At 66.3% G+C, this 56,328-nt stretch carries 52 protein-coding genes (2 of these 52 only partly in view); 34 read left to right on the top strand and 18 right to left on the bottom strand.

The annotated features are described in order from the left end of the window. The 11 genes from BMX85_RS13920 to BMX85_RS13870 form a co-directional block, all read left to right on the top strand. On the top strand, positions 1-441 hold the 3' portion of the coding sequence (locus BMX85_RS13920; RefSeq protein ID WP_090318874.1) for a FemAB family XrtA/PEP-CTERM system-associated protein. The gene continues 651 nt to the left of window position 1, outside the view; the window shows 441 of its 1,092 coding nt (coding positions 652-1,092); the start codon falls outside the window, past its left edge; the stop codon is at positions 439-441. Positions 442-444: 3 nt separating this feature from the next. Further along, a complete protein-coding gene (locus tag BMX85_RS13915; protein WP_090318872.1) occupies positions 445-1,665 on the top strand; it encodes a TIGR03087 family PEP-CTERM/XrtA system glycosyltransferase in 1,221 nt (406 codons plus the stop codon). 1 nt (position 1,666) lies between these two features. Then, the gene (gene xrtA, locus BMX85_RS13910; protein ID WP_177196755.1) at positions 1,667-3,259 is read left to right on the top strand and encodes an exosortase A; all 1,593 of its coding nucleotides are present in this window, start codon (positions 1,667-1,669) and stop codon (positions 3,257-3,259) included. After that, positions 3,256-4,431, top strand: coding sequence for a TIGR03088 family PEP-CTERM/XrtA system glycosyltransferase (locus tag BMX85_RS13905; RefSeq protein ID WP_090318866.1), 1,176 nt, complete (start codon positions 3,256-3,258; stop codon positions 4,429-4,431). The genes xrtA and BMX85_RS13905 overlap by 4 nt, the downstream gene beginning before the upstream one ends. Beyond that, on the top strand, positions 4,419-6,314 hold the full coding sequence (locus tag BMX85_RS13900; protein WP_090318863.1) for an XrtA/PEP-CTERM system amidotransferase: 1,896 nt from the start codon (positions 4,419-4,421) through the stop codon (positions 6,312-6,314). The genes BMX85_RS13905 and BMX85_RS13900 overlap by 13 nt, the downstream gene beginning before the upstream one ends. A 50-nt stretch (positions 6,315-6,364) precedes the next feature. Next, a complete protein-coding gene (locus BMX85_RS13895) occupies positions 6,365-7,579 on the top strand; it encodes a TIGR04063 family PEP-CTERM/XrtA system glycosyltransferase (protein WP_090320042.1) in 1,215 nt (404 codons plus the stop codon). After that, entirely contained in the window at positions 7,576-8,712 is a 1,137-nt protein-coding gene (locus tag BMX85_RS13890) for a glycosyltransferase family 4 protein (RefSeq protein WP_090318860.1), read from the top strand. The genes BMX85_RS13895 and BMX85_RS13890 overlap by 4 nt, the downstream gene beginning before the upstream one ends. Beyond that, entirely contained in the window at positions 8,709-10,157 is a 1,449-nt protein-coding gene (locus BMX85_RS13885) for a phenylacetate--CoA ligase family protein (protein WP_143067976.1), read from the top strand. The genes BMX85_RS13890 and BMX85_RS13885 overlap by 4 nt, the downstream gene beginning before the upstream one ends. Then, on the top strand, positions 10,154-11,467 hold the full coding sequence (locus BMX85_RS13880; RefSeq protein ID WP_090318857.1) for a putative O-glycosylation ligase, exosortase A system-associated: 1,314 nt from the start codon (positions 10,154-10,156) through the stop codon (positions 11,465-11,467). The genes BMX85_RS13885 and BMX85_RS13880 overlap by 4 nt, the downstream gene beginning before the upstream one ends. Continuing rightward, a complete protein-coding gene (locus BMX85_RS13875) occupies positions 11,464-12,495 on the top strand; it encodes a polysaccharide deacetylase family protein (protein ID WP_090318854.1) in 1,032 nt (343 codons plus the stop codon). The genes BMX85_RS13880 and BMX85_RS13875 overlap by 4 nt, the downstream gene beginning before the upstream one ends. A 141-nt stretch (positions 12,496-12,636) precedes the next feature. Then, positions 12,637-13,341: a chemotaxis protein CheB gene (locus tag BMX85_RS13870; RefSeq protein WP_090318851.1), complete on the top strand. Its 705-nt coding sequence runs from the start codon at positions 12,637-12,639 to the stop codon at positions 13,339-13,341. 46 nt (positions 13,342-13,387) lie between these two features. Here the strand turns inward: BMX85_RS13870 and BMX85_RS13865 are convergent, their stop codons facing one another. From BMX85_RS13865 to BMX85_RS13855, 3 genes are all read right to left on the bottom strand, one after another. Then, positions 13,388-14,497 (bottom strand): nitroreductase family protein, encoded by a 1,110-nt coding sequence (locus tag BMX85_RS13865; protein ID WP_255372382.1) that lies wholly within the window; start codon positions 14,495-14,497, stop codon positions 13,388-13,390. A 16-nt stretch (positions 14,498-14,513) separates the two neighbouring features. Then, on the bottom strand, positions 14,514-15,305 hold the full coding sequence (gene pepA / locus BMX85_RS13860) for a flocculation-associated PEP-CTERM protein PepA (RefSeq protein ID WP_090318845.1): 792 nt from the start codon (positions 15,303-15,305) through the stop codon (positions 14,514-14,516). A gap of 185 nt (positions 15,306-15,490) precedes the next feature. Then, entirely contained in the window at positions 15,491-16,228 is a 738-nt protein-coding gene (locus tag BMX85_RS13855) for a GNAT family N-acetyltransferase (RefSeq protein WP_229210445.1), read from the bottom strand. 262 nt (positions 16,229-16,490) lie between these two features. On the opposite strand from BMX85_RS13855, the gene prsT reads away from it, so the two are divergent. Further along, entirely contained in the window at positions 16,491-19,298 is a 2,808-nt protein-coding gene (gene prsT / locus BMX85_RS13850; protein ID WP_090318842.1) for an XrtA/PEP-CTERM system TPR-repeat protein PrsT, read from the top strand. Between the two features lie 91 nt (positions 19,299-19,389). Here the strand turns inward: prsT and BMX85_RS13845 are convergent, their stop codons facing one another. The 5 genes from BMX85_RS13845 to BMX85_RS13825 form a co-directional block, all read right to left on the bottom strand. After that, the gene (locus tag BMX85_RS13845) at positions 19,390-20,172 is read right to left on the bottom strand and encodes an N-acyl amino acid synthase FeeM domain-containing protein (RefSeq protein WP_177196754.1); all 783 of its coding nucleotides are present in this window, start codon (positions 20,170-20,172) and stop codon (positions 19,390-19,392) included. Between the two features lie 526 nt (positions 20,173-20,698). Further along, positions 20,699-21,655: a glycosyltransferase family 2 protein gene (locus BMX85_RS13840; RefSeq protein ID WP_090318839.1), complete on the bottom strand. Its 957-nt coding sequence runs from the start codon at positions 21,653-21,655 to the stop codon at positions 20,699-20,701. Positions 21,656-21,662: 7 nt separating this feature from the next. Next, a complete protein-coding gene (locus BMX85_RS13835) occupies positions 21,663-22,445 on the bottom strand; it encodes a class I SAM-dependent methyltransferase (RefSeq protein WP_090318837.1) in 783 nt (260 codons plus the stop codon). Next, positions 22,442-23,401: a glycosyltransferase family A protein gene (locus BMX85_RS13830; RefSeq protein ID WP_090318834.1), complete on the bottom strand. Its 960-nt coding sequence runs from the start codon at positions 23,399-23,401 to the stop codon at positions 22,442-22,444. Before BMX85_RS13830 ends, BMX85_RS13835 begins: the two co-directional genes overlap by 4 nt. Then, a complete protein-coding gene (locus BMX85_RS13825) occupies positions 23,398-24,852 on the bottom strand; it encodes a lipopolysaccharide biosynthesis protein (protein WP_090318830.1) in 1,455 nt (484 codons plus the stop codon). The genes BMX85_RS13830 and BMX85_RS13825 overlap by 4 nt, the downstream gene beginning before the upstream one ends. A 166-nt stretch (positions 24,853-25,018) precedes the next feature. Between BMX85_RS13825 and BMX85_RS13820 the strand changes: the two genes are divergently transcribed. From BMX85_RS13820 to BMX85_RS13785, 8 genes are all read left to right on the top strand, one after another. Further along, positions 25,019-25,963, top strand: a complete 945-nt coding sequence (locus BMX85_RS13820) for a glycosyltransferase family 2 protein (protein ID WP_090318827.1) — start codon at positions 25,019-25,021, stop codon at positions 25,961-25,963. 324 nt (positions 25,964-26,287) lie between these two features. Beyond that, positions 26,288-27,577 (top strand): nucleotide sugar dehydrogenase, encoded by a 1,290-nt coding sequence (locus BMX85_RS13815; RefSeq protein WP_090318824.1) that lies wholly within the window; start codon positions 26,288-26,290, stop codon positions 27,575-27,577. A 2-nt stretch (positions 27,578-27,579) separates the two neighbouring features. Then, positions 27,580-28,644, top strand: a complete 1,065-nt coding sequence (locus BMX85_RS13810; RefSeq protein WP_090318821.1) for an NAD-dependent epimerase/dehydratase family protein — start codon at positions 27,580-27,582, stop codon at positions 28,642-28,644. 90 nt (positions 28,645-28,734) lie between these two features. After that, positions 28,735-30,135, top strand: a complete 1,401-nt coding sequence (locus BMX85_RS13805) for a TIGR03013 family XrtA/PEP-CTERM system glycosyltransferase (RefSeq protein WP_090318818.1) — start codon at positions 28,735-28,737, stop codon at positions 30,133-30,135. A 17-nt stretch (positions 30,136-30,152) separates the two neighbouring features. After that, positions 30,153-32,240, top strand: a complete 2,088-nt coding sequence (prsK, locus tag BMX85_RS13800; protein ID WP_090318814.1) for an XrtA/PEP-CTERM system histidine kinase PrsK — start codon at positions 30,153-30,155, stop codon at positions 32,238-32,240. 18 nt (positions 32,241-32,258) lie between these two features. Beyond that, a complete protein-coding gene (gene prsR, locus BMX85_RS13795) occupies positions 32,259-33,611 on the top strand; it encodes a PEP-CTERM-box response regulator transcription factor (RefSeq protein WP_090318811.1) in 1,353 nt (450 codons plus the stop codon). Between the two features lie 54 nt (positions 33,612-33,665). Continuing rightward, positions 33,666-35,405, top strand: coding sequence for a S8 family serine peptidase (locus BMX85_RS13790; RefSeq protein ID WP_090318808.1), 1,740 nt, complete (start codon positions 33,666-33,668; stop codon positions 35,403-35,405). A 3-nt stretch (positions 35,406-35,408) separates the two neighbouring features. Then, complete coding sequence (locus BMX85_RS13785; protein ID WP_090318805.1) at positions 35,409-35,672, top strand: hypothetical protein; 264 nt, start codon at positions 35,409-35,411, stop codon at positions 35,670-35,672. A 21-nt stretch (positions 35,673-35,693) separates the two neighbouring features. On the opposite strand, the gene BMX85_RS13780 is transcribed toward BMX85_RS13785, so the two are convergent. Further along, positions 35,694-36,080: a VOC family protein gene (locus BMX85_RS13780; protein ID WP_090318802.1), complete on the bottom strand. Its 387-nt coding sequence runs from the start codon at positions 36,078-36,080 to the stop codon at positions 35,694-35,696. Positions 36,081-36,261: 181 nt separating this feature from the next. Here BMX85_RS13780 and BMX85_RS13775 point away from each other — a divergent pair, with 181 nt between their 5' ends. Together BMX85_RS13775 and BMX85_RS13770 are read left to right on the top strand one after the other, a co-directional pair. Continuing rightward, positions 36,262-36,525, top strand: coding sequence for an RNA-binding protein (locus tag BMX85_RS13775; RefSeq protein WP_090318799.1), 264 nt, complete (start codon positions 36,262-36,264; stop codon positions 36,523-36,525). An 8-nt stretch (positions 36,526-36,533) separates the two neighbouring features. Beyond that, positions 36,534-38,039, top strand: coding sequence for a DASS family sodium-coupled anion symporter (locus tag BMX85_RS13770; protein WP_090318796.1), 1,506 nt, complete (start codon positions 36,534-36,536; stop codon positions 38,037-38,039). Between the two features lie 3 nt (positions 38,040-38,042). Here the strand turns inward: BMX85_RS13770 and BMX85_RS13765 are convergent, their stop codons facing one another. The 3 genes from BMX85_RS13765 to BMX85_RS13755 are packed head-to-tail and all read right to left on the bottom strand — an operon-like array spanning position 38,043 to position 40,082. After that, a complete protein-coding gene (locus BMX85_RS13765) occupies positions 38,043-38,786 on the bottom strand; it encodes an NRDE family protein (protein ID WP_090318793.1) in 744 nt (247 codons plus the stop codon). After that, on the bottom strand, positions 38,777-39,064 hold the full coding sequence (locus tag BMX85_RS13760; protein ID WP_090318790.1) for a DUF4936 family protein: 288 nt from the start codon (positions 39,062-39,064) through the stop codon (positions 38,777-38,779). Before BMX85_RS13760 ends, BMX85_RS13765 begins: the two co-directional genes overlap by 10 nt. Position 39,065: 1 nt before the next feature. Next, positions 39,066-40,082: a CAF17-like 4Fe-4S cluster assembly/insertion protein YgfZ gene (locus BMX85_RS13755; RefSeq protein WP_090318787.1), complete on the bottom strand. Its 1,017-nt coding sequence runs from the start codon at positions 40,080-40,082 to the stop codon at positions 39,066-39,068. 163 nt (positions 40,083-40,245) lie between these two features. Here BMX85_RS13755 and mltG point away from each other — a divergent pair, with 163 nt between their 5' ends. The 6 genes from mltG to BMX85_RS13725 are packed head-to-tail and all read left to right on the top strand — an operon-like array spanning position 40,246 to position 44,853. After that, complete coding sequence (gene mltG, locus BMX85_RS13750; protein WP_177196753.1) at positions 40,246-41,235, top strand: endolytic transglycosylase MltG; 990 nt, start codon at positions 40,246-40,248, stop codon at positions 41,233-41,235. 7 nt (positions 41,236-41,242) lie between these two features. Further along, positions 41,243-41,875: a dTMP kinase gene (gene tmk / locus BMX85_RS13745; protein ID WP_090318784.1), complete on the top strand. Its 633-nt coding sequence runs from the start codon at positions 41,243-41,245 to the stop codon at positions 41,873-41,875. Between the two features lie 27 nt (positions 41,876-41,902). Continuing rightward, the gene (locus tag BMX85_RS13740; protein ID WP_090318781.1) at positions 41,903-42,940 is read left to right on the top strand and encodes a DNA polymerase III subunit delta'; all 1,038 of its coding nucleotides are present in this window, start codon (positions 41,903-41,905) and stop codon (positions 42,938-42,940) included. Positions 42,941-42,950: 10 nt separating this feature from the next. Next, complete coding sequence (locus BMX85_RS13735) at positions 42,951-43,331, top strand: PilZ domain-containing protein (RefSeq protein WP_090318778.1); 381 nt, start codon at positions 42,951-42,953, stop codon at positions 43,329-43,331. Between the two features lie 57 nt (positions 43,332-43,388). Beyond that, the gene (locus BMX85_RS13730) at positions 43,389-44,168 is read left to right on the top strand and encodes a TatD family hydrolase (RefSeq protein ID WP_090318776.1); all 780 of its coding nucleotides are present in this window, start codon (positions 43,389-43,391) and stop codon (positions 44,166-44,168) included. A 7-nt stretch (positions 44,169-44,175) separates the two neighbouring features. Continuing rightward, positions 44,176-44,853, top strand: a complete 678-nt coding sequence (locus BMX85_RS13725; RefSeq protein ID WP_090318773.1) for an ankyrin repeat domain-containing protein — start codon at positions 44,176-44,178, stop codon at positions 44,851-44,853. 348 nt (positions 44,854-45,201) lie between these two features. Here the strand turns inward: BMX85_RS13725 and BMX85_RS13720 are convergent, their stop codons facing one another. Then, the gene (locus BMX85_RS13720) at positions 45,202-46,032 is read right to left on the bottom strand and encodes an alpha/beta fold hydrolase (RefSeq protein WP_090318770.1); all 831 of its coding nucleotides are present in this window, start codon (positions 46,030-46,032) and stop codon (positions 45,202-45,204) included. Between the two features lie 184 nt (positions 46,033-46,216). Here BMX85_RS13720 and BMX85_RS13715 point away from each other — a divergent pair, with 184 nt between their 5' ends. From BMX85_RS13715 to BMX85_RS13705, 3 genes are all read left to right on the top strand, one after another. Further along, positions 46,217-47,140, top strand: a complete 924-nt coding sequence (locus BMX85_RS13715; protein ID WP_090318767.1) for a class I SAM-dependent methyltransferase — start codon at positions 46,217-46,219, stop codon at positions 47,138-47,140. A 58-nt stretch (positions 47,141-47,198) separates the two neighbouring features. Then, positions 47,199-47,447 carry a hypothetical protein gene (locus BMX85_RS13710; protein ID WP_090318763.1) on the top strand — a complete coding sequence of 83 codons (249 nt, stop codon included), beginning with the start codon at positions 47,199-47,201 and terminating at the stop codon, positions 47,445-47,447. A 159-nt stretch (positions 47,448-47,606) separates the two neighbouring features. After that, a complete protein-coding gene (locus tag BMX85_RS13705) occupies positions 47,607-47,807 on the top strand; it encodes a hypothetical protein (RefSeq protein WP_090318760.1) in 201 nt (66 codons plus the stop codon). Positions 47,808-47,865: 58 nt separating this feature from the next. Here BMX85_RS13705 and BMX85_RS13700 read toward each other — a convergent pair whose 3' ends face one another. Then, on the bottom strand, positions 47,866-48,969 hold the full coding sequence (locus BMX85_RS13700; protein ID WP_090318757.1) for a phospholipase A: 1,104 nt from the start codon (positions 48,967-48,969) through the stop codon (positions 47,866-47,868). 211 nt (positions 48,970-49,180) lie between these two features. Between BMX85_RS13700 and fusA the strand changes: the two genes are divergently transcribed. Next, the gene (gene fusA / locus BMX85_RS13695; RefSeq protein ID WP_090318756.1) at positions 49,181-51,292 is read left to right on the top strand and encodes an elongation factor G; all 2,112 of its coding nucleotides are present in this window, start codon (positions 49,181-49,183) and stop codon (positions 51,290-51,292) included. 61 nt (positions 51,293-51,353) lie between these two features. Here the strand turns inward: fusA and BMX85_RS13690 are convergent, their stop codons facing one another. Beyond that, complete coding sequence (locus BMX85_RS13690) at positions 51,354-51,860, bottom strand: hypothetical protein (RefSeq protein ID WP_090318754.1); 507 nt, start codon at positions 51,858-51,860, stop codon at positions 51,354-51,356. 131 nt (positions 51,861-51,991) lie between these two features. Here BMX85_RS13690 and BMX85_RS30490 point away from each other — a divergent pair, with 131 nt between their 5' ends. After that, positions 51,992-52,144, top strand: coding sequence for a hypothetical protein (locus BMX85_RS30490; RefSeq protein ID WP_177196752.1), 153 nt, complete (start codon positions 51,992-51,994; stop codon positions 52,142-52,144). Here the strand turns inward: BMX85_RS30490 and BMX85_RS13685 are convergent. After that, positions 52,134-53,204, bottom strand: coding sequence for an acyltransferase family protein (locus BMX85_RS13685; RefSeq protein WP_090318752.1), 1,071 nt, complete (start codon positions 53,202-53,204; stop codon positions 52,134-52,136). The two genes, BMX85_RS30490 and BMX85_RS13685, sit on opposite strands and share 11 nt — an antisense overlap. A gap of 9 nt (positions 53,205-53,213) precedes the next feature. Further along, the gene (locus BMX85_RS13680; protein WP_177196751.1) at positions 53,214-54,380 is read right to left on the bottom strand and encodes a DUF5009 domain-containing protein; all 1,167 of its coding nucleotides are present in this window, start codon (positions 54,378-54,380) and stop codon (positions 53,214-53,216) included. Between the two features lie 93 nt (positions 54,381-54,473). On the opposite strand from BMX85_RS13680, the gene BMX85_RS13675 reads away from it, so the two are divergent. Next, positions 54,474-55,871 carry a DUF2799 domain-containing protein gene (locus tag BMX85_RS13675; RefSeq protein WP_090318746.1) on the top strand — a complete coding sequence of 466 codons (1,398 nt, stop codon included), beginning with the start codon at positions 54,474-54,476 and terminating at the stop codon, positions 55,869-55,871. Between the two features lie 94 nt (positions 55,872-55,965). Here BMX85_RS13675 and BMX85_RS13670 read toward each other — a convergent pair whose 3' ends face one another. Further along, on the bottom strand, positions 55,966-56,328 hold the final stretch of the coding sequence (locus BMX85_RS13670) for a TonB-dependent receptor (RefSeq protein ID WP_090318743.1). Its footprint extends 1,827 nt past the window's final position; only the last 363 of its 2,190 coding nucleotides appear in the window; the start codon falls outside the window, past its right edge; the stop codon is at positions 55,966-55,968.

Raw genomic sequence — 56,328 nt, 5'->3', positions numbered from 1 at the left:
TTCGCGCTGCTCAAGGAAACCTTCGGTGACGATTGCGAGGTGCGCGTGATCACCCACAACGGCGAACTGGTGGCCGGCGTGCTCAGCTTCTTCTTCCGCGACCAGGTGCTGCCGTACTACGGCGGCGGACTGGACAACGCTCGGGCGCTGGCCGGCAACGATTTCATGTACTGGAATCTGATGCAGGCGTCGGCCGCGCGCGGCATGCGCGTGTTCGATTTCGGCCGCAGCAAGCTGGGCACGGGCGCCTTCGACTTCAAGAAGAACTGGGGCTTCGAGCCGGAGCCGCTGGACTACGAGGTCAAACTGATCGGGGCGACAGCGGTGCCGGAGAACAACCCGCTCAATCCCAAGTACCGGCTGTTCATCCGGATGTGGCAGCGCTTGCCGCTGCCGGTGGCGAACATGCTGGGGCCGCACATCGTTAAAAACCTGGGCTGACACGTGGAAAAACTGCTGCTGCTGGTACACCGCATTCCGTATCCGCCCAACAAGGGCGACAAGATACGGTCGTACCATTTGCTGCGGCATCTGTGCGCGCGTTTCGAGGTGCATCTGGGCGCTTTCGTCGACGACGCCGACGACTGGCGCCACGTGGCGCACCTGCAAGCGATGTGCGCCGGCAGCCATTTTGCCGCGCTCCATCCCTTGCTGGGACGGCTGCGCAGCCTGCCGGCGCTGGCGCGCGGGCGGGCGTTGTCGTGCGATTACTACCGCGACGGCGGCATGCGGCGCTGGGTCGACGACACCGTGGCGCGCGAGGGCATCGGCCGCATCGTCTGTTACTCGTCGCCGATGGCGCAGTACGCCGATGCGCATCCTACGGCCCGGCGGGTGATGGATTTCGTCGATGTCGACTCCGACAAGTGGCGCCAGTACGCCGACGGCAAGCGCTGGCCGATGCGCCAGGTCTACCGGCGCGAGGCGCGCCTGCTGCTCGACTACGAACGGGCGGTGGCGCGCGCCAGCGACGCCGCCTTGTTCGTGTCCGCGCCGGAGGCGGCGCTGTTCCGCACGCTGGCGCCGGAGAGCGCGGCCCGCATCGGCCACTACAGCAACGGCGTCGACACCGAATTCTTTTCCCCGGCCAACGCCGGCGCGTCGCCGTATCCGCCCGGCGCGCGCGTGCTGGCCTTCACCGGCGCCATGGATTACTGGCCCAACATCGACGCCGTCAGCTGGTTCGCGCGCGAGGTGTTGCCGGCGATCCGCGCCGGCGCGCCGGACGTGCTGTTTTGCATCGTCGGTTCGCGCCCGGCGCCGGCCGTGCAGCGCTTGGCCGAGCTGCCCGGCGTGATGGTCACCGGCACCGTGCCCGATGTGCGCGCGTACGTGGCGCACGCGGCGCTGTGCGTGGCGCCGATGCGCATCGCGCGCGGCATCCAGAACAAGGTGCTGGAGGCGATGGCGATGGCGCGCCCGGTGCTGGTGTCGCCGCAGGCGCTGGAAGGCATCGACGCCGTGCCGGGCCGCGAACTGCTGCTGGCCGACGACGCCGCTGGCCATGCCCGCGCCGCGCTCGCCTATCTGGGCGCGCCCGATGCGGCCATCGGCGCGGCGGCGCGGGCCAAGGTCGAAGAACTGTACGGCTGGGAAAGCAACCTGGCGCCGGTGTCCGCCTTGCTGGAACAGCGGCCGGCCCAGCCATGGCCGCGGAGCGCCTGACATGAGCGCCATCTCCGCTCCCGCGCGCGCCGGCGATGCGCTGGCCGGCGCCGGCCGCGGCGTCCGCCGCGCCAGCCCCGGCGCCCGGGCCGCCGGCTGGGCGCTGTTGCTGATGTTGCTGATGTTGCTGCCGCTGGCCGCGTACTGGAGCACCGCCGTCTCCATCGAGCAGATCTGGGCGCGCTCCGAAACCTTCGCGCACGGCTACCTGATCGTGCCGATCAGCCTGTGGCTGGCCTGGCAGCGCCGCCAACGGCTGCGCGCGATGACGCCGGCGCCGTTCTGGCCCGCGCTGCTGCCGCTGGCCGGCTGCGGCATGCTCTGGCTGCTGGCCGACCTGGGCGAGGTGCAGGTGATCCGTCAATACGCCTTCGTCGCCATGTTCCCGCTGACGGCGCTCGCCGTGCTGGGCTGGCGCATGGCGCGGGTGATCGCCTTCCCGCTGCTGTTCCTGTTCCTGGCCGTGCCCGTCGGCGACAGCCTGATCGAGCCGCTGATGGCCGTGACCGCCAATTTCACCGTGGCGGCGCTGCGCCTGAGCGGCATACCGGTGCTGCACGAAGGCAATAACTTCATGCTGCCATCCGGCGGCTGGTCGGTGGTGGAGGCGTGCAGCGGCTTGCGCTATCTGATCGCCTCGCTGACGGCGGGCGTGTTGTACGCCTACATGACCTATACGCGCTGGTGGAAGCGCGTGCTGTTCGTCGCGGTCGCCGCCTTGCTGCCGATACTGGCGAACGGCTTGCGCGCCTACATGATCGTCATGCTCGGCCACCTGAGCGGCATGACGCTGGCGGTCGGCGTCGACCACCTGCTGTACGGCTGGCTGTTCTTCGGCATCGTCATCCTGGCGCTGTTCCTGGTCGGCGCGCGCTGGCGCGACGGCTTGCCGCCGGCGCTGGCGCCGGTGTCGACGCCGGCCCCGCGGCGGGCGCCGACGGCGCGCATCGCCGCCACCGCGTTCGGCGTGCTGGTGGCGCTTGGCGTATGGCCCGCCTATGCCGGCTATCTGCAACGGTCAGGCGGCACGGCGCCGCCGATCGGCCTCGACAGCTTCCCGGCCAAGGGGCCGATGACCACCGCCTTCACCGATTGGCAGCCGGCCTGGACTACGCCCGCCGCCTCGCTGCGCCGCTATTACGCGCAGCAGAGCGGCCAGGTCGGCCTGTCGCTGCTGTATTACCGCCATCAAACCGCCACCAGCAAGCTGATCACGTCGATGAACCGGTTGACGCCGATGGTGAATTCGCCGTGGAACCTGGCCGGCGGCGCGGTGCGCAACGAGACGGTGGCCGGCCGCACGCTGGCCGTGCGCGAATCGACCTTGCACCGCGCCGACGGCGCCTTGCTGGTATGGCACTGGTACCGGATCGACGGCCGCGCCACCACCAGCGATTCGGTCGGCAAGCTGCTGCAAATCCGCCAGCGCGTGCTAGGCGGCAGCGACGACGGCGCCGCCGTCATGCTGTTCGCCCCGCTCGGCGAGCACCCCGACGGCGCGCGCGCGGCCATGCGCGCCTTCCTCGCCGACAACCTCGGCGCCATCGACGCCACCCTGGCGCGGGTGCGCGCGCAACCGGGAGCGACGCGATGACGCCGCCGCTGGTCGTGCACCTGATCTACCGCCTCGATTTCGGCGGCATGGAGAACCTGATGGTCGAGCGCATCAACCGCATGCCGGCCGGGCACTACCGGCACGCGGTGATCGCGCTGACCGGCTACACCGCGTTCGCCGAGCGCATCACCCGTGGCGATGTCGCGTTGTACGCGCTCGGCAAACCGCCGGGCCTGGCGCCGGCGACCCACGTGGTGCTATGGCGGCTGCTGCGCCAACTGCGCCCCGACATCCTGCACACCTACAACCTGTCGGCGATCGAGTACGCGCCGGCCGCGCTGCTGGCCGGCGTGCCGGTGCGCATCAACGGCGCCCACGGCCGCGACGCCGCCGATCCCAAGGGGCTGAACCGCAAGCACCGGCTGCTGCGCCGCCTGATGATCCCGTTTTACGACCACTGCTATGCCAACTCGGCCGAGATGCTGGCGTGGAACCGCGACGTCATCGGCGTGCCGGCGCGCAAGAGCCGCCTGCTGCCGAACGGCATCGACCTCGAGCGCTACCGGCCGCCCGCGCCGGCCGAGACGGACGGTCCGCTGGACCGTCATTTCGGCCCCGGCTGCCTGGTGATCGGCAGCGTCGGCCGCATCGAGCCTGTCAAGAACCACGCGCTGCTGGTGACCGCCTTCGCCGCCTTGCGCGCGCGCCGGCCCGACCTGGCGCACCGGCTGCGCCTGGCGATCATCGGCGACGGCCCGTTGCTGCCGGCGCTGCGCGCGCAGGTCGACGCGGCCGGACTGAACGACGCCGTCTGGCTACCCGGCAAGCGCGACGACGTCGCCGCCATCCTGCGCGGGCTCACCGTGTTCGCGCTGCCGTCGATCGCCGAAGGCACGCCCGGCGCCGCGCTGGAAGCGATGGCCAGCGGCGTGCCGGTCATCGGCAGCGACGTCGGCGGCGTGCCGGAGGTGGTGGCCGACGGCGCCACCGGCGCGCTGGTGCCGGCGGGCGACAGTGAAGCGCTGTGCGCGGCGCTGGAACGCTACGCCGCCCGTCCCGCGCTGGTGCACGAACACGGGCTGGCCGCGCGATTGCGCGTGACCCAGCACTACGGCATGCCGGCGATGGTGGCGGCCTACCAGGCGCTGTACGACGAATTGTGCGAACGAAAACTTAAACTGAGAAGGCGGGTGGCATCATGTGCGGAATAGTTGGCATCATGGACATAGGCGGCAAGCGCGACATCGATCGCGCGGTGCTGTCGCGCATGAACGAGACCCAGCATCATCGCGGCCCGGACGAGGCCGACCTGTACCTGGAACCGGGCATCGGCTTCGGCCACCGGCGCCTGTCGGTGATCGACATCGCCGCCGGCCTGCAACCGCTGGGCAACGAGGACGGCTCGGTGATGGTCTGCTTCAACGGCGAGATCTACAACTTCCGCGAACTGACGGTGGAACTGAAGGCGCTCGGCCACGTGTTCCGCACCCGCTGCGACACCGAGGTCATCGTCCACGCCTGGGAGCAGTGGGGCGAAGCGTGCGTGCACCGCTTCCGCGGCATGTTCGCCTTCGGCCTGTGGGATCGCAACCGGCAAACCATGTTCATCGGGCGCGACCGGCTCGGCGTCAAGCCGCTGTATTACTGTCTGACGGCCGACGGCTTCCTCGCCTTCAGCTCCGAGCTCAAGGCGCTGGCGTCGCTGCCCGACCTGGAGCGGCGCATCGACCCGCGCGCGGTCGAGGATTACTTCGCCTACGGCTACATCCCCGAACCGCGCACCATCTACCAGGGCGCGCTCAAGCTGGCCCCCGGACATACGCTGACGCAAAAGGTCGGCGCGCCGCTGGCGACGCCGGTCAAGTTCTGGGATGTGCCGTTCGCGCCGCACGCGCCGATGGCCAGCGCCGACGTCGAGCATGAATTGATCGAACGGCTGCGCGAGGCGGTGCGCATCCGGCTGGTGGCCGACGTGCCGCTGGGCGCCTTCCTATCCGGCGGCGTCGATTCGAGCGCCGTGGTGGCGATGATGGCCGGCATGAGCGACAAGCCGGTCAATACCTGCACCATCGGCTTCCAGGACAAGGCCTTCGACGAATCCGATTACGCGGCGCAGGTGGCGGCGCAGCACGGCACCGACCATTACACCGGCAATGTCGGCACCGACGACTACGCGCTGCTCGACACCTTGGCGGGCCTGTACGACGAACCGTTCGCCGACAGCTCGGCGATTCCGACCTACCGCGTGTGCCAGCTGGCGCGCCAGCGGGTGACTGTGGCGCTGTCCGGCGACGGCGGCGACGAGAACCTGGCCGGCTACCGCCGCTACCGCTACGCGATGAACGAGCACCGCGTGCGCGGCCGCATTCCGGCCGGCCTGCGCAAGCCGGTGTTCGCCCTGCTGGGGCGCTGGTATCCGAAGGCCGACTGGGCGCCGCGCGTGTTCCGCGCCAAGACCACCTTCGAGGCGTTGTCGCGCGACCTGGTCGAAGGCTACTTCCACGGCGTGACGCTGATGAGCGACGCCATGCGCGCGCAGCTGTTCTCAGACCGCTTCAAGACCGGCCTGCAAGGCTATCGCGCGATCGAAGTGATGCGCGGCCACGCCGACGCCGCGCCGACCGACGACCCGCTGTCGCTGCTGCAGTACCTGGATCTGAAGACCTATCTGCCGGGCGACATCCTGACCAAGGTCGACCGCGCCAGCATGGCGCACGCGCTCGAAGTGCGGGTGCCGCTGCTGGACCATCAGCTGGTCGAATGGATCTCCGGGCTGCCGCCGTCGCTCAAGCTGCAAGGCGGGGAGGGCAAGTACATCTTCAAGAAAAGCCTGGAATCGCACCTGCCGCACGACATTTTGTACCGCAAGAAGATGGGCTTCTCGGTGCCGCTGGCGACCTGGTTCCGCGGCCCGCTGAAGCAGCGCGTGCACGATGCGCTGCTGGGACCACTGCTGGGCGACAGCGGCATGTTCAACCCCGACTATTTGCGCCATCTGCACGAGCAGCACCAGGCCGGGCTGCGCGACTACAGCGCGCCGATCTGGTCGCTGCTGATGTTCGAGGCGTTCCTGCGCAAGGAGCTGCGCGCATGAGCGCCGCCACCTTGCGGTCGGAGGCCGACGCCGGGGTTGCGGCGTCGCCGCTGCGCATCCTGCACGTGCTCGACCACTCGATCCCGCTGCACAGCGGCTACACCTTCCGTACGCGCGCCATCCTGCGCCAGCAGCGGGTGCTGGGCTGGCAGACCTTCCAGCTCACCGGTCCGAAGCAGGGCGTCAGCGGCGCGGCCAGAGAGCAGATCGACGGCCTCGATTTCTATCGCACGCCGCAGGCGCGTGGCTTCAAGGCCGGCTTGCCGGCGCTGCGCCAGCTGGCGGTGATCGACGCCATCGAGGCGCGGCTGCTGGAGGTGGCGCGCGAAGTGCGGCCCGACATCCTGCACGCGCATTCGCCGGCGCTCAACGCCATCGCCGCGCTGCGCGTCGGCCGCCGGCTCGGCATTCCGGTGGTGTACGAGATCCGCGCCTTCTGGGAGGACGCGGCGGTCGACCACGGCTCCAGCAGCGACGGCGGCCTGCGCTACCGCGCCACGCGGGCCATGGAAACCTACGCGCTGCGCCGGGTCGACGCCGCCACCACCATTTGCGAAGGCTTGCGGGCCGATATCGCCGCGCGCGGCATCGCGCCGGCCAAGGTGACCGTGATCCCGAACGCCGTCGACATCGCCGATTTCAGCGTCGGCGGGGTGCGCGACGCGGCGCTGGCCGCGCAACTGGGACTGGACGGCAAGGTGGTGCTGGGTTTCATCGGCTCCTTCTACGCCTATGAGGGGCTGCACATTTTGCTGGACGCTCTGCCCGGCATCATCGCCCGGCGGCCCGATATCCGCCTGCTGCTGGTCGGCGGCGGCGCCCAGGAGGCCGCGCTGCGCGCCCAGGCCGAGGCGCTGGGCGTGGCCGCGCACGTGGTGTTCACCGGCCGCGTGCCGCACGAACAGGTGCAGCGCTACTACGACCTGACCGACGTGCTGGTGTATCCGCGCGTGAAGATGCGCCTGACCGACCTGGTCACGCCGCTCAAACCGCTGGAGGCGATGGCGCAGGGACGCCTGCTGGTGGCCTCCGATGTCGGCGGCCACCGCGAGCTGATCGAGGACGGCGCAACCGGCGTGCTGTTCGCCGCCGGCGACCCGCGGGCGCTGGCCGACCAGGTGCTGGCGCTGCTGGCGGCGCCGCAGCGCTGGGACGCGCTGCGCGCCAGCGGCCGCCGCTTTGTCGAACACGAACGCAACTGGGCCGCCAGCGTCGCGCGCTACCGCGCGGTCTACCGAAGCGTCAATGCGGAGCGGGCGGCATGATGGAGGCCCCGGTGCACATCGGCTTGATCGGCCCGCTGCCGCCGCCGCCCGGCGGCATGGCCAACCAGACCTTGCAGCTGAACGAGCTGCTGCTGCGCGACGGCCACCGCGTCGAGCTGGTGCAGATGAACGCGCCCTACAGCCCGGCGTGGGCCGGCCGCGTGCCGGTGCTGCGCGCCGGCGTGCGGCTGCTGCCGTATCTGTGGCGGCTGTGGCGTGTCGCCGGCAAGGTCCAACTGCTGCACGTGATGGCCAATTCCGGCTGGTCGTGGCACCTGTTCGCCGCGCCGGCGATCTGGATCGCGCGCCTGCGTGGTTGCCCGGTGGTGGTCAACTACCGGGGCGGGGAGGCCGACGCCTTCCTGCAACGCGCCGCCGACTGGGTCCGTCCCAGCCTGCGCCGCAGCGCCGCCTTGTTGGTGCCGTCCGGATTTTTGGAGGCGGTGTTCCGGCGCCACGGTTTCGGCAGCACGGTGGTGCCCAATGTGATCAACCTGGAACGCTTCGGCGCCGCCGATGCCCGCGCCACGCCGTCGGCAGGGAGGGCGCCGTCGGTGCTGGTGGCGCGCCATCTGGAACCGATCTACGACAACCAGACCGCGCTGCGCGCGTTCGCGCTGCTGGCCGCGCGCTATCCGGCGGCGCAGCTGGTGATCGCCGGCAGCGGTCCGGAAGCCGACATGCTGACCGCGCTGGCGGAGCATTTGGGCATCTCGCAGGCGGTGCGCTTCACCGGCCGCATCGACAACGCGGCCATGGCGGCGCTGTACCGGGAGGCCGACATCATGCTCAACCCCAGCCTGGTCGACAACATGCCCAACTCGGTGCTGGAGGCGCTGGCCGGCGGCGTGGCGGTGGTCAGCACCGACGTCGGCGGCGTGCCGTATCTGGTCGAGCACCGCCGCAGCGCCTTGCTGGTGCCGCCGCAAAATCCGCAAGCGATGGCCGACGCCATGTTCCTGCTGCTGGGCGAGCCCGATTTGAAGGAGCGCCTGCGCCAGGCCGGCCTGCAGCTGGCCGACCAGTACACGTGGGCGCAGGTGCGTCCGCGCCTGTTGCAGGTGTATCGCTCGGTGATCGAGAAAGCCAACAAGGCCGGCGGCGTATCCGCCACCGGCGGGAGCAAAGCATGAACACAGCCCTCAATACCGACGCGCCGCCAGCGGCGCCGGTCCCGCTGGCGCCGCGTAGCCTGTACACGGCGGTGGTGGCCGGATTGCTGTTTCCGTTGCAGGAGCAGTTCAAGCGCCACACCACGGTGAGCGTGCGCCGCCGCATGGACGCGACCGAATACTGGGCGCCGGAGCGGCTCGAGAAGCTGCGCCTGGACCGCCTGCGCCGCCTGCTGCTGCGCGCGCAGACGCAGGTGCCGTACTACCGCGCGCTGTTCGCCGAGATCGGCTTCGACGCCGGCCGCGACGTCGGCTCGCTCGACGCGCTGGCGCGCCTGCCGCTGCTGGACAAGGCGCTGATACGCCGCCACGGCGCCGGCCTGCGCGCCGGCGACGCGCGCGAACTGGCGCGCTTCAACACCGGCGGCTCCAGCGGAGAGCCGTTGATCTTCTACATCGGCAAGGAGCGCGTCAGCCACGACGTCGCCGCCAAGTGGCGCGCCACGCGCTGGTGGGACGTCGATATCGGCGACCCCGAGATCGTGGTCTGGGGCTCGCCGATCGAACTGGGCGCGCAGGACCGCGCCCGCGCCGTGCGCGACCGCGTGATGCGCACCATGCTGCTGCCGGCGTTCGAGATGTCGGAGGCGAACCTGGACGCCTTCGTCGCCCGCATCCGGGCGCGGCGTCCGCGCATGCTGTTCGGCTATCCGTCGGCGCTGTCGCACATCGCCCGCCACGCCGAATTGCGCGGCCAGCGCATGGACGACCTGGGCATCCGCGTCGCCTTCGTCACTTCCGAGCGGCTCTACGACGAGCAGCGCGAGCAGATCTCGCGCGTTTTCGGCTGCGCGGTGGCCAACGGCTACGGCGGGCGCGACGCCGGCTTCATCGCCCACCAGTGCCCGCACGGCGGCATGCATATCACCGCCGAGGACATCATCGTCGAAATCGTCGACGCCGAGGGCCGGCCGTTGCCGGCCGGCGCCACCGGCGAGATCGTCGTCACCCACCTCGCCAGCGGCGATTTCCCGTTCATCCGCTACCGCACCGGTGACGTCGGCGCGCTGTCGACCCGCCAATGCGGCTGCGGGCGCAGCCTGCCGATGCTCGAAGAGATACAGGGGCGCAGCACCGATTTCCTGGTGGCGGCCGACGGCACCGTCATGCATGGCCTGGCGCTGGTGTATATCCTGCGCGATATCGAAGGCATGAAGGCGTTCAAGATCATCCAGGAGTCGCTGCAGGCGACGCGGGTGCAGGTGGCGCTCGACACGCCGCCCGGCGCGCCTTTGGATGATGCCTTGCGCGGCCACATCACGCGCGGCGTGCGGGCCCGGCTCGGCGCGCAGGTCGAGGTGACGGTCGAGCGGGTCGACGCCATCGCGCCGGAGGCGTCGGGCAAGTTCCGCTACGTCGTCAGCAAGGTCGACGCGGCGCGCAACTATGGAGCCGGCGCGCCATGAGGGATTTGCTGGTCACGTTGCTGGTATTCGGATCGCTGCCGTTTATTTTCAAGCGGCCGCCGTTCGGCGTCGTCATGTGGATCTGGATCAGCGTCATGAATCCGCACTCGCAGGGCTGGGGCTTCGCCCGCACCTTCCCGTTCGCGGCGGTGATCGCCGGCGCCATCGTCGCCGCCATGTTCCTGCACAAGGACAAATACCGCTTGCCGGCGCACCCGGTCACGTGGGTGTTCCTGGCGTTCATGGGCTGGATGAGCGTGACGTCGCTGTTCTCGATCCACGGCGTCGACGTGGTCACCCAGCAGTGGATCAAGGTGTACAAGATTTTCGGCATGACGGCGGTGGTCATGATGCTGGTGCGCACCCGCCAGGAGATCGAATGGCTGGTGTGGACGGTGGTCGTGTCGCTCGGGTTCTACGGCGTCAAGGGCGGTCTTTTCACCTTGCGCAGCGGCGGCAACTTCCGCGTCTGGGGGCCGGAGGGCACCTTCATCGACGGCAACAACGAGGTGGCGCTGGCCCTGGTGATCGTCATTCCGCTGATGTACTACCTGATCGGCAATGTGCGCCCGCGCTGGGCCAAGGGCGCGCTGGTCGGCGCCATGCTGCTGTGCGCGCTGGCGTCGCTGGGCTCGTATTCGCGCGGCGCCGCGCTGGCGATCGGCGCGATGACCACGGTGTTGTGGCTCAAGAGCCGCAACAAGCTGCCGTTGGGCGCGCTGCTGGCGATGGCGGTGCCGTTCCTGGTGCTGCTGATGCCGTCGCAGTGGCACGAGCGCATCGACACCATCAACACCTACGAGGAGGATACGTCGGCCATGGGCCGCATCAACGCCTGGCGCATGGCCTTCAACCTGGCCAACGACCGGCCGCTGGGCGGCGGCTTCGAAATCTACGACGGCCAGGTGTTCGCGCGGTACGCGCCGATCCCGACCGACGTGCACGCCGCGCACAGCATCTATTTCCAGGTGCTGGGCGAACATGGCTGGTTGGGGCTGGCGCTATACCTGGCGCTGGGCGTGATGACCTGGCGCACCGGCGCCGCCATCGTGCGCCAGGCCAAGGGCGTGCCGGAGCTCGATTGGGCGCTGCGGCTGGCCACCATGCTACAAGTTAGCCTGGTGGGCTTCGCCGTCGGCGGCGCTTTCCTGAGCCTGGCTTATTTCGACGTGCCGTACCTGCTCATGGCCGCCATGGTGGCGACCCGTCTGCTGGTGGCACGGCAGACGGCGCCGCGGCGCCGCCCGATGGCGCGGCCGCTGGGCAGGCATCCGGAAGCGGGCGCCGACACCGGCGTGGCGCAGGCATGAGCGCGGGCGCGGGCGTCAGCGCCCCGCGGTCCGCGCCGGCGCGCGGCGGCGGCTGGCCCACGCGGCCGCTTCTGCGCTTGCTGTCGCCCGGCGGCCGGCACGGCCTGAGCATCATGATCTATCACCGGGTGCTGGCCGCGCCCGACCCGCTGTTCCCGGGCGAGATCGACCGCGAAGCCTTCGCCATTCAGCTCGGCTTGCTGAAGTCCTCGTTCAACGTGCTCGCGCTGGAGGACGCGGTGCGCCTGATGCGCGAGGGCCGGTTGCCGCCGCGCGCGGCGTGCATCACCTTCGACGACGGTTATGCCGACAACGCGGTGGAGGCGCTGCCGATCCTGCAGCGCTTCGGCCTGAGCGCCACTTTCTTTGTCGCCACCGGCTTCCTCGACGGCGGCCGCATGTGGAACGACACCGTGATCGAGCTGGTGCGCAAAGCGCCGGCGGCCCGCGGCGCGCTGTTCGACGCCCGCACGGCGGGACTGGGCATGCTGCCGCTGGACGGCGCCGACGCGCGCCGGGCCGCCATTGGCGCGCTGATCGGCCACCTGAAGTACCTGCCGATGGAACAGCGGCTGGCCATGGTCGAACGGCTGGCCGGGGAGGCGGACTACGACCTGGCGCAAGACCTGATGATGAGCAGCGCGCAAGTGCGCCAGCTGCACGCCGCCGGCATGGGCATCGGCGCCCATACGGTCAACCATCCGATCCTCGCGGCGATTCCGGCGCGCCAGGCGGGCGACGAGATCGCGGCCGGCAAGCAATGGCTCGAAACGCTGACCGGCGCGCCGGTGCCGCTGTTCGCCTATCCGAACGGCAAGCCGAATACCGACTACCGCGCCGAACATGTCGGCATCGTGCGCGAACTGGGTTTCGAGGGTGCGGTGTCGACCGCGTGGGGCGGGCGCGCCGCCGACCTGTACCAGTTGCCGCGCTTCACGCCGTGGGACTTGAGCGGGCCGCGCTTCCAGCTGCGGCTGGCCGCCAACTTGGCGCGGCGTGCCGACATGGCCGATCCTTCGGCAACATAAGAGGGCCAACGTACAGAGAAAACCGCCACGCCCGGCCATACTGATGACTTACGCCATTTGTACAACTTTTTGGTATAATTTCATTGAGTTACGGCAATTTTCAGTCCCTTAGATGCCGTCAACCGCTGGCCAAGGAGAACGATGATGGAACGGGTAGTGGTGGTCGGCGCTTCCGCGGGGGGCATTCCGGCGCTGGAGGCGATATGCGCGGAGCTGCCTTCGGATTTTGCCGCGCCCATCCTGGTCGCCATGCACGTCGGCCCTCAAGGCAACGACCTGCTGGAAGTGCTGGCAAAATGCTGCCGTCTGCCGGCATCGCACGCCATCGACGGTCAATACGCCGAAGCTGGCACGATCCTGGTGGCCGCGCCCGGGCGCAATCTCACCATCGTCAACGACCACGGCAAGGTGCGCGTCAGGCTGGTCGAGGAAAGCAATCCCAATCTTCTGGCGCCCGCCATCAATCCGTTGTTCGCGTCCGCCGCCGCCGAGTTCCGTGAAAGGGTCGTCGGAACAGTCTTGTCCGGTTTCCTGGACGACGGCTCCGAAGGCCTGCGCGCGGTCAAGGCCGCCGGCGGCGTCGCCATCGCGCAAGAGCCGCGCGACGCGCTGTGCCCGGACATGCCGGCAAACGCGATCCGCCAGGTGGCGGTCGACTCGATCCTGCGCGCCGACGCCATCGGCGCGTTCTTGACCGCGCTGGCCGCCACGCCCGCCGCCGCGCCTTCGCCGGCGCACGCCGGCGCCACCGCGCCCGGCCGGGCGCCGGTGCGCCAGGGGCACGGCATCGAGGTTGGCAACGCGGGATTGCTGGCGTCCTCGGCCTTGTCGAAACCGCAGCGATAGCGCGGGTAGCGGACGGCTTGCCGCCGGAGCGCCGTCGCGCTTGCCGCTAGGCGTCGGCGGCCGCGACTTCGGACAAGGTCAGGCGGCGCGAGCGCACCGCCGGTTTCTTCGGATAACCCACCCTGAGCACCATGTACAGCGTTGCGCCGGCCGGCAGCGCGGCCTGGCTCGCGCGTTCCAGCGCCAGCGCTTCGGCGCGCGCCTCCTCGGGCACGGTGCCATCCTTGAGCCGGAAGATCTGGTCCGGCACCACATAATACGGTTGCACCGCCAGGCCCGCCTGGTTGAGGCGGGTCCAGGCGCGCACCAGCAGCTGGCCGGCGTCGAGCGCGCCCTGGCGGCCGGCGGCGCCGGTCACCAGCACCAGGCCGGGACCCTTTCGCACCAGGTCGGCCTCGATGGAAGCGAACAGCTTGTACAGGCCGATGCGGTTGAGCATGGCCATGCGCGGCCAGCTGCGGGTGTACGACAACATCGACTTGGCGCCCGGCGGCAGGAAGAAGGTGGCCACGTCCAGGCCGTCGCCGCGCGCCGCTTCGGCCTCCGTCATTCTGAGGCTGGCGTCGAGCGCGATGTGCGCCAGCCGGTTGCGAAAGCGCAGCGACGAGCCCTCGCGCACCAGCCCGGCCCAGCGCTGGACCGACGGCGCGTCGACCAGCAGGCGGCAGCGGGCCTCGCCCTGCGCCAGCGCCGCCAGTTCTCCGACTAGCTCGTCGGGCAGGGCGCGGTCGGCATAGGGCAGGCGGTTGGTGTGGCGCGAGAACAGCGGATGGGTGCGCCAATCGGCGCGCGGCGCGCCCGGGGCCGCCGCATCGATCCGGCAGCGGAACACGCAGTTTTTGTCGTCGCCGGCGGGGAAGATGACCGCTTCGTAGAGCTGGCACCCGGTGGCCTCGGCCATCCGCGTCACATTTTCGATGACGCCGCCGAAGGCGAGCAAGGTGGCGGGACTGTCGATGCCGAACGCACCCTCCTTGCCATCGTCGATGAACAGCAGGCGCAAGGTGGCACCATCCCAGCGAAAGCGCCACGGTTGCATATTGTCGGCCGACGCGGCCCAGCGGGCCGCCTCCAGCAGGCATTCAATGACTTGGTCGGTTACGCTCATCTGAAGAAAAAGTCTCCATGGTAGCCGGCGGCGGCCTCCTTCCAGCAAGCCGCCGCCGGGTGCATCACGCTTGACGACGGCGGTTGACCGCGTGTACGCCAAGCAGGGCGAGGGCCAGCAACGCCAGGGTGCCTGGTTCCGGCACGCGGTTGAAGTCGCTGATACCGTTCGAGTTAAGGGCGACCAGGCCGTTCGGTCCAAAGATCGGAGCCTGGGTGGTGTTGTTGAAGGCGTTGAACATCAGATCATAGAACGGCATCGGATCGACGAAGAACAGCGCGCCCTGGGCCGTCAGGTTGAACGTGGTGTTGCCGTTCAGCGCGGCGCCAAGCAGGGAATTGAACGACGAGGTGCCGGTCACCAGGTTGCCCGAGGCGAGCGGGATGTCGTCACCCGTGCCATTGATCGAGTATTCGTTGGCGAGCGTGGCCTGGTTGAACACATTCGTGTTGCCCGGATCGGCGTACATGGTGAAGCTCAGTTCCGTCAGCGTGTTGACGCTGTTGGCCTGGTTGATGACACCGGTGGTGGTGACGTCTTTCAGCGAGAACTCCAGATAGATGCCGTAGTTGAAGTTCAGACCGGTGATGTTCGCGCCCAGATTGGCGCCGTTGTACGCGAAGCCGCTGTAGCTGATGTAGCCGATCGCCTCGTGGGTGTTGCCGACCGTATGCAGCAGCTGCGACGACACGCCGTTCAAGGAATCCGCTTTGATCGGACCGACCGGGCCGCCCAGCCCCAGCGCCGATGGATTGATGCTGAATTCCGGCGCCGCTTGGGCCGACGCCATGCCCAGCGTCAGCACGATACCCGAAGCGAGCAGCGACAGGCGTTTGCTAAAGTTTAAGTTTTTCATTGATGCTCCCCTGATTGAATTGCCTCGTTGTTGCACGTAACCGTGAGATCCGGTCTAGTGTCATATAAGCATGATTCAGGCCAGCATTTCATTTCACAAATACTTTGTTTAAAATCAATTGGTTAGGCGAAGCGCGCGTTTGCGCGAAATCAAAACTGTAAAGAAAATCGACACTTTTTTCCACGTCAGTTGATGTCGCGCAGACGATTGACGATACCGGCTTCCTCGCGCGGCGAGAAAAACAGCGGATACAGCGAGCGCTCGCCGGGCGTGGCCTCCTTGCCCTTGCCACCCCACAGCGCGGTCTGTTCGCTCATGTAGGCGAAGCTGACCCACAGCAGGCAGGCCGGCGCGTCCACGCGCGGATTGCTCTTCGGTTCGCCCAACTGTTTGAACCCGAGCATCTGCTGGTAGAAGCGGCGGTGGCGCGGGTTTACTTCGATGAACAAATCGGAGCAGCCGTGCACGTCGCGCCCGTACATGATGCCCAGGTTGAACAGCGACGCCATCAGCGCCTGCGATTGCACCGCCGGGTCGAAGGCCAGCTTGGTCAGTTCGCACACCTTGCAACCGCGCGCCCGGTAGGCGTCGATTTCGTCCTTGAAGATCTGGTCGGCCAGGATACCCATCGGCGAATCGAGGCCCAGCGTCAGCGTGCCGACCACCTCGCCCTTGTGGGTGGAGGTCAGGGTCACGCGGTTGGGGTCGTCCGACAGGGTATGCGTGCCGTAGCCGCGCCACGAGTACATTTTGTTGATCAGGACGCTGGCCTTGTTGCGGCCTTCGGGAGTGTCGACCATACGCAGGCCGAACACTTTTTCGTCGATCAACAGTTCCACCGCGTTGCTGGGCACCTCGTCGGAAATATTGGCCATACCCTGGGACAGCACGGCGGCGCCGCCGTCGTTGTTGGACGATGTCATCTGCTCCTCCTGAAGTGGACGCCCGCCATTGTTGGCGGCACAGGCCGCTCTCCGGGGCATTCGTTGTAATATTGATCATCATAGGCCAATCTGTCGAACTGGACAATAAGCGTCGCGACAAACCTGCGCGCGCGGGCGTTGCGGTGTCGCGGCCGTGACCATTTCCACCACGGTCGATGCATTTATTCTAACTTTCCAGGCCAGTTCGGCGGTATAGTCTCGATGCTGTCTTTTATACATCGAAATCGCGAGGGAAGTACGCATGTCTATCTTGGCCCGGAAAAACCGTCGAACCGGCGCCGTCGCCGGCGCCTGCGTGCTGCTGGCCGCGTTCGCCGGCTGCGCGCGGCAACCCAGCGCCGACGAGCTGATCGCCGAGGCGCGCCAAATGCAGCAAAAGCGCGACCACAACGGCGCCATCATCCAGCTCAAAAACGCGCTGCAGCTCAACGCCGGCAACGCCGAGGCGCGCCTGCTGCTGGCCGCGGCGTACAACGACGCCGGCGACCCGCTGTCGGCGGAAAAAGAGGCGCGCAAGGCGGTCAGCCTGGGGCTGTCCGCGCAAAAGGCGCTGCCGGTGCTGGCCGAGGCGCTGCTGCGGCAAGGGAAGTATGCCGACGTGCTCAAGGAAACGGCCGCGGCCGGTGGCAGCCCCGGCCCCGACATGCTGATCCGGCAAGGCCAGGCCCATCTGGGCCTGGGCGAAACGCCGGCGGCGCGCCAGCGCTTCGAGGCGGCGCTGCGGGAGCGGCCCAAGGACGCCCGCGCCACCACCGGCCTGGCCCAGGCGGCGGCGCTCGAGCGCGACATGGTGCAGGCCGACCGCTACGCGGCGCGGGCGGTGGAGGAGAACCCGCGCGACGTCGACGCCTGGAAGGTCAAGGGGAGCCTGGAACGCGTCCAGGGGCGCGTCGCGGATGCCGAACGGTCGTACGACAGTGCCCAGCGCGTCGATCCCGCCGATGGCGACGTGCTGCTGCAGAAGACCTATCTGTATATCGACGCCAACAAGTACGACGACGCCGCGCGCGAGCTGGACCTGTACAAGAAGGTCGCCAAAGGCAGCCTGCTGGTGCCCTACACGCAGGCGCTGCTGGCCTACAAGCGGGGCGATGCGGCTGCCGCGCTCGAGCCGCTGCAGCAAGTGCTGAAGCTGGCGCCGGACCATATGCCGGCGCTGCTGCTGGCCGGCGCGGTCCAGTTCAAGCTGGGAGCGATCGCCCAGGCGGAGCTGCATCTGGCCAAGTACCTCGAGCGCGATCCGAACAACCTGGGCGCGCGCAAGCTGCTGGTGTCGACGCTGCTGCAGGCCAAGCGCCCGCAGGACGCGGCGACGGCGCTGGCGCCGGCGTTGAAGGATCCCGCGCCGGACGCCTACGTGCTGGCGCTGGCGGCGGAAGCGGCCATGCAGAGCGGCGACTTCGCCAAAGCCGGCGGCTACTACGAGCGCGCCAGCGAGCTGGCGCCGGACAAGGTGCAATTGCGTACCTCGCTCGGCCTGAGCTTGCTCGCCGCCGGGGACCAGAAACGCGCCATGGCCGAGCTCGAGCGCGCCACCGTGCTCGATGACGGCTATCTGCCCGCGGGCCTGGCGCTGGTGCGCACCGCGCTCGGCCTGAAGCAGTACGATCTGGCGCTGGCCGCTGCCGCCAAACTGGCGGCGGCCCATCCCGACAACGCCGATGTCACCTTCCTGATCGGCTCCGGCCAGATGGGCAAGCGCGATCCGGCCGCCGCGCGCGCCAGCTACGAGCGGGCACTGCGCCAGCGGCCGGGCTACTACGTGCCCGTGGCCGCGCTGGCCGTGCTCGACGCCGACGAGGGCAAGCCCGATGCGGCCCGCGCGCGCCTGATGGCCTTCCTCGAGCAGGACAAAAAGAATATGGACGCGATGACCGCGCTGTCGGCGCTGGCAGCCAAGCGCGGCAACGCCGACGAGGCCACGTCCTGGCTGGAAAAATCGCTGGCCGCCAATCCGGACGCCGTTTACCCGGCCTTGCGCCTGGCCGCCGACCACCTGAACCGCCGCCAGTACGAACGCGGCCTGACCCTGGCGCGCAAGACCAGCGCCGCCAACCCGGGCAATATCGACGCGCTGGATGTCCTCGGCCAGGCCCAGCTGGTGTCCGGCAAGCCGGTCGACGCGGTCGACACCTACAGCCAGAGCATCAAGCTGGCGCCGGGCTCGGCGCGCGCGCGCTACCTGCTGGCCGGCGCCCAGGCGCAGGCCGGCAAGGACGCCGACGCCATGGCCTCGCTGAAGAAGGCGCTGCAGATCGAGCCCGATTATATCGACGCTAAACTGGCACTGGCCGGGCTGGCGCAGCGCGCCGGCGACATGGCGCTGGCGTACGCGCAGGCGCGCGACATCCAGCGCCTGCGGCCCAGGTCGCCGGCCGGCCTGCTGCTGGAGGCCGACCTGCTGGTCAAGGAGAAGAAGCTGGCGCCGGCCATCGCCGCCTTCGAGCGGGCGCTGGTGCTGGCGCCGGACGCGGCCATCAAGATCAAGCTGGCGTACACGCTGTCGCTGGCGGGCAAGGGCGCCGAGGCCGAGCAGCGGCTGGCGCGCTGGATCAAGGAGGCGCCGGCGGCGCCGGGAACGGTGCCGCTGCGCATGTACCTGGCGCAGTTGGCCATCGCCGGCGAACGCTACGCGCAGGCGGGCCCGCAACTGGAGGCCGTGCTGGCCGCGCGCGGCAAACCTGACGCGCCGAGCGCCGCCGTGCTGGCCGAAGCGACCAACAACCTGGCTTACGTCTACCAGCAGCTGAAGGACCCGCGCGCCTTGCCCACCGCCGAACAGGCGCTGGCGCTGGCGCCGGAGAACCCGGCCGTCCTCGACACCGCCGGCTGGCTGCTGGTCGAGCGCGGCGACACCGTGCGCGGCGTGCCGCTGCTGCGCAAGGCCGCCACGCTGGCGCCGTCGAGCACGGTTCATTACCATCTGGCGCAGGGCTTGTCGCGCGCCGGCGACAAGCCGCAGGCCAAGAAAATGCTGGAGGAACTGCTGGCGCGCGACCCGCGCTTCCCGGAGGTCGACGGCGCGCGCGCGCTGCTCAAGCAGCTGTAGACAACTTCAGGCGCCTTCAAACGACGCCACGCCACGCAAGGCGGCCGCAGGCAGCCGTGGCCGGCGCGCGACAAACGCGCCGGCGCGCGCCTCAGGCGGCCCAGCGCTGCTCGTAGGCGCCGCCGGCCGACGCCTCGGACAGCGAATTCACCAGCGACAGAATCCCGGCTTCGGCGCTGCGGCAGAAGAAGTACGGGTACAGCGAGCGGCGCGTGTCGCCGCCGGCCGCCGCGCCGGTGCCGCCCAGCCTGGCGATCTGCGCGCCCATGAAATCGAGGCTGATGCGCAGCAGGTGCGCCGGCGCGTTGACGCGGGCGTTGTTCCTGACCTCCGCCGCCGGCTCGAAACCCAGCATCTCCTCGTAGAAGCGCTTGTGACGCGGGTTGACCTCGATGAACATGTCGGTGCACGCGTAAATCTTGTATGCGTACAGATAGATGATGTGCACCAGGGTGGCCAGCGCCAGCTTGGGGTGGGCCAGCGGATCGATGGCCAGTTTGGTCACCTCGCAGACCCTGGCGCCGGAACGGCGGTAGGCGTCGATCACTTCCTTGAAGGTGGCGTCGGCCAGCATGCCGTTGGCCGAATCGGTGCGCAAGGTCACCGTGCCCAGCAGTTGCTCGGGTTCGGCCGCCGTCAAGGTCACGTGGTGCGGGTGGGCCTCCAGCGCGTGCTGGTCGCCGTAGCCGCGCCAGCGGTACATCTTGTTGACCAGCCTGGCGGCGGACTGGCGTCCCGCCTCGGTGTTGGCCAGATGAATGCCGAAGGAGGTCAGCGGTCCGGTGCTGGTGCAACCGGGCGGCAGCTTGGCCAGCACATCGGGCACGATGGCCGGGCCGTAGTAGTGGGGATTGGCGCAATTTGGTCGGGGCATTGCTGCGGTCTTGTTCATCGATACTTCCCATATTCCGCGCCGAACGTGACTTAGCCGTTCGGCAGATTTAACATATTGCAACGCGCAACATGATAGCCGCGAATACGTCAACCAGCTTTCAAGCTGATAGCTATCGTGCGTGCAATTTCCATTGGGAATTTTTAACGCGTCGCCTGCGCAAAGCTGCGGGCGACGTGCCTGAGTTGAGATGCCGCACAGCGAACAGGCTGCTGTACAGTGCGCTGACCAGGCGCCAACCGGCGGCGTGGGCGGGGAACCCGTCCAGCACGCAGGCATGTAGATATTGACGAACCGCTTGGGCGGTTTCGGTGTGCAACATTTGTTGCGGAAAAACTAAAGCCTGATTCCGCTAGCGCTCATGCTGCGGCGCAGCGGGATTTGCATGTCGCGCCCGTCCGGAAGCAGACTGAAGCGTTGTCGGAATTCCAGCGGTATTGCGCGATTGCATTTTGGAGTATATACGAAATCGCTTTCATGGGACAAGCGCCGGAAAAAGAATGGCGGGTCAAGCCGCACGCCAAAGGCTGCGCGCCACGTGTTTGGCGCTGACGCCGCTTAGCATGCGCGGCGCGCCGTACAGCGAAGCGACCAGCCGCAATCCGCCGGCATAGTGGCGCCAGCCGTCGCGCGCGCAGGTGTACAGGTAGTCGCGGATCGCGATCCGGGTTTCGTGGCGGAAGGCGCTGCGCTGCGGCGCATCGAAAGCGGCGCTGTGGTGGCCGATGCGGTGCAGCGCGCGCAGCGCGTATTCCATGTTGCGGCGGCTGTTTTTGTGGCTGGAGGCGTTGTCGTCGTGCCAGCGGTAGCGCGTGATCGGCGCGGGCGTGTAGACGAAGTCGCCGCTGAGCAGCAAGCGGATCAGGAACTCGCGGTCCTCGCTGACCTTTAATCCCTCGTCGAACAGCCCGACGGCCAGCGCCGCCGCGCGCGAAAAGCACAGGCTCGACGGCTTGATGAAGTTGCCGTGGATGAGGCGCGACAGCGCGGCGCCGTCGATCCGCAGGCATTCGGTGCCGTCGATCGGCCGGCCGTGGCGGCGCGAAGGGTTGTCCCAAAAATCATCGTAGAGGCGCGGCTGGACCTCGCCGTCGACCAGCAGCCGCCCGGCGCCATAGGCGGCCACCGCGTCCGGCGCCGCCTCCAGCGCCGCGCGCAACGCGGCCAGATGGTCCGGCTCCCAGACGTCGTCGGCGTCGAGCAGCGCGATCCAGTCGCCGCCGCCGGCGCGGATGCCGGCGTTGCGGGCCACCGGAATGCCGCCGTTGGCTTGCTCGACCAGCCGCGCGCCGCAGGCCGGGTGGGCGGCGATCCAGTCGCGCACCACGCGCGCGGTGTCGTCGCGCGAGCCGTCGTCGACCACCACCACCTGGTCCGGCGGCGCGCTCTGGCCGACCACGCTGTCGAGCGCCTCGGTCACGTAGCCGGCGGCGTTATACGCGGGAATAACCACGCACACTGTCATGTCGGCCTCAGGCGGCGGGCTTGCGCAGCAGCGCGACGTAAATCTGGTTGCGCAGCGGCGCCGGCCGCCGCATCAGCAGCGCGATCGCCTTCGACAGGTATAACAGGCGCGGCGAGCCGCGCACGCGGCCCCAAGGGTCGCCGACCGAGCCTTCCCAGGCGGTCGTGAAGCCCGCCTCGGTGAAACACTTGTTCAATTGCCACTGGGTCAGCGGCGTGATGTGGCCGTCGCGCGCGTAGTCGTCCTCGGCGAACCACTGGAACGACAGGTCGCGCATGAACATGGCGATCGAGGCGGCGGTGTCGAGGTTGGGCGTGGACAGCAGCAGGGTGCCGCCCGGCCTGAGCACCTGGAAGCATTGGCGCGCGAAGTGGCGCGGGTTCTCCAGGTGTTCGATGATCTCCAGCGCGCAGATGTGGTCTTCGCTGGCGGCGCGGCCGTCGGAAAAGTTCTGGTTCAGGTCGCACGTGAAGAAGGGGATCGCGCCGTGCAGGCGGAAGTTCTCGCGCACGTAGTCGGTGGCGGTGACCCGGTAGCCGGCGTCGGCCAGGCGCCGGCTCATGGCGCCGCTGCCGGCGGCCAGCTCGAGCACGCTGGCGCCGGGCGCGGCGTGGCGGCTGAACTGGTCGAACGCGTATTCATGCAGGCCGGGCAGCGCGTGGATCGGCAAGCCCTGGTAGGCCACGTGGCTCTTTTCGCTAACGGCGGTGGCGCGGTAGTGGTCGACCAGCACGGTCGCCTTCGGTTCGCTATCGTCGTTCGTGGCGTTCGTGGCGGTGGTGGCATTCATGGCGTCCTCGGTGTGCGCGGCGGCAGGCGCAGGAAATGCAGCAGGAAATGACGGCTGTAGCTCAGGTATTGCAGGCCGCCGGGCTGGCGCAGGCTGCGCCAGTGCCAGCCGAGCGCCTCGCGCCAGCGCCCGCGCGCCAGCGCGCGCACCGAGTGGTCGTGCTGGGCGCCGGACAGATGGCGCCGGATGCGCCGTTCGATCGCCGGCGGCGGCCCGGCCGCCAGCATCTGCTGGTACAGCGACAGGTAGAACTCGAAATAGGCGTCCGATTGCGACAGCGAGCCGCCCGTCACGTGCACGCGGAAGGTCGGCTGCTCGATGGTCGCGACCTGCTTGCCGTCCAGGCTGAGCTTGAACGCCAGCCAGGTCCACTCGGCGTACGGCTGGTAGTCGGCGAAGTAGGCGGGGCCGACGCTGTCGGTGCGGTACAGGGCGTTGCCGTTGGTCAGCCAGTTGGCTTCGAACAGCATCGCCAGCGGTTCGCGCCGCACCTGCGCCAGATGGTTGTACAGCAGCGCATCGACGCCCTCGAAGCGGCGGTAGGCGTTGGTCACGACCAGGTCGGCCTGCGGCTGGGCGCGCAGCGCGGCCAGTTTCAGGTCGGTAGCGCCGGGCAGGTATTCGTCGTCGTCGTCGATCATCGAGAAGTAGGGCGTGTCGACCATCAGGCGGCCTTCCCAGACGGCGTTCGGCGCCGACGGCAACTCCACATAGGCGTAGCGCACGTCGGTTTGCGCGCGCAACCAGTCGCACACGCCCTCGTCGTAGCGCTGGCCGTTGACCACGACGATGATTTGCACCGGCCGCGTCGACGAGGCGCGGATCGAATCGAGGCAGCGTCCGATCTCCATGCGGCGCGACAGCTGGGCCGTGGTCGGCACGATCACCGTCACTTGCGGCCGCCCCTGAGCGCTCGCCGGCGGACGCGTCGCTTCGAGCAGGGCGTCGTGCTTCATGCCGGCAGCACTTTCAGGCGGCGCAGGCAGAAGCGCTCGGCGCCTTGCGGGCGGGCGCTGACGAACCACAGCGCGAACACGGTCGAGACGTACACCAGCGCGCCGGTCGCCGAATCCGTCAACAGCCGCAGCCATGGATTGAAACCGGCCAGGCGCGCGTCGAGCTGTGCCACCGCCATCGCCATCACGGTGACGCCGATCACCGGGCGCCAGACGGTGCGCAGCACCTCGCCCCAGCCGAACTTGAGCAGCCGTTTGGTCGCGCTCATTTCCAGCACCACGTCCAGCAATTGGGCACTCAGGTAGGCGTAGCCGGCGCCGACGATGCCGTAGCGGCGCATGAAGAAAAACAGCGCCGGGAACAGGATCAACAGGTAACAGGTCTGCACGATGGCGACCTCGTGCGGACGTCCCAGCGCCAGCCACACCGAGGCGTTGTTGGTCTGGGTGGCGGTGATGGCGCCGCTGATGGCGAGGATGGCGATCAGCGGCACGGCCTGGTGCCATTTGTCGCCCAGCATGGCCTGCACCAACGGCTCGGCGACGCAGGCGATGCCGATGCCTACCGGCAGGATCAGCAAGGTGATCATGCCCAGCAGACGGAAGTACGAGGCCGAGATCTGCGCGGTGTCGGCCATCTTGGAAAAGCCGGGAAAGGTGACCCGGTTGATCGGCGCCACCAGCTCGGTCGACGGCAGGTTGGAAATTTCGTACGATACCGTGTACACGCCCAGCCCGGCGGCGCCGAAGTAGCGGCCGATGATGAAGGTGCAGCCGTCGTGGCGCAGGAAACCGAGCGCGTTATTGAGCAGCATCCATTTCGAGAAGTGGAACAGCTCGCGCAACGCCCCCAGGCCGAAGCGGGGCCGGTAGTCGTTCATCGCGTAGCTCATCGCCACGGTGATGGCGCGCCCCAGGCACATGCCCAGCAACAGCGCCCAGTAGGAATGCAGGATCAGCGCGGCGCCGATGGTGACGACGAAGGTGCCGACCCGGCGCACCATGATGAAGTTGAACTCCTGGCGGAAGTCGAGCTCCTTGCGGAAGTTGACCACGCCGACATTGCCGAAGGCGTTGACCAGGTACATCAGCGACAGCACCCACATCACGCCGACCAGGCGCGGCTCGTCGTAGAACAGCGCCGCCGGGTGCGCCAGCGCCACCAGCGCGGCGGCGCAGAACAGCCCGAAGATGACGTTCAGGGTCCAGACGGTGTCGTAGTGGCGGCGCTCGGCGTTCTTTTTTTGGATCAGCGCCAGGTCGAAGCTGAATGCGCCGAGCACGTCGAGCAGGCCGCCGATGGCGGTGGCCATCGCCACCAGGCCGAAATCGTCCGGCGCCAGCAGGCGCGCCAGCAGCAAGGTGCTGACCATGCCGATGCCGCGATCGACCAGGCGCGCGGTGATCATCCAGACTATGCCGGTGGCCATGCGTTCGTTAATGTGCGTCATGCGGCGCTGAACCCTGTTTGGAGATGCCTGCGGCAACGTGCCTGCCTTAACAAACCGTTGTCATTTTTGCTTATAAATAAGCTATTATCATGATTCTCTCGTAAGCATATGAGGGAGTCAAGCTTGATGTTGGTTTGATTACATTCCCGCGCCACCAGGAGCAGCGATGTCGCAACCCGCCGTATCGGTCGTTATCCCGGTGTTCAACGCCGGCGTCTTTTTGCGTGAAGCGGTGCTGTCCGTGCTGGGGCAGCGGCCGCTGGACGGCCACGCGCTGCCGGTGTTCGAGGTGGTGGTGGTGGACGACCGCAGCACCGATCCGGCCACCCGCGCCGTGCTGGACGAGGTGGGCGCCTGGCCCATGGTGTCGGTGTTGCGTAATCACCACTCGAAGGGCGCGGCGGGCGCCCGCAACACCGGCGTCGAGGCCGCGCGCGGCGAGTGGATCGCCTTCCTCGACGCCGACGACATCTGGTTTCCGCACTCGCTGGCGCAGCGCTGGCAGGTGCAGCGCCAGCATCCCGAGGCGCACTGGATCGCCGGCAAGATCAGTCTGCTGCGTCCCGGCGAGCAGGGCTTCGCGCCGCTGGCCGAATTGACGGCCGCCTGTCCGGCGTCGCCGCCGCCGGCGCCCGTGCAACGGTTGCGCCGTCCCGTGGCCGAGCTGGCGCGCGACTGCATCGTGATTCCGACCACCACGCTGATACGCCAGCGCCTGCTGGTGGCCAAGGGCCTGTTCGACGAGCGGCTGCGGCGCGCCGAGGACTATCACCTGTGGTTCCGCTGCGCGCTCGACAACGACCTGTGGATGGTGACGGAGGAGGTGGCCTACTACCGCATCCATCCGGCCAGCCTGACCCACGGCGACGCGCCGCGCTTCCTGCTGGAGGACAACATGCTGCTGATGCTGATGAGCATGCCGGCCTGGCGTTCCTACCGCGCGCTGCTGACCGGCCGGCTCGACATGGTGATGCAGGACCATTGTTACTTTTATCGGGGCCGGCGGCGCTACGCGGCCGCGCTGCGCTGCGCCGCCCGCTGGATACGGCTGCGGCCGTTTCACCCGGGGGCGTGGAAGGAGCTGCTGGCCAGCAGCTTGCGCGCCGGTTGAGCGCGCGGCCGGCGGCCGCCCGCGCCTGGTCGATTCCTCCTTGCAATCTTCGCCGCGAAGTGTGTCGTAAACCGGCCGGGAATTGTTGTATGCGCGCCATGTGGCCGAAATGGTACGCTTGAGTTCGTCATAGTAGCGGCATGCATGGGAGGCGAAAAATTTTTGAAAATGCTTTTTTTATCACTTGCATTTTTTTGTCGCTTCGATAACTATTGGCCCTAGCAAGCGCAATGTAAAAAATATATCTTTCCTGACGTTTTAATAATTATTTGTCAAACCGTCGGGTAAGCAAAACAGGTAGTGCGTCATTTCTGGGGTTCTGCGATGGAAAACACGAACGTGGTAGCCGTCATCGGATTGGGCTATGTCGGCCTGCCGTTGGCGGTGGAATTTGGCAAGCGTCGCAACACGGTCGGGTTCGACCTGTCGGCGAAGAAAATCCAGCATTACCGCGACGGCCTCGACCCGACCGGCGAAGTGAGCGGGGCGCAATTGCGCGCGGCCGAGGGCCTGCGCTTCACCGACGATCCGGCCGAGCTGGCCGAGGCGGATTACTTCGTGGTGGCGGTGCCGACCCCGGTCGACAACGCCCACAACCCGGACTTCACGGCGCTGGCCGGGGCCAGCGAAACGGTCGGCCGCCACATGAAAAGAGGCGCGATCGTGGTGTTCGAATCGACCGTCTATCCGGGCGCCACCGAGGAAGTCTGCATCCCGCTGCTGGAGCAGCATTCGGGCCTGAAATGGCGCGAGGACTTCCACGTCGGCTTCTCGCCGGAGCGCATCAACCCGGGCGACAAGGAACACACGCTGACCACCATCCTCAAGGTGGTCTCCGGCGACGACGCCGACACGCTGGAGAAGGTCGCCGCGCTGTACGAGTCGATCGTCACGGCCGGCGTCTACCGGGCCTCGAGCATCAAGGTGGCCGAGGCGGCCAAGGTCATCGAAAACACCCAGCGCGACCTCAACATCGCGCTGATGAACGAGCTGGCCATCCTGTTCGACCGCATCGGCATCGACACGCTCGAAGTGCTGGAAGCGGCCGGCACCAAATGGAATTTCCTGCCGTTCCGTCCGGGCCTGGTCGGCGGCCACTGCATCGGCGTCGATCCCTACTACCTGACCCACAAGGCCGCCACGCTGGGCTACCATCCCGAGGTGATCCTGGCCGGGCGCCGCATCAACGACGGCATGGCCAAGTTCGTGGCCGAAAAAACCGTCAAGAGCATGATCGCGGCCGGCTGCTACGTCAAGGGCGCGCGCGTCAACGTGCTGGGCCTGACGTTCAAGGAAAACTGCCCGGACCTGCGCAACTCCAAGGTGGCCGACATCGTCGCCGAACTCAAGTCCTACGGCGTCGAGGTGCACGTGCACGACCCGGTCGCCGCCAGCGCCGAGGCCTACCACGAATACGGCATCGAGCTCGAAGGCTGGGACTATCTGCCGCGCGCCGACGCCATCGTCGCCGCCGTGCCGCACCGCGAACTGCTGGCCATGCCGATGGGCGAACTGCAGGCGAAGCTGACCCCGCGCGGCTGCTTCATCGACATCAAATCGGCGTTCGACACCGCCAAACTCGCCCAAGCTGGACACTGCGTCTGGCGTCTGTGACCATGGACGATCACAACCGAGGCGCGACGGCGTACGCCGCGCTGCTGCATGAACTGTCGGCGCAGCCGAAGCGCTGGCTGGTGACCGGCGCCGCCGGTTTCATCGGCTCCAACCTGGTCGAGGCGCTGCTGCGGCTGGGCCAGCGCGTCACCGGCATGGACAATTTCGCCACCGGACACCAGCACAACCTCGACCAGGTGCGGGCGCTGGCCGGCGAGGCGGCGTGGGCCAACTTCGACTTCATCGACGGCGACATCCGCGTGCCGGGCGACTGCGCCCGGGCCTGCGGGGGCGCCGGCGGCGTGGATTATGTGCTGCACCAGGCGGCGCTCGGGTCGGTGGCGCGCTCCATCGAAGACCCGGCCGCCACCAACGCCACCAACGTCGGCGGCTTCCTCAACATGCTCACCGCCGCGCGCGACGCCAAGGTCAAGCGGTTCGTCTACGCCGCATCGAGCTCCACCTACGGCGACCATCCGGCCCTGCCCAAGATCGAGGAGCAGATCGGCCGGCCGCTGTCGCCGTACGCGGTCACCAAATATGTCAACGAGCTGTACGCGGAAGTGTTCGGGCGCTGCTACGGCATGGACTCGATCGGCCTGCGCTACTTCAACGTGTTCGGCCCGCGCCAGGACCCGAACGGCGCCTACGCCGCCGTGATCCCGCAGTGGGTGGCGGCGCTGATCGCCGACGCCCCGGTGCGCATCAACGGCGACGGCGAGACCAGCCGCGACTTCTGCTACATCGACAACGTGATCCAGGCCAACCTGCTGGCCGCGTGCAGCACCGATCCGCAAGCGGCGAACCAGGTCTACAACGTCGCGCTCAACGAACGCACCTCGCTCAAGCAGCTGCACGCGATGATGTGCGCGCTGCTGGCGCCGCGCTTTCCGCGCCTGGACGGCCACACGCCGCAGTACACCGATTTCCGGCCGGGCGACGTGCGCCATTCCCAGGCCGACATCGACAAGGCGCGCAAGCGGCTCGGCTACGAGCCCACGCACCGCATCCAGGAAGGCCTGGCGGTGGCGATGGATTGGTATGTCGAGCGCCTGGGCGCGCACTAGGCAGTCATAGAGAGACCAGAAGGGCGCGGCGCCGGCGGTCACGGCGCTGATAGCTCTCATCGTTGCAGTCCATGTTGGTGGGGATACGGTATGCTGAAAATTTCAAATCACTACGTGTCGAAGGTGGCGGCAAGTCTGCTGTTGATCGAGATAATGATGTTAATCGCGGCCTTCCACGCGGGCGCCGCCATCCTGCTGCTGCCGGTTGGCGCCGGCACGCCGCCGTTGCACAACCTGATGGCCTCGGCGCTGACGTTCGCGCTGGCGATCGTGTTCAGCATGAGCACCTTCGGCATGTACCACCAGGACCTGGCGCAAGGCTTCCGCCCGCGCCTGTTCCTGCAGCTGCTGCCGGCGTTCGCGATGGCGGTCGGCATCCTGGCGGTGGTGTTCTACCTGGCGCCCAGCCTGTACGTCGGGCGCGGGGTGCTGCTGCTGGTGCTCGGCATCGGGCTGGGCGGGGTGGTGCTGGTGCGGGCCATGTTCGTCAGCGGCTCGCAGTCCAAGATGCTGACCTCGCGCCTGATCTTCCTCGGCCACGGCGCCGTCGCCAAGGAGTGCGGCGAGCTGGCCGCCAACACCGGCAGCTACCAGAAATACCAGATCGCCGGTTACGTCGCCACGCCGAACGAGGCGTGCTGCGTCAACACCGGCGCCTTGCTCGCCATGGATTTGGGCGACTCGCTGGTCGACCTGGCGCGGCGCTACAAGGCGCGCGAGATCGTCGTCACGGTGCAGGAGCGCCGCGGCGGCGCCTTGCCGATCAAGGATCTGCTCGAGTGCAAGCTGCAAGGTGTCAAGGTGATCGACGCCACCACCTTCTTCGAGCGCGAGAGCGGCCAGATCCGGGTCGACTCGCTGCAACCGAGCTGGCTGGTGTTCGGCGGCGGCTTTGACCAGAGCCCGGTGCGCATCGTCATGAAGCGCGTGTTCGACCTGGTGGTCAGCGCCGTGATCCTGGCGCTGGCGCTGCCGGTGATGCTGCTGACGGCGGCCGCCATCCGCCTCGAGGACGGCGGCCCGGTGTTCTACCAGCAGGAACGGGTGGGCAAGGACGGCCGCCGCTTCTTCATCCTCAAGTTCCGCAGCATGGGCACCAACGCCGAACAGGCCGGCGCGCCGCAGTGGGCGATGGTGCGCGATCCGCGCGTGACGCGGATCGGCAATATCATCCGCAAGTGCCGCATCGACGAGCTGCCGCAGCTGCTCAACGTGTTCAAGGGGGAGATGAGCTTTGTCGGTCCCCGGCCCGAGCGGCCGTACTTCGTCGACCAGCTCAACGCGCAGCTGCGCTTCTACCAGCTGCGCCACAGCATCAAGCCCGGCATCACCGGCTGGGCGCAGGTGCGCTACGGCTACGGCGCCTCGGTCTCGGACGCGATCCAGAAGTTGCAGTACGACCTGTACTACGTGAAGAACAACAGCCTGTTCCTGGACGTGCTGGTGCTGATCGACACCCTCAAAGTGGTGCTGTTCGGCGGCGGCCGCTAGGTGCCTGTGGGGACGCGATGCACGTCGGGATAAACAGCCTCAGTTATGGGTTGGCCGCGCTCGCGTTCCTGGCGCTGGCCGGATTGCTGCTCGGCGGCTGGAGCCGGCGCCGCCACGCGGGCGCGCTGCTGCTGGCCTGCGTGTGCTGCGCCGCCTGGGCCGCGCTGATCGCCGCCGACGCCGGCGGCGTGGCCGGCGCCGCGCGCTGGGTCGACGTTATGGAAGTGGCCCGCAACGCCGCCTGCAGCTTCTTCATCCTGCGCCTGCTCGGCTATCCGCGCCCCGACGCCCGCTGGCGCTGGGTCGGCTATTGCGCCGGCTATGGCGCCGCGTTGCTGCTGGCGCTGTTGCCGGGCTGGCGCCTGGCGCAGGCCGAAAGCGCGGCCGGTGTGGAAGGGCTGGCGCTGGCCTGGCTGCTGGCCATGCGCACCGTCATGGCGGTGGCCGGCATGGTGCTGGTCGAGCAGCTGTACCGCCAGAAGGACGCGCAGAGCCAGTGGGCCGTCAAGTACGCCTGCCTCGGCATCGGCGGCATCTTCGCCTATGATTTCTACCTGTATTGCGACGCCATGCTGGTGCGCCAGGTCAGCGCCGACATCTGGGCCGCGCGCGGCGTGGTCAACGCGCTGACGGTGCCGCTGATCGCGGTGGCGGTGGCGCGCAGCGCCGCCTGGCCGAGCGGCATGCTGCTGTCGCGCCAGGCCATGTTCCATTCGGCCGCGCTGCTCGGATCGGCCGCCTACCTGCTGGCGATGGGCGGCGCCGGTTACTACCTGCGCTACGTCGGCGGCAACTGGGGCGGCTTGATACAGGTCGGTTTCCTGTTCGGCGCGATGCTGCTGCTGGCCGGCGTGCTGTTCTCGGGCACCTTCCGTTCGCGCCTCAAGGTGTTCATCAGCAAGCACTTCTACCGGTACGACTACGACTACCGCGAGGAATGGCTGGGCTTTACGCGCAAGCTCTCGCAGCAGACGCCGGGACCGGCCGAACGCGCCATCGAAGCGGTGGCGCAGCTGGTCGAAAGTCCCGGCGGCGCGCTGTGGATCTGGCGCGGCGGCGAGCGCTTCACCGTGGCCGCGCAATGCCGGATGACGGTGCCGCCGGCGGCGGCCAGCGGCGGCGCGCCGGACGAGGATGCCGCGTTCCGCCAGTCGATCGAGCGCAACCAGTGGGTGATCGACCTCGGCGAGCCGCTGCAGCGGGCGCAGGTGCCGGCCTGGCTGGCGCGCCTGCCGCGCGCGCGGCTGGTGGTGCCGCTGATGTTGCAGGACCGCTTGTTCGGCGTATTGCTGTTGCAGGAGCCGCGCAGCGCCTTGCGCCTGAACTGGGAGGTGATCGATCTGCTCAAGGTGGCGGCCAGCCAGGTCGCCAGCTATCTGGCGTTGCAGGAAACCACGACCGCGCTGATGACCGCGCGCCAGTTCGAATCGTTCCACCGGATGTCGACCTTCATCGTCCACGACCTGAAGAACCTGGTGGCGCAGCTGTCGCTGATGATCCCGAACGCCAAACTGCACCTGGATAACCCGGAATTCCAGCAGGACATGCTCGACACGGTCGAACACGGCGTCCAGAAAATGAAGCTGATGCTGCAAAAGCTGCAACGCAGCGACGCGCCGGAGGCGGCCGGCCCGGTCGAGCTGGGGCCGATGCTGGCGCGCATGGTGGCGCAAATGGCGACGTTGCGGGGCAGCGCCACGCCGCAGCCGGTGTTTCGCTGCGACGAGCCCGGGCTGAGCGTGACGGCGGCGCACGGCCGCCTGGAGCGGGTGCTGGGCCATCTGCTGCAAAACGCCGTCGACGCCACGCCGCGCGACGGCGAGGTGGCGCTGCGGCTGCGCCGCGACGGCGAACAGGTGGTGGTCGAGATCAGCGACACCGGGCAGGGCATGACGCCGGAATTCATCCGCGAGCGGCTGTTCAAGCCGTTCGAATCGACCAAGGCGGCGGGCATGGGCATCGGCGCCTTCGAAAGCCGGGAATATGTCGCCGAGCTGGGCGGACGGTTGGAAGTGCAGAGCGTGCCCGGGCGCGGCACCACTTTCCGCGTGGTGCTGCCGGCCTGGCGCGCGGCCGAGGTCCCCGCCATACAAGTAGCGGCCTGAAAGCCAGAGAGGTAGTAGATGGCGAACAAAGCCAAGTTATTGATCATCGAGGACGACCCGGGGCTGCAAAAGCAGCTGCGCTGGAGCCTCGACCATTACGAGATCGCGCTGGCGGACAACCGCTCCAGCGCGCTGGCGCAGCTGCGCCGGCACGAGCCGGCCGTGGTGACGATGGACCTGGGCCTGCCGCCGGACCCGGACGGCGCCACCGAAGGGCTGGCGACCTTGCGCGAGATCCTGGCGCTGGCGCCGGACACCAAGGTCATCGTCCTGACCGGCAACCAGGACCATGCGCACGCGCTGGCCGCGATCGCCGCCGGCGCCTACGATTTCCATCAAAAGCCGGTCGATCCGGGCGTGCTGGGGCTGGTGCTGCAACGCGCCTTCTATCTGCACGGCCTGCAGCAGGAAAACGTGCGCATGCGCGAGGTGCAGACCACCTCCGCGCTGGCCACCGTCATCAGCCGGGCGCCGGCGATGCAAAAGGTGTGCCGCAACATCGAAAAGGTGGCGCCGACCTCGGCCACCGTGATGCTGCTGGGCGAGAGCGGCACCGGCAAGGAAGTGCTGGCGCGCGGCCTGCACCAACTGAGCCCGCGCGCCAACCAGCGCTTCATGGCCATCAACTGCGCGGCGATTCCGGAACACCTGCTCGAAAGCGAGCTGTTCGGATACGAGAAGGGCGCCTTCACCGGCGCGGCCAAGCAGACCAAGGGCAAGGTCGAGATGGCGCAGGGCGGCACCTTCTTCCTCGACGAGATCGGCGACTTGCCGATGGCCTTGCAGGCCAAGCTGCTGCGCTTCCTGCAACAGCGGGTCATCGAGCGGGTCGGCGGGCACGAGGAGATCGCCGTCGACGTGCGCGTGGTGTGCGCCACGCACCAGGACTTGAAGCAGTTGATCGCCCAGGGCCGCTTCCGCGAGGATTTGTATTACCGCCTGTCCGAGATCGTGATCCCGATCCCGCCGCTGCGCGAGCGCAGCGGCGACGCCACCTTGCTGGCCTACCACTTCCGCAACCTGTTCTGCGCGCAGGAGGGACGCAGCCGCATCGAGTTCAGCCAGCAGGCGCTGGCGGCGGTCGAGGCCTGGCAATGGCCGGGCAATGTGCGCGAGATGGAGAACTGCATCAAGCGCGCCATCATCATGGCCGACGGGCCGCAGATCGTCGCCGAGGATCTGGGCCTGGACGCGCCCGAGCAGGCGGCGGACGACTTCAACCTGCGCCAGGTGCGCGACCGGGCCGAGCGCGAAGCCATCGTGCGCGCGCTGGTGCGCTGCGAGAACAACATCCTGCGCGCCGCCGAACTGCTGGGGGTGAGCCGGCCCACACTGTACGACCTGATGCATCGGCACGCGATTGATGCCTGATCAGGCAATGTTGTACAGTACGCCTTATCTTCAACACTTTCAGACAGGGCGAATATGGCAAGCAAATCCAGGGCCGCGGTCGGCGGCAAGAACAAGATGTCGGCCAGCCTGGCCGTGTTGCTGGCGTCCAGCGAGGCGGGGGAGGTGGCGGGCGCGCCGAACCTGCTGTCGGTCCGAAAACGCGTGCCGACCCTGGCGCCGATCTACCACGTGCTGGTGCGCTGCACCGATCCGCAAGTCAAATCGATCGCCGGCATCAAGCTGGCCAGGGGTACGGGCCAGGTGATGACGGCGCTGGTGCCGGCGTCCAAGCTGATGGAGTTCGCGCTGGATGACAAAGTGGAGCGGGTCTCGGCGCCAAGGCGGCTGCGCCCGCTGATGGATATCGCCGGGCCGCTGGTCGGCGCGCCGGAATACAGCGCCGGGAATCATGTCTCGGGCGAGGGCGTTATTGTCGGCGTGGTCGATACCGGTATCGATGTCAAGCATCCGGCGTTCGCCGGGCGCGTTCTGAAACTATGGGACCAGGAAATCGCCGGCGACGGCCCGGGGACCGGCTACAGCAAGCTTGGCCGCGTGTTGACGGGCGCGGCGATGGAAGCCAGCGCCGACATGCACGGGCACGGCACGCACGTGGCGGGCATCGCCAGCGGGGCGGTGGCGCCGTTCAGCGGCATCGCCGGCGCCGCCGAACTACTGATCGTCAAGACCAATTTCCAGAACAGCGCGATCGTCGAAGGCGTGCGCTGGATCTTCGAGGAGGCCAAGAAGCTCGGGCGTCCGTGCGTCGTCAACCTCAGCCTGGGCGGCCACTTCGACGGCCACGACGGCGAGGACGACACCAGCGTGGCGATCAGCGATGAATGCGGCCCCGGACGGCTGGTGGTGGCGGCCGCCGGCAACGAAGGCGGCGATCCGATCCACGCGCGGCAGCGGGTCGATTCCGTCAAAGCCGTGCGCTTCGAGATCAAGGTGCAGCCGAAGCGGTCCAACCTGTCGGCGCCGTGGTTCCTGGTCAACGGCTGGTACTCGGGCAAAACCAAGTGCGAGGTGCGGGCCATCAGTTCGACCGGCGCGGCGACCCCGTGGCAAGGCTTGCTGGACACCGATCCGGCCGCCAGGACGACGATGTTGGGCAGCGACCAGGTGGTGATCTCGACGCCGGATTCGGTGGCGCCTGGCGGCGACCGGCAATTCCTGGTGGAGGTGTCCGGCCAGGGCGCGGTGCAGGGCGGCCTGTGGAAAGTGGAGGTGCGGCGCAAGTCGGGCGTCGCGTCCGACGTCGATGTCTGGCTGTTGAGCGACAACGAGCGTTATGGTTCGGCGGAGATGGTGTCGCCGCTATTCGATACGCTGATCGGCTCGCCGGGTTCTGGTAAGGATGTCGTCACCGTGGCTTCCTACACCTCGCGCAACCAGTGGATCGATATCTCGGGCGCGCCGCAATCGGTGGGCCTGGCGCCCGATACGATCTCCGAATTCAGCAGCCCCGGTCCGCTGCGCGGGGGCGGCTTGAAGCCGGACGTGGCCGCGCCCGGCGCGATGATCGCGTCCGCGCTGTCATCGGACTCCAGCGTCGATAAAAGCGATGTGATCGCCCAGGGCTACCGGGTGATGGCGGGCACCAGCATGGCCTCGCCGGTCGTCACCGGCCTGCTGGCCCTGTTCCTGGAAACCAATCCGAAGGCGACACCGGCGCAAGCCAAGGCGTGGCTGAAAAAGAATTCGGCCGTGCCCGATTCGGCCGCCGGCGCGCATGATATAAAGTGGGGATATGGCCTGATCAAGGTATAGATCATGAGTGGTAGCAAGTTCGACGCCGCGCTCAGCCTGGCCCTGGCGCGGCCGCAAGGGGGCAATGTCGACGTCTCCGTGCGGCTGTGTTCGCAGCTGACGGCGGACGAGGTGCGCGCGTTTCAACAAATGGGCATGGCGGACGCCGATACCCGGCGCCGGGTGCTGTTCGCGTGCCTGCCGGCCGACGCGCTAGGCGAGCTGGCGCGGCACGAAAAGGTCGCGCGGCTGTCGCTGGTGCAGCGGCTGGCGCCGAATATCAAGTGAGGCTACGATACGGCGCGGCCGTCATTGTCCCGCCGGCGGCTGCCACAGTTCGACCTTGTTACCCTCGGGATCGACGACCCAGCCAAACTTGCCGTATTCCGAGTCGTCAGTTTTCTCCAGCACGTGGCAACCCTCGTCCCGCAGCGCCTGCAGCAGCGCGGTCAGGTCGTCGACCCGGTAGTTGATCATGAACGGCGCCGCGCTGGGCGCGAAGTGGTTGCTGTCGGCAGCGCCGATCGACCAGATGGTGGAGCCCTTGACCGGATGGCCGGCGCCGTCGGCCCAGTCGAACGCCGTGCCGCCCCAGGCCTGCACGTCGATGCCCAGGTGAAGCCGGTACCATTCGCGCAGCGCGACCGGGTCCTTTGCGTGGAAGAAGATACCGCCGATGCCAGTAACACGTCTCATAGCGCCTCCGATTCTGTAATGTCGCGACCCGTTTCCGGTCAACGATAGGATATACGAATTGCAAGCCAATTATTACGCAATTCTTTGATCTAGATCTATATCGCGAACATATTTCATCGCTGTACTATTGAATTGTTGCAATGCAGCGTACCGCTGCGGCGTGGCATTCCATGGAGGCGCGATGCAAGTAATTTTGAGGGGGCTGAGCGGGGACGATAGCGAAGCGACCCTCGCCGATTGGCTATCCCCGTTTTTTGAAGTCCAGCGGATCACGATGATACGCGAGGGTGAGCGCGACAGCCCATGGGCGTTGCTCGAGGTGGCCGACGCGCACGAGCGCGTGTGGAGCGCGTGTCAGCGGCTGCGCGGCGTTTTCCGCCGGGGCAAGCGCCTGCACTTCTATATTCCCCTGCACCAGACCGCCCGCCAGTTTCTCTTACCTTGAAAGTAATCATGTTTACCAGAATCACGGCCATGTTGCGCTATTTTAATGGCGCTGTGCCATTCCGCGTGGTCCCCGCGATCATCGCCACCGCCGTCCTGCTGCTGCTGTTGTTGTCGCCTTGTCCGGCGGGGCTGGACCCCGAAGCCTGGACGCTGGTGGCGATCTTCCTCACCACCATCGTCGCCATCATCCTCAAGGTAATGCCGATCGGCGTGATGGCGATGATGGCGATCGTCATCGTCGCGCTGTCGCAGGTGACGTCGCACACGTCCAAAGGGGCGATGGCGGATGCGCTGAGCAGTTTTTCCAGCCCGTTGATCTGGCTGATCGTGGTGGCGATCCTGATCTCGCGCGGCTTGAAGAAGACCGGACTGGGCAGCCGTATCGGCCTGGTATTCATCGCCTTGCTGGGCAAGCGCACGATCGGCATCGGCTACGGCCTGACGGTGTGCGAGCTGGTGCTGGCGCCGTTCACACCGAGTAACACCGCGCGCGGCGGCGGCATCGTCCACCCGATCATGAAATCGATCGCCAACGCCTTCGATTCGGACCCGGCGCATGGCACCGAAGGCAAGGTCGGCACGTATCTGGCGCTGGTCAACTACCACGCCAACCCGATCACGTCGGCCATGTTCCTGACGGCCACCGCGCCCAACCCGCTGGTGGTCGACTTCGTCGCCAAGGCCAGCAACCAGGGTTTCCACCTGGGCTGGACCACGTGGGCGCTGTGCATGCTGCTGCCGGGACTGGTATGCCTGCTGGTAATGCCGCTGGTGATCTACCTGTTGTCGCCGCCGCAGCTGAAGGCGACGCCGGACGCGGTGCGCTACGCCCGTGGCGAGCTCGAACGGATGGGGCCGCTGTCGCCGAAGGAAAAGGTCATGCTGGGCACGTTCGGCCTGCTGTTGGCGCTGTGGGCCAACCTGCCGGCGATGATCTTCGGCCCGGCGTGGACGCTCGACCCGACCGTGGTCGCCTTCGTCGGCCTGTTCGTGCTGATCATCACCGGCACGCTGGACTGGGACGACGTGTTGTCGGAAAAAAGCGCGTGGGACACGCTGATCTGGTTCGGCGCCCTGGTCATGCTGGCCGAGCAGTTGAACAAGCTCGGCGTCATCGGCTGGGCCGCGCTGGCGATGAAGGATGCCATCGTCGCCAGCGGCATGGGCTGGTTCCCGACCGCCGGCGTGCTGTTGCTGGCGTTCGTGTTTTCGCACTACCTGTTCGCCAGCACCACGGCCCACATCAGCGCCATGCTGTTCGCGTTCATGTCGGTCGGCGCGCAGTTGCTGCCGGCCGGCTATCTGGTGCCGTTCCTGCTGATGATGACGGCCGGCTCGGCCATCATGATGACCTTGACCCATTACGCCACCGGCACCTCGCCGATCATCTTCGGCAGCGGCTATGTCACGATGGGCAACTGGTGGCGGGTCGGCTTCGTCATGTGCGTGCTGGAGCTGGCGATCTTTGCCGTGATCGGCGGCGCCTGGTGGAAAATGCTGGGTTTCTGGTGACGGTTATTGAATCAGCATTTCGTGCAAGGTGGCATGGGCATCGGCGTACAGCTTGACGACCGTCGAGGTGCGCGTGCCGTAGCTCGGGCTCTCGATGCGCACCGCCGACAGCATGCGTTCCAGGTCCAGCGGCACGCCGGTTTCCGGCAGGCGCTGGTCCGGCGCCGGCGCGGTGTCGGCCAGCATTTCGAAGAACGCCTCGTCCGGCGCGCCCAGGCATAGCAAGCTGGCGAACTGGGCCTTGGTCTTGACCACCTTCGGCCACGGCGCGTCGAGCAGCGCGTTCGACAGTCCGTAGACGCCGGGTTCGAGCGGCTTGCCGTTGCGCGGGTCGTCGTCGCCACGGTTGGAGAACCAGATCAGCGTGTCGCGGTCGCCCAGCACCAGGTTGAAGCCGTTGTAGGCGCCGGCTTCCGCGCGGATCGCATCGACATATTCCTGCGGCGTCATGCAACAGGCCAGGAAGTCGGCCACCAGCCGTCCGCGCGACGGCGCGTCTTCGCGGTGCTCGGACGGCGCGCGGATGTTGGTGATCGCCGCGAAGCGCGCCGCGCCGCCGCATTCGGACGGCTGCGTGATGCCCATCCAGCTGCCGCCGGCCTGCAGGTCGCGGCCGGCGAAAATCTGCGGATGTTCCGGCCACGGCGCGGCCGGCGCGGTGGCGCGCTGGTAAAACTCGTCGCGGTTGGCGGCGGCCACCAGCGGCACGCCCGGGATGACCCGCCAGGCAAAGACAATCAAACACATGGGACTAAATCCGTAAAAACTTCGGTGTGGCGCGCGCCGCTGGTCCATGCGGACAGACCGGCCTGGCCGGCGGCGGCGTCCAGCGCGGCGGCGAAGCCGGCCGGCGTGGCGGCGTAGACTTCCATCCACGTCTGCAGGCCGTCTTCGGCGTCGGGACGGCGCTTGAGCTGGCAGGCGACGCCGTGCAGACGCGTCAGTTCGGACTGCATCGAGACGACCGCCGCCTGCAAGGAGGCCGTATCGGCGTCCTTGACCCGGTAATAAATATAGAGATCCATGCTAGAGGTCGAGCGGGTCCAGCACGTACGGCATGTCGAGGAAGGTCAGGGCCGGACCTTGCGCCGAACCGAGGCGTACCGACGCCGCTTCGATCGCCGCCAGCTTCATTTCGACCAGCGCGTCGACGCCGCCGTTGCCGTTGGCGGCGGCGTTGACGATCATGCCGCATGGCTGCTCGGGGTCGGCCGTGGCGAATACTTCGGCGCCGGCGGCGGCCGCCGGGTCGGGGATGCTGACCAGGGTGGTGCGCCGCTTGAGCTTGCCGAGGTACTGGCTGCGCGCGACGATTTCCTGGCCCGGGTAGCAACCCTTTTTAAAGTTGACGCCGCCCAGCAGCTCCAGGTTGACCATCTGCGGGACGAATTGCTCCTGCGTGGCTTTGGCGATTTGCGGGATGCCAGCGTGGATTTCGGACAGGTGCCAGGCTTGGTTGCCGCCGACGGTCAGGCGGTCGGCCAGTTCGGCCGCGACCGTTTGCGCGACCTCGGCCGACAGCAGCCACTGGTAGCGGGCGGCGCCGAAGGCGTCGGCCACGCGCAGCAGCGTGCCCAGCGGATGATCGATTTTGGCGAACGGTTTGGCGGGCAGCGTGTCGAACCACGTTTGCAGCACCGCTTCGGCCAGCCCGCCGCCCAGGCCGAGGACGACCTGGCTGGCGGGCGCCTCGGTGGCGTCGCCGAGCTTGGCTTTGGCGCGCAGCACGAACATCGACAGCCGCTTTTGCACGGCGACCTGGATGTCGCGCGATAATTGCAGGAAGATAGTCGTCTCGTTGCGCCACATCAGGAACGACGCCAGCAGCCGGCCCTTCGGCGAACAGTAGCCGGCCAGGCGCACGTCGGCCAGGCCGAGGTGCTCGACATCGTTGGTGAGCTGGTTGTGCAGGAAACTGGCCGCTTCCTCCCCGTCCAGCGCGATCAAGCCCTGGTCCGTGATGGGCGCGACAAACCCGACCGCCAGCGCGGTGGGTGTCAGCGGGGCGGCCGGCTGTGCTAAAAGTTCATTCCAAGAAGACATAATTTCCAATAGTTTGACGATTAAAGCATTATCATTACGGGCTCATTATAGTGATGTCCCGGAGATCGCGTCGGACACCGCGCAAAACGCGGTGCTGGCGGTCTGATCCGAGAAGTGGCAAGCTGTACCCGATTTCAGTTGATCCTACAATCCGGCTCGAACAATGGCATTTATCAAAAAAATAATTACACTCTGCGTTCTCCTGGCGATCGCCGGCGGCGGTTACTTCATGTACTGGTCGCAGGCGCCGATCATCGTCGGCGATGTCGAACCGATACCGTTCACCATCATTCCGGGCAGCGGCGCCCACGCGGCCGGCGAGCAGATCTCCGACGCCGGCATCCCGATGGGGCCGTTGCTGTTCAACCTGCTGGCCCGCGTCACCAATAAAAGCGGCCGCCTGAAGGCCGGTTCCTACGAGCTCAAGCCGGGCACCACGCCGCTCAAGCTGATCGACCAGCTGGTGCGCGGCGAGTTCGCCCAGGAGCAGCTGACCATCATCGAAGGCTGGACCTTCCGCCAGATGCGCGCGGCTATCGCCGCCCACCGCGGCCTCAAGCACGACACCACGTCGCTCAGCGACGAGGAAGTGATGAACGCCATCGCCTCCGAATACAAGCAGCCGGAGGGACTGTTCTTCCCGGATACCTATCTGTTCGCCAAGGGCGCCAGCGACTTGCAGATCTACCGCCAGGCCCACACGATGATGCTCAACCGCCTGGCGTCGGCCTGGGAAAAGCGCGATCCGGCGTTGCCGTACAAGAATCCGTACGAGGCGCTGACGATGGCCTCCATCGTCGAAAAGGAAACCGGGCAAAAGTCCGAGCGCAACATGATCGCCGCCGTGTTCGTCAACCGCTTGAAGATCGGCATGATGCTGCAGACCGATCCGACCGTGATCTACGGCATGGGCAGCAAATACGAGGGCAACATCCGTAAAAAGGACCTGGAGACGGACACCCCTTACAATACGTACACGCGCAACGGCCTGCCGCCGACGCCGATCGCCTTGCCTGGCGTGCAATCGCTGGCCGCCGCGCTGGCGCCGGCCAAGTCGCAGGCGCTGTATTTCGTCGCGCGCGGCAACGGCACCAGCAAATTTTCCGATAACCTGACCGACCACAACCGGGCAGTGAATCAGTACCAACGTTAAGAACCACATGACTCAACACAGCGCCACGCAGCACAGCGGCAAATTCATCACCTTCGAGGGCATAGACGGGGCCGGCAAGTCGACCCATATCGCGTTCGTCAGCGAATACATCAAGTCGCGCGGCATCGCGCTGGTCAGCTCGCGCGAGCCGGGCGGCACGCCGCTGGGCGAAACGCTGCGCGAACTGGTGTTGCATGAAAAAATGCACCTGGAAACCGAGGCGCTGCTGATGTTCGCCAGCCGCCGCGAGCATATCGCGCAGGTGATCGCGCCGGCGCTGGCCGACGGCGCCTGGGTCATCTCGGACCGCTTCACCGACGCCAGCTTCGCCTACCAGGGCGGCGGGCGTGGCATGGACCTGGCCAAGCTGGAGGCGCTGGAGCAGTGGGTGCATCCGCATCTGCAACCCGATTTGACGCTGCTGTTTGACGTGCCGCTGGAAGTGGCGCGCGCGCGGCTCGACGCCACCCGCTCGCTCGACAAGTTCGAGCAGGAAAAGGCCGATTTCTTCGCCGCCACCCGCAACGAGTATCTGCGCCGCGCGACCCAGTTCCCCGAGCGTTTCCGCGTGATCGATTCGACGCAATCGATCGACGCCATCCAGTTGCAGATCGGCGAAATACTTGATGATCTACTTTAAACGCAGCGCCTAAGTAATTGAATAATAATGAGTAATACCATCTACCCTTGGCAAGAATCGTCGTGGACCCAGCTGCAGCAGCTGCGCCAGCGGATGCCGCACGCCATCCTGTTCCACGGCGCCGCCGGTATCGGCAAGTCCGACTTCATCGAAAGTTTCGCCCAGGGCTTGCTGTGCGAGGCGGTGCTCCCCGACGGCCACGCCTGCGGCCAGTGCGCGTCGTGCGGATGGTTCTCGCAGCAGAACCATCCCGACTACCGTCGCGTGCGCCCGGAGGCGTTGGAAGACGAACCGTCCGCCGAGGGCGGCGAGGAAGGCGAGGCGGAGACCAAGAAGTCGGCCAAGTCGGCCAAGGCGCCGTCCAAGGAAATCAAGATCGAACAGATCCGCAACCTGGCCGATTTCATGAATATCTCGACCCATCGCCAGGGGCTGCGGGTGGTGGTGCTGTATCCGGCCGAGGCGCTGAACATGCCGGCCTCGAACGCGTTGCTCAAGACGCTCGAGGAGCCGCCGCCGGGCACGGTGTTCCTGCTGGCCTCCAACAGCCTCGACCGCCTGCTGCCGACGATCCTGTCGCGCTGCCGCAAGTTCGCGCTGCCGATGCCGAGCCACGCCGAGGCGCTGGCCTGGCTCAAGGCGCAGGGCGTGGCCGACGCCGACAGCTGGCTGCGCGAGCAGGGTGGCGCGCCGCTGGCGGCGATGGCGCAGGCCGAGACGGGCAATCGCGACGACCTGGAGGTGCTGCTGCAACTGCTGGCGCGGCCCAGCGTCGAGGGCGCATTGAAGGTTGCTGATAAACTTCAAAAAGTGCCGCTGAGCGCGCAAGTATCTTGGCTGCAACGCTGGCTTTATGATTTGTTTTCCTACAAACTGGCAGGTAACATTCGTTACTATCCGCGCTACCAGAAAGAGCTGGCCGGGCTGGCGGATAAGGTCCACGTGAGCAAGCTGTTGGCGGCGATCAAAGGCGCCAACGAGCGCCGCGCGACGTCCGACCATCCGCTGTCGCCCAAGCTGTTTTTGGAGGATATGTTGCTTGACTATACCTCCTGTGTTGCCTGAAAGGTAATCCATGTCCGCTGCCAGTCCCGTCGACCCGAACCCCGCGCCCATCGCGCGGCCGACGGTGTTGTCGCTGGCAATCAAGGAAAAGGCGGCGCTGTATGCCGCCTACATGCCTTTCCTCAAAAACGGCGGCATGTTCGTGCCGACGCAAAAGCCGTACAAGCTCGGTGACGAGATCTATCTCATCCTGGCGCTGATGGACGACACCAACAAGTATCCGATCGCCGGCAAGGTGGCCTGGATCACGCCGCCCGGCGCGCACAACAACAAGGCGCAGGGCATCGGCGTGCATTTTCCCGACGACGAAAGCGGCCAGCGCGCGCGGCTGCGGATCGAGGAAATCCTCGGCGCCGCGCTGAGGTCGTCGCGCGCCACCCACACCCTGTAGCCGGTCCGGCGAACGGTCGCGCCGGTCGGCGTGCCCGGTCCGGGGTACAATATCGCCATGTTTATCGACTCCCATTGCCATATTAATTTCCCCGAGCTGGCTGCTCGCATGCCCGAGATCCTGGCCAAGATGGCCGACAACAAGGTGACCCACGCGTTGTGCGTGTCGGTCGACTTGCCGGATTTCCCACAAGTGCTGGCGCTGGCCAAGGAATACCCACACATCTACGCGTCGGTCGGCGTGCATCCGGATTATGAAGACACGCCGGAACCGAGCGTGGAACAGCTGGTCGAACTGTCGGACCACCCGAAAATCATCGCCATCGGCGAGACCGGGCTGGATTATTTCCGCCTGCAGGGCGACCTGGAGTGGCAGCGCGAGCGGTTTCGCACTCACATCAAAGCTTCAAGAATCACGCGTAAGCCCTTGATTATTCACACCCGCGCCGCCAGCGAGGACACCATCCGCATCATGCGCGAAGAGGGCGCCGGCACCGAGGCCGGCGGTGTCGCCGGCGTCATGCACTGCTTTACGGAATCGCTGGAAGTGGCGCGCGCGGCCATCGACATGGGTTTTTACATCTCGTTCTCGGGCATCGTCACCTTCAAGAGCGCCAAGGACTTGCAGGCGGTGGCGCTGGAAGTGCCGCTCGAGCGCGTCCTGATCGAGACCGATTCGCCGTATCTGGCGCCGATGCCGCATCGGGGCAAGATGAACGAGCCGGGCTTCGTCGCCCACGTCGGCGAATATATCGCCAAGCTCAAAGGCATCCCGGTGGAGCAGGTGGCGCAGCAAACCTCCGCCAATTTCTTCAAATTATTCAACGTTGTAGCGTGAGGAGCTCATGTTGAATCTACAGAGCTGCCGCCGCCGACTCCTGCTGGGAGCGCTCGCTGCCGCGATGACGCCGCCGGTCTTCGCCGCCGACCAGACAGATGACGAGGTCGCCTTCTTCCGCGCCGTGCAGGTCGACTATGTCGCCGGCGTCAAGAAAGTGCTGGCGCGCGGCCTCAATCCGAATGCGCGCGATCCCGGCGGCGAGACCGGCTTGATCCTGGCGATGCGGCATGAAGCAGTCAATGTCGCCACCGTGCTGATGGATCAACCCGGGATCGATCTGGAGGCCAAGGCGCCCAACGGCAACACCGCGCTGATGATGGCGGCGTTCCGCCAGAACAAGCCGATGGTGCTGGATATGATCAAGCGCGGCGCGCACGTCAATCAGAAGGGTTGGACGGCGTTGCACTACGCGGCCGCCGCCGGCAGTGTCGAGATCACCAATATCCTGCTGGAACAGCATGCCTACATCGACGCCGAATCGCCGTCGGGCATGACGCCGCTGATGATGGCGGCGCGGGAAGGCGCCGAGCAGGTGGTCGAGTTGCTGCTGAAGCAGGGCGCCGACGCCACGCTGAAGGATCGCGGGTTCAAACTGACCGCATCCGAGTTCGCCACCAAGGCGGACAAGCCATGGATCGCCAAGACCATCGACGCGTTTTTGGCCGCCAAGGGCAAACGCTAACCGGATTGCCCGATCAGGGAAAAAGGCGGGGGTCGTAGACCCACCGCTTCACAATCGTGGCGATGATCGCGGCGGCGTCGCTATGCCGCGGATTGATCAGCACATTGCATTCCTCCGGCACGATCACGGACGGCACTGCAGGCCATTTCCACTCAGAAAGTGGACGGTCTCCAGGGTGGCCAATGCTCCGCCTTGGCAACGCTGACGCTGGCGGCGTGGCGTGCAGGCGCTGGCTTTGCGGCGGATTTGGAATTTGACATCCGACGTCTCCGTTGAGACGGTAGCGTAGCTCAAATGAGGGGCTTCGCAAGACTGGCGCATACTCGGAAGGCGAGATGAACTGGCCCGCTAGCCGGTCTTGCGGTTTTCATACGGATTGTAGAGCAGCCGGTTCAAATAGCGCGTGATGACGTCCGAACTGGCCGATGGCGCGCTTATGTGCGGGCAGTGCCCGATGTTGGCGATCACCTTGAGCATGCTGTTGGCCAAATGCTTGTGCAGATATTCCCCCACCTCGCGCGGCGCGATCAGGTCGTCGCTGCATTGCAGGATCAGGGCCGGCACGGTCGAGTTCTCGATGTCGGCGCGGTGGTCGGCGGTGAACGTCACGCGGGCGAAATGGCGGGCGATTTCGCGGTCGTTCGCCTGGAAACGGACCAGCAACTCCTTCGCCAGCGCCGGTTGCGCCGGCGCCCCCATGATGCTGGGCGCCATCACCTTGGTCCACTCCAGGTAATTGTCGTCCATCATTTGCAGCAAGCCGTCGATATCCTCCGGGTTGTAGCCGCCGACGTAGTCGTCATCGTTGATGAAGGAGGGCGACGGCCCGACCATGACCTGCGCGACAAACCTGTCCGGCGCCGCGATCGTGGCCAGCATGCCGACCATGGCGCTGACCGAGTGGCCGACGAAGATCACCGGCCCGGTCGCGAATTCATCGATGATCTCCAGTATGTCGGCGGCGTAGCCGTGCAGCGAGCCATACTTGTCGCGGTCGTAGGCCGACAGGTCCGAGCCGCCGCTGCCGACGAGGTCGAGCAGGATCACCTGGTAGCGTTCGGCAAAGAAGGGGTACAAGAAGCGCCACATCGTCTGGTCGCAGCCGTAGCCGTGCACCAGCATCATCGTGTAAGCACCATCACCGAAGCAATGGATGTTGTTGCGTTTTTGAAGCGACATGGCCAACTTTCGTGCTGCGGATGGCTATAATACAATTGAATACAGTTTTTGATAACTCTCTTGCAGATCAGAAGAACTGGCAGGGGTTTCCCGCCTAGCTCCGCTCTTTATAGGTGGACAATTTTAACGATAATAGGTTCACCGTATTGCATCAAAGCACAATGCGCCACAACCAAGGGAAACCATGCTGAACGAACGCGAAATCGAAAGCTGCTATCTGGGGCAATTCATACCAGTCCACTACCATCACAATATGCTGATGGATCAGAATCGTATGCACGGTTTCAAGTCGGCCATCGATTACGCGGTCAAGCCCGGCGCCAAGGTGCTCGAGCTGGGCGGCGGCACCGGCGTGCTGTCCTGGTTCGCGGCGGCCAAGGCGGAGAAGGTGTATTGCGTCGAGTTCAATCCGGACATGGTCAAGGAAGCGCGCAAGATGCTCGCGCTCAACCCCAACGGCGAGAAGGTGGAAGTGGTGCATGCGGACGCCTTCGAATACCTGCCGCCCGAGCCGGTCGACGTCGTCATCTGCGAAATGATCCACGTCGCCATGTTGCGTGAAAAGCAAGTCGAGGTGATCGAGTCGTTCAAGCGCCGCTACCTGGAACGCTTTGGCGGGCCGCTGCCGGTGTTCCTGCCGGAAGCGGTGATCATGGCGGTGCAGCCGGTCCAGCAGGAGTACGACTTCGAGGGCTTTTACGCGCCGATCGTCCAGTTCCAGGAGACCAATGTGGTCTATCCCGGCACCGTGGAGGCGGCGCAGCCGGCCGTCTACAGCATCATCGACTTCAACCAGCCCAACGAGCTGTCCTACGCCTGGCAGGGCCGCTTCATTATCGAAAAGGCCGGCGAGATCAGCGCCATGCGGTTCGTAACCAAGAACGTGCTGGCCGTGGTGGCCGAGCGCTCGACCACCATCGACTGGCTCAATCACTACATGACCTTGCCGTTGGCGACGCCGATCAAGGCCAAACAGGGTGATGTGCTGCAGGTCAGCTTCCAGTACCGCGCCGGCGGCTCGATCCCGTCGCTGCAGGCCGCGCTGCGCGCCGAAATCCTGCACGAGACCGTGACGCAGCCGGCGGCGGGTATCGCCGCCTACGCTTAAAAAGTCCCCACGAAGGTCGTTCTGGAGCGTATATTTCGTCTTTTACAGAAAGAGATATATGGAACAGAACGACCAGCGCTACCTCATCCAGCAAAACAAGATCGCCGACGGCGAGACCAAACCTCCGGTGTTCGCCAAAGTGATGCGCAGCAAAGAAGGCGCCTTCGAGGGCGTATCTTTCATCAAGTCCAAGGAAAAAGCGTCGATCCTGACCATCGAGCAGGCCAACGAGGCGATCGCCTGGGCTGGCAAGAAGAAGCCGAACGCCCACGAGTACGTCACCAAGATTATCTGCCTCGGCCAATAGACCGGAGCGGCGGTCCGCGCCGTTTTCCGCGCCGTTTATCCCCGAATTCCTGCGATTGATCGCGTTTATCCGCAGTTGGTCGCACGGGAATTGCCTGCAACGCCGCCACCTTCTACAGTGATTGCATTGTCAATCGCATCACTGGATCGGGGGCGTCTCATGCTGAGTTTTGTGCTGTGGCTGGTTTTGCTGTTTCTCTGCTGGCCGCTGGCCTTGCTGGCGCTGCTGCTGTATCCGGTGTTCTGGCTGCTGACGTTGCCGTTCAGGCTGATCGGGATAGGCGTGGAGGGCGTGTTCGAACTGTTGCGCGCGGTGGTGCTGCTGCCGGCCCGCATCCTGCGCGGGTCGCCGGGCCGCTAGGCGCCCGGGTGCATCCTTGCTCACCCGGCCGCCAATCGCGCATCACAATCCCGCTACATCAAAAATCGACTTTGAAACCGCCGCCGATGGATTTCTGCGCGTAGTTGTAGTCGATCAGACTTTGGCCGTAGCCGCTGAACACTTGCACGTATCCCTTCAGGTTGGCCGACAGCGGGAACGCCCAGCCGGCTTGCAGGCCGCCGTGGTTGGTGTGGAAGTTGCGCCGCGCCGTGACCGACAATTCGTGCCCATCGAAACGATAGCTCGCGTTCAAATCGCCATGGCCGAGGTAATCGGTGATGTCGATGTTGTCGTTGTCCGAGCGCGCGTTGTCCAGCCTGTGCCACAGCCGGAAGTTGACGGCGAAGTTGCCTTTTTCGGCGCCTACCTGCGCGTAGACGCGGTTCCAGCTGCGCGACAGGGTCGACGTCTGGCCGTTCGACTGGTGCACCAGGCCCAGGGTCAGGAACCGCACGTCGACGCCGCCCAGGTTCAGCGCCAGCGGCGTGGTCAGCATCAGCTCGGGCTGGTAGTTGGTCTCGCGGAACGGGCTCGATTCGGAGCGGTTGTAAGCCTGCCAGAAACTTTCCTGCGTATAGCCGAACCACAGATCGACCGGCCAGCCGAACGCCTGTTCCATCATCTTCACCTTGAAGCTGAGCTGGTACATCAGTTCGACGTGCTTGGATTTCAGGCCGTCGGGCGAGAATTCCTGGAACGGCGTATCGTTGTTACTGGTGCTGTAATTGGCCAGTAACAGGTAGTTGTCGCGGTGCGGGCGGAAGTTGAACACGCCGCGCTTGGCCGAGCGGTCCAGTTCCCACCATTGCACCATGCGCGAAACCTTGTCCTGCGGTGGAATCGTCGTCAGTTCGGCGACCTTGGCCGGAATGGCGGCGTCGGCCGGCGCCGGCGGCGGTTCGGCCGGCTGGGTGCTCGCCGGCACGGCCCCACCCACGGCCAGTTTGCCGTCCTTGCCGGAGTCGGGCACGCCGATGGCGGCCGGACCGGCCGCCTTGGCGACCGGACCGGTGCCGGCCAGGCCGTCGTAGCATGCCAGGCGCGCGCTGGCGTCGCCCAATACCGCGCAGCGTTCGATGCGTAACTCGAGATCGTTGGCGGGTGGCTTGGCGCCTTGGGCTAAAGCCAGAGCCGGCCCCATGCCTAAGGAGAGAAGGAGGGTGGTTTTAAATCGGAGGACCATGCATTTTTTCCAGGTGAGATGTAAGCTTGCAGTTTATTACACAGACTACATTACTTGCCGTTCGGTATGTCGCACATTAGGAAAGTATTTCAGGGCTTGATTTCGGCAACTATCGCCGCACTTGAGACTACCAAGGCTTAAAGACACTTCGTATTCAAGGAGATTTGTGATGACCCGCAAGACCCCCATCGAGCGTTACCGCAACATTGGCATCAGCGCGCACATCGACGCTGGCAAGACCACGACGACGGAGCGCATCCTGTTTTATACCGGCGTCAATCACAAGATCGGCGAGGTGCACAACGGCGCCGCGACGATGGATTGGATGGAGCAGGAGCAGGAACGCGGGATCACCATCACCTCGGCCGCCACCACCGCCTTCTGGAAGGGCATGGCCGGCAACTTCGCCGAGCACCGCATCAACATCATCGACACGCCGGGCCACGTCGACTTTACGATCGAGGTCGAGCGCTCGATGCGCGTGCTCGACGGCGCCGTCATGGTGTATGACGCCGTCGGCGGCGTGCAGCCGCAATCGGAAACCGTCTGGCGCCAGGCCAACAAGTATAAAGTGCCGCGCATCGCCTTCGTCAACAAGATGGACCGCGTCGGCGCCGACTTTTTCCGCGTGCGCGAGCAGGTGGCCAACCGCTTGAAAGGCGTGGCCGTGCCGATCCAGATTCCGCTCGGTGCCGAGGACAACTTCCACGGCGTCATCGACCTGGTGAAGATGCGCGCCATCAACTGGGACGACGAGAGCCTGGGCGTCAAGTTCACCTACGAGGCAATTCCGGCCGATCTGCAGGCGCTGGCGCAGGAGTGGCACGACAAGATGGTCGAGGCCGCCGCCGAAGGCACGCCCGAGCTGCTGGAGAAGTACCTGGACGGCGGCGTACTGACCGAGGACGAAATCAAGACCGGACTGCGCCTGCGCACCATCCGCAACGAGATCGTGCCGATGCTGGCCGGCAGCGCGTTCAAGAATCGCGGCGTGCAGGCGATGCTGGACGCGGTGGTCGAGTACCTGCCTTCGCCGCTGGACGTGCCGGCGATCGCTGGCACCGACGAGGACGACAATCCGATCGAGCGGCATCCAAGCGATACCGACCCGTTCTCGGCGCTCGCGTTCAAGATCATGACCGATCCGTTCGTCGGCCAGCTGACGTTCTTCCGCGTGTATTCGGGCGTGGTCAATTCCGGCGACACGGTCTACAACCCGACCAAGAGCCAGAAGGAGCGCCTGGGCCGCATCCTGCAAATGCACGCCAACGAGCGCAAGGAGATCAAGGAGGTGTACGCGGGCGACATCGCCGCCGCCGTCGGCCTGAAGGGCGTGACCACCGGCGATACGCTGAGCTCGCCGGACCACGTGATCGTGCTGGAAAAGATGATTTTCCCGGAACCGGTGATCTCGCAGGCGGTCGAACCGAAGACCAAGGCCGACCAGGAAAAAATGGGCATCGCGCTCAACCGGCTGGCGCAGGAGGACCCGTCCTTCCGCGTGCACACGGACGAGGAATCGGGCCAGACCATCATGTCCGGCATGGGCGAGCTGCACCTGGAGATCCTGGTGGACCGCATGCGGCGCGAGTTCAGCGTCGAGGCGACGGTCGGCAAGCCGCAGGTGGCTTACCGCGAGACCATCCAGAAGGCCGCCAGCGATGTCGAAGGCAAGTTCGTCAAGCAGTCCGGCGGACGCGGTCAGTACGGCCACGTGGTGCTGACCCTGGAGCCGACGGAGCCGGGCAAGGGCTACGAGTTCGTCGACGCCATCAAGGGCGGCGTGGTGCCGCGCGAGTACATTCCGGCCGTCGACAAGGGCGTGCAGGAAACCTTGCGCAGCGGGGTGCTGGCCGGCTATCCGGTGGTCGACGTCAAGGTGACGTTGACGTTCGGTTCGTACCACGATGTCGACTCCAACGAAAACGCCTTCCGCATGGCCGGCTCGATGGCGTTCAAGGATGGCATGAAACGTGCCGACCCGGTGCTGCTGGAGCCGATGATGCAGGTCGAGGTGGAAACGCCGGAGGAGTTCATGGGCAACGCCATGGGCGACCTGACGGCGCGGCGCGGCATGGTGCAGGGGATGGACGAGATCCCGGGCGGCGGCGGCAAGATCATCCGCGCGCTGGTGCCGCTGGCGGAGATGTTCGGCTATTCGACGACGCTACGTTCGCTCACGCAGGGGCGCGCGACATATACGATGGAGTTCAAGCATTACGCGGCGGTGCCGAAGCACATCCTCGACCAGATCGCCGTGTCGTCGAAGGCGCGGCATTGATCCAATAGCGGTGTAACAAACGCGGCGATCCGTCATGCATGGCGGATCGCCGCGTAATTTTTTAGTCGAATACCTTCAGTTTCAGCTGGATCGACAGCGCGCCGTACAACCGGTCTTTGTACTTCGGCACGAAGGCGACGTTCACTCCCACGCTTTTATACTCGAAACTGGCGGTCGGTATCACGGCCGGGAACCATCCGCCATCGCGCATTTTCGGATAACCGTTGAACCCGCCCACCACCGCGCCCAGCCGCACCGGCCCGACCTTGAACGGCTGGTAATACACGCCGATGTAGTTAGAATACGCGCGGTCGCTGTTGTAGAATCGTCCCGCTGTCGCCGACGCCACTGTCGAGAACCGGTATTCCGCTCCCAGGCCCGGATTGCTGTCGTTCAAATCCTTGTCGCGGTCGAAGTGGTACGAGTAAAACCCGCCATTGAGCCAGACTTCCTTCAGCGGCGCCGACTCGATGGTCTCGAAGGTGTCGGCCGCTGCCGCTCCGGACAGGCACGCCAGCAGCGGCAGCAGCACGCAAGCCGCAATGGAACTACGCAAATGCTTGATCATCCGACGCTTTCTTCACTGTTGTTGGGAACGGGGGATTATAGCGAACGATTGCGTTCCCCTTGATCTGGATTAGGGACTGAATATTTCACTGCGGCAAAATGATTGTTCCAAACTTAACAAAGGGGACAATCATGAACCGCTTCAATTTACTTACTTGCACGGCGGCGCTGGCACTGGCGCTTGGTGCCTGCGTGTCGACCGCCAAGCCGGGAGTGCCCGGCGCGCGGCACCAGCAGATGTCGATGATTTCAGCCTATGCTGTCACGGACACGGTCAAATCGTGATGCGCCAGCCGCGCTTCTCCGCGTACACCGCCGCCAGCCAGAAAACGGCGGTGAAGCAGGCCGCGAAAGCCAGCGATGCCGCCGCCGGTCCGAGCAACGGCGTGATCGGCGTGGCGAATGCCTGCCGATAGAGCGGCGCCAGCACGCCGCTGTAGGCCAGCAGGCAAATGGCGATCCACGATCCGGCGTAGGCGGCGATGGCGTTGATGCCCATCGCGCGGCCCAGTGCCGGCCAGCCGCGCACGTCGACCAGCTGGTACGCGAGCGCGATGGCCAGCATGCCGAAGCCGCCGGTCCACAACACGAACGACGGTGTCCACAGTTGTTTGTTCAGCGGCAGCGGCAGCGACCACACAGCGCCTGCGGCCAGCGCCACGACGCCGCCGATGGCGATCTGGCGAATGCGGCCGGCACGCAGCCAGGCGCCCGTGCGCAGCCCAAGGATGACCGTGGCCATCGATGGCAGGGTGCTTAATATTCCCTCGGGTTCGTGCGCCAATCCGGTCGCCGCGTCGTATTGATAGGACAGTGGTCCGAGCAGCGCGGTGTCGATGCGGTCGGCCAGATTCAGATTCGGCTCCAGCGAACCGCCCGCGGCCAGCAGTCCCCAGTACCCAAACAGTATCGCCACCCCGATGGCCCACTGCGCCCGCGCGCCACGCACGTAGATGGCCAGCAGTCCGGCCACCGCGAAGCAGAGGCCGATACGCTGCAGTACGCCAAGCAGGCGGAATGGGCGTCCATCCATCAGCAAGGTGGAGATGAGGTTGAGGGCGAGGCCGAGCAGGAAGATGCGCGCGCCGCGCAGCAGCACTGTGCGGGCCAGGGCGTGGCGCGCGAGCGGCCCGGCGTCGGCGTCCAGCTGGCGGCCGAGCGCGAGCTGCAGCGATACGCCGACGATCAGCAGGAAGGTCGGAAAAATGAAATCCGCCGGCGTGCAGCCGTGCCAGTGCGCGTGCTCGAACCATGGATAAATGTGCGACCAGTCGCCGGCGTTGTTCACCAGGAGCATGGCGGCCACGGTCAGGCCTCGTACGGCGTCGATGGAGTTGATGCGCATGGATATTTTTCAGAGTTGCAGTTTGAGGTGCAGGCGGTTGAGGCCAGCGACCAGCGCCATGACGATCAGGGCGTAGACCATTGCCCAGATCAGTCCCGGCATGCCGGCGCCCAGCATGGAAGGGAAGGACAGGTTCAGCGTCGCCATTAGCGCGTAGATGATAAAGGGCAGGATGTAGGTAAGCAGCGGATTGGCGGCGGCGGGACGGAGAAACGCCACCCAGCGGCGCTGCTGTTTCAGGTCCACCAGCCAGTACATCGCCGCGAACAGCAGCACACAGATCGCCGCGCTGTACAGCCCCCAGCTGGGCGTGGCGGCGATCTTCGATATCGTGAACCAGGGACGCAGCGCGAACGCCAGCGCCGCCAGCACCGCCGCGAACAGCAGCGCCCTGGCGAAGGGCTGCGCGCGCGGGCGGCCGTTGTTGAAGAAGATCGTCGTCGCCAGCACGCCGCACAGCGCGATGGCGGTATGGACCGCGTTGCCGGACTGCCCGCCGAGCAGCTTCCACAGCGCCGAAGGCTGCGCCGCATCGGTGTTGAAGACGCAGTACCAGGCGACGCAGGCGAGGATCGCCAGCGCGATCGCCACCGGACGCGCGCCGGTCAGGCGCCAGGCGATGGCCGCGTACAGGTACGCCCAGCCGATCAACCCAAGTATGCCCCACCATTGCGGCGCCAGCCTCTCGGCGCCATCCGGTCCGCCGCGAAAAACCAGCGCCAGCGCGACCAGTCCGGCCACGCCGGCCAGCCGCAGCGCCAAAACCAGCCGCTTGTCAGCGAACCGGTAGACCGCCCACACCATTATCGCGCAGGCGTAAAACAGCAGCGACCAAACGTGAATGGTCATGCCCATCGCCGCCTCGTTGTAGCCCGCTTCCGCATTGACCATGAAGACGCCGAACACCAGCATGCCGGCGGCGCGGGTCAGCACGTGCCGCCATAACTTCCAGCCGCTGTCGCCCGCCGCCTGGCGCTGCGCCATCGCCAGCGGTATCGACATGCCGACGATGAACAGGAAGGCGGGGAAGACGACGTCCGGAAACGTCATGCCGTCGACGCCGGCGGCCACATGGCCCATCCACGGCGGCATGCCGCTCACGCCCGCCAGAGTGTTTACAAAAATCATGACCAGGATGGTAATGCCACGGAAGGCGTCGATAGCGAGTACGCGCAAGATTTTATTCTTTCTATTTAGATACTCCGAGATTATCATCTATTTAATCTTTGGATCTATAATCTGGCCGCTAAAAACTCTTTCGTGAACCCCATGCTCTCTATCGCCCGCCTGCTGTCGCTGATGATTGTTTTACCCCTGGTGCTGGGAGGTTGCGGCGCTTCGATGAAGCAGCGCATCGAAGCTTGCAAGACGGGAGACTGGAACCAGATCGGCAGGACCGACGGCCTTGACGGCGCGCCGCCGACGTTCGCCGACCGCAAGGACTTCTGCGACGATCACGGCGACGACAAAAAGCCCGCCGGCGCCGATGCCGGCGCGCGCTACACCGCCGGCTGGGAGCAGGGCAACCGCGAGATGTGGTCGGCCGTCGGCGCCATCGACGGCGCCAAGGGGTTGCAGCAATCGCAGTACGCGGTGCGCGCGGCCGGCGAGGAAGTCCGCAAGCGCAAGACGCCGCTGAACCAGGCCGCCTACGACGAGGGCTGGTTGAAGGGGAACTCCCAATATTGGGAAGACATCGGCAAGCGCGAAGGCACCGAAGGCCTGCCGCTGACGAAAAAGGAAGACAGCCGCGCGCGCGCCGCAGCCGCGCAACTGCGCTTCGACGAAGCGGCCTATATCAATGGCTGGCATGCCGGCAACCGCGCATTCTGGCAGGACGCCGGATTCACCGATGCGCGCAACGGCACGCCGGACAGCCGCTTCCGCGACCGCGCCGCGGCCGCGCGCGACGCCGGGGTGCAAGTGCAGGAGGACGTATATCGCACCGCATGGAACGCGGAGATCGTCAACTACTGGCGCAACCTCGGCGCGCAGGACGCCGTCAGCGGCAAGGAATTCGGCACGCGCGGCAAGGAGGCTCGTCAAAAGGGACTGAAGGTGTTCGAGTCGGAATATCGCAAGGCGTGGGAAAAGCGCCTGGACGACCACTGGCGCCAGGCGGGCCTGGAGGACGGCTACGGCAAGCCGTTCCTGCTGGAGGAGCGCATGGCCAGCGCCTCGCGCGACGGCGTATTCGTCATCCCGTCGACGCGCGACGTCTACACCAAGGCATGGGAGGAGCAGAACGCGAAATACTGCGTGCCGGAGAACGCCTTCGAACGAGGACGCGCCAACACCGGCATGGCGGTGGAAGTGTGCCGTGGCGAGCTGCGGAACCAGCTGAAGCGCGCCTACGTCAGCGGCCAGGATTTCGAGGTGGCGGCGATGAAACGGGCGCAGGCACTCAATGACGTCAACGATCTGGAAAGCCGCTTGTACGACGCGAATCGGCGATTGGGCCGACTCGAACGCGACATACGCGGCGCGCAGGACGCAAAAGACCGTCAAGTCAACGAAGAGTCCAAAAAGCAGGACCGTCGCCGCGAGCAGGAAAGGCGCGAGCTGATTGACTTCATCCGCCGTCTCGAATGGCAGCTCGACGAGGCGCGCCGCTGGGTCGAACGGCACGACATGCAAATGCAGCGACTGCGCCGCGAAATATATTGAGCGACAGCGCCATGCGCCCTAAATGACAGGCCGAGGCAAATGGCGGCTCTAACAGCCGGGGCCGTGTCCGAAAGTCAGACTTGACCCCGCGGGTTTAAAAGTCCACGGTCGCCGATAGCACCGCCGTACGCGGCGAGCCAAGCACCAGATACCCGGAACCCGGATACCCGCCGGCCGACGCCCAGTAACTCTTGTCGGCGACGTTGTCGATGCGCGCGCGGAAGGTGACTTTGCGATCGGCGATCGTGGCGACATAACTCGCGCCGATGTCCAACCGGCTCCACGACGCCAGCTCCTGCCGATTCGCGCCATCCGCGTACTGCGACGACGTGTACAGCGCCCGCGCATTCAGGTTCAGGCCGCGCACACCGGGCACATCCCACTCGGCGCCGATGTTCGCCTGGGTCTTCGGCACGCCGATCACGTCGTTGCCTTGATTGACGCCGCCGGCGGTGAC

It is taken from the genome of Duganella sp. CF517, assembly GCF_900110275.1.
Taxonomy (GTDB): Bacteria; Pseudomonadota; Gammaproteobacteria; order Burkholderiales; family Burkholderiaceae_D; genus Rugamonas.
The sequence above is the reverse complement of the archived record's forward strand: the minus strand, read 5'-3'. Positions and strand labels throughout refer to the sequence as shown.

What these genes read in the sequence shown, in the direction of transcription:
- BMX85_RS30490 (WP_177196752.1), top strand. Translation starts at nt 51,992, where the DNA reads ATGAACCGCTTCAATTTACTTACTTGCACGGCGGCGCTGGCACTGGCG.
- BMX85_RS13835 (WP_090318837.1), bottom strand. Translation starts at nt 22,445, where the DNA reads ATGAATGCCACCACCGCCACGAACGCCACGAACGACGATAGCGAACCG.
- BMX85_RS13760 (WP_090318790.1), bottom strand. Translation starts at nt 39,064, where the DNA reads ATGGATCTCTATATTTATTACCGGGTCAAGGACGCCGATACGGCCTCC.
- BMX85_RS13725 (WP_090318773.1), top strand. Translation starts at nt 44,176, where the DNA reads ATGTTGAATCTACAGAGCTGCCGCCGCCGACTCCTGCTGGGAGCGCTC.
- xrtA (WP_177196755.1), top strand. Translation starts at nt 1,667, where the DNA reads ATGAGCGCCATCTCCGCTCCCGCGCGCGCCGGCGATGCGCTGGCCGGC.
- BMX85_RS13780 (WP_090318802.1), bottom strand. Translation starts at nt 36,080, where the DNA reads ATGAGACGTGTTACTGGCATCGGCGGTATCTTCTTCCACGCAAAGGAC.
- BMX85_RS13765 (WP_090318793.1), bottom strand. Translation starts at nt 38,786, where the DNA reads ATGTGTTTGATTGTCTTTGCCTGGCGGGTCATCCCGGGCGTGCCGCTG.
- mltG (WP_177196753.1), top strand. Translation starts at nt 40,246, where the DNA reads ATGGCATTTATCAAAAAAATAATTACACTCTGCGTTCTCCTGGCGATC.
- BMX85_RS13715 (WP_090318767.1), top strand. Translation starts at nt 46,217, where the DNA reads ATGCTGAACGAACGCGAAATCGAAAGCTGCTATCTGGGGCAATTCATA.
- BMX85_RS13805 (WP_090318818.1), top strand. Translation starts at nt 28,735, where the DNA reads ATGCTGAAAATTTCAAATCACTACGTGTCGAAGGTGGCGGCAAGTCTG.
- BMX85_RS13730 (WP_090318776.1), top strand. Translation starts at nt 43,389, where the DNA reads ATGTTTATCGACTCCCATTGCCATATTAATTTCCCCGAGCTGGCTGCT.
- BMX85_RS13790 (WP_090318808.1), top strand. Translation starts at nt 33,666, where the DNA reads ATGGCAAGCAAATCCAGGGCCGCGGTCGGCGGCAAGAACAAGATGTCG.
- BMX85_RS13675 (WP_090318746.1), top strand. Translation starts at nt 54,474, where the DNA reads ATGCTCTCTATCGCCCGCCTGCTGTCGCTGATGATTGTTTTACCCCTG.
- BMX85_RS13845 (WP_177196754.1), bottom strand. Translation starts at nt 20,172, where the DNA reads ATGCCCCGACCAAATTGCGCCAATCCCCACTACTACGGCCCGGCCATC.
- BMX85_RS13785 (WP_090318805.1), top strand. Translation starts at nt 35,409, where the DNA reads ATGAGTGGTAGCAAGTTCGACGCCGCGCTCAGCCTGGCCCTGGCGCGG.
- BMX85_RS13905 (WP_090318866.1), top strand. Translation starts at nt 3,256, where the DNA reads ATGACGCCGCCGCTGGTCGTGCACCTGATCTACCGCCTCGATTTCGGC.
- BMX85_RS13740 (WP_090318781.1), top strand. Translation starts at nt 41,903, where the DNA reads ATGAGTAATACCATCTACCCTTGGCAAGAATCGTCGTGGACCCAGCTG.
- prsK (WP_090318814.1), top strand. Translation starts at nt 30,153, where the DNA reads ATGCACGTCGGGATAAACAGCCTCAGTTATGGGTTGGCCGCGCTCGCG.
- tmk (WP_090318784.1), top strand. Translation starts at nt 41,243, where the DNA reads ATGACTCAACACAGCGCCACGCAGCACAGCGGCAAATTCATCACCTTC.
- BMX85_RS13690 (WP_090318754.1), bottom strand. Translation starts at nt 51,860, where the DNA reads ATGATCAAGCATTTGCGTAGTTCCATTGCGGCTTGCGTGCTGCTGCCG.
- BMX85_RS13825 (WP_090318830.1), bottom strand. Translation starts at nt 24,852, where the DNA reads ATGACGCACATTAACGAACGCATGGCCACCGGCATAGTCTGGATGATC.
- BMX85_RS13855 (WP_229210445.1), bottom strand. Translation starts at nt 16,228, where the DNA reads ATGACATCGTCCAACAACGACGGCGGCGCCGCCGTGCTGTCCCAGGGT.
- BMX85_RS13875 (WP_090318854.1), top strand. Translation starts at nt 11,464, where the DNA reads ATGAGCGCGGGCGCGGGCGTCAGCGCCCCGCGGTCCGCGCCGGCGCGC.
- BMX85_RS13840 (WP_090318839.1), bottom strand. Translation starts at nt 21,655, where the DNA reads ATGACAGTGTGCGTGGTTATTCCCGCGTATAACGCCGCCGGCTACGTG.
- BMX85_RS13710 (WP_090318763.1), top strand. Translation starts at nt 47,199, where the DNA reads ATGGAACAGAACGACCAGCGCTACCTCATCCAGCAAAACAAGATCGCC.
- BMX85_RS13755 (WP_090318787.1), bottom strand. Translation starts at nt 40,082, where the DNA reads ATGTCTTCTTGGAATGAACTTTTAGCACAGCCGGCCGCCCCGCTGACA.
- BMX85_RS13685 (WP_090318752.1), bottom strand. Translation starts at nt 53,204, where the DNA reads ATGCGCATCAACTCCATCGACGCCGTACGAGGCCTGACCGTGGCCGCC.
- BMX85_RS13700 (WP_090318757.1), bottom strand. Translation starts at nt 48,969, where the DNA reads ATGGGGCCGGCTCTGGCTTTAGCCCAAGGCGCCAAGCCACCCGCCAAC.
- BMX85_RS13775 (WP_090318799.1), top strand. Translation starts at nt 36,262, where the DNA reads ATGCAAGTAATTTTGAGGGGGCTGAGCGGGGACGATAGCGAAGCGACC.
- BMX85_RS13820 (WP_090318827.1), top strand. Translation starts at nt 25,019, where the DNA reads ATGTCGCAACCCGCCGTATCGGTCGTTATCCCGGTGTTCAACGCCGGC.
- BMX85_RS13870 (WP_090318851.1), top strand. Translation starts at nt 12,637, where the DNA reads ATGATGGAACGGGTAGTGGTGGTCGGCGCTTCCGCGGGGGGCATTCCG.
- BMX85_RS13880 (WP_090318857.1), top strand. Translation starts at nt 10,154, where the DNA reads ATGAGGGATTTGCTGGTCACGTTGCTGGTATTCGGATCGCTGCCGTTT.
- BMX85_RS13810 (WP_090318821.1), top strand. Translation starts at nt 27,580, where the DNA reads ATGGACGATCACAACCGAGGCGCGACGGCGTACGCCGCGCTGCTGCAT.
- BMX85_RS13885 (WP_143067976.1), top strand. Translation starts at nt 8,709, where the DNA reads ATGAACACAGCCCTCAATACCGACGCGCCGCCAGCGGCGCCGGTCCCG.
- pepA (WP_090318845.1), bottom strand. Translation starts at nt 15,305, where the DNA reads ATGAAAAACTTAAACTTTAGCAAACGCCTGTCGCTGCTCGCTTCGGGT.
- BMX85_RS13815 (WP_090318824.1), top strand. Translation starts at nt 26,288, where the DNA reads ATGGAAAACACGAACGTGGTAGCCGTCATCGGATTGGGCTATGTCGGC.
- BMX85_RS13770 (WP_090318796.1), top strand. Translation starts at nt 36,534, where the DNA reads ATGTTTACCAGAATCACGGCCATGTTGCGCTATTTTAATGGCGCTGTG.
- BMX85_RS13830 (WP_090318834.1), bottom strand. Translation starts at nt 23,401, where the DNA reads ATGAAGCACGACGCCCTGCTCGAAGCGACGCGTCCGCCGGCGAGCGCT.
- BMX85_RS13890 (WP_090318860.1), top strand. Translation starts at nt 7,576, where the DNA reads ATGATGGAGGCCCCGGTGCACATCGGCTTGATCGGCCCGCTGCCGCCG.
- prsT (WP_090318842.1), top strand. Translation starts at nt 16,491, where the DNA reads ATGTCTATCTTGGCCCGGAAAAACCGTCGAACCGGCGCCGTCGCCGGC.
- prsR (WP_090318811.1), top strand. Translation starts at nt 32,259, where the DNA reads ATGGCGAACAAAGCCAAGTTATTGATCATCGAGGACGACCCGGGGCTG.
- BMX85_RS13900 (WP_090318863.1), top strand. Translation starts at nt 4,419, where the DNA reads ATGTGCGGAATAGTTGGCATCATGGACATAGGCGGCAAGCGCGACATC.
- BMX85_RS13735 (WP_090318778.1), top strand. Translation starts at nt 42,951, where the DNA reads ATGTCCGCTGCCAGTCCCGTCGACCCGAACCCCGCGCCCATCGCGCGG.
- BMX85_RS13705 (WP_090318760.1), top strand. Translation starts at nt 47,607, where the DNA reads ATGCTGAGTTTTGTGCTGTGGCTGGTTTTGCTGTTTCTCTGCTGGCCG.
- fusA (WP_090318756.1), top strand. Translation starts at nt 49,181, where the DNA reads ATGACCCGCAAGACCCCCATCGAGCGTTACCGCAACATTGGCATCAGC.
- BMX85_RS13720 (WP_090318770.1), bottom strand. Translation starts at nt 46,032, where the DNA reads ATGTCGCTTCAAAAACGCAACAACATCCATTGCTTCGGTGATGGTGCT.